This window comes from Brachybacterium sp. AOP43-C2-M15, from assembly GCF_052446295.1.
GTDB lineage: Bacteria > Actinomycetota > Actinomycetes > Actinomycetales > Dermabacteraceae > Brachybacterium.
The window spans coordinates 1-56,650 of record NZ_JBQSWB010000012.1 but is presented as its reverse complement, the minus strand read 5'-3'; the positions used below and the strand labels follow the sequence as shown (position 1 = coordinate 56,650).

The window sequence follows — 56,650 nt, the reverse complement described above, 5'->3', positions numbered from 1 at the left end:
CGGCTCGAACTCGCCCAGGGGTACGGCACGGGCGTCGCCTGGGATCGCCGCGCGGGCCGGGAGATCGATCCGCCGATCACTCTTCTGACCGCCCGCGACAGCGACGGTCGTGCACATGCCCGACTGGTTCACTTCCCCTGTCATCCGGTCGTCATCGATGCCGCGCACCGCGAGATCTCCGGCGACTATCCGGCCCACCTGCGTGAAGCGCTCGACGTGGACGGCACTGCCACCGTCTTCGTCACGGGTTGCGCGGGAGAGGTGAACTCCGGCCATGCGGCCGAGTCCTCCTACGCTCCGGGAAGCGACGCCCGCACGCCTGCCACCGCACGGCGTGTCGGCCGCTCGCTCGCCCGCAGCGCACTCGCGGCCGAGACTCGGGACATCGAGGCGGACTCGGTGGTCTGCGCCGTCGTCACGGTGCAGCTCGACCTCGCCGTCGCGGGTCGCGAGGAGGTCGCCGCACAGCGATCGGTATGGCGTGCCGAGCTCGACGACGCGCCTCCGGGGGCACGGATGCTGCTGGAGGCATGGATCGGATGGGCGGATCGACGACTCGCCGGCCCGCCGCCCGCACCCACTTGGAGCGGTCGCGTCGGCGCGGTCCGCTGCGGCGACCTGCTGCTGCTCACGCTGCCCGGAGAACCGTTCCTGCGCACCGCGACGAGCCTGGAGGAACAGCTCGGGAAGCGGGCTGGGATCGTCCCCGGCACCGTGCTCGCCCTCGGCTATTGCGACGGTGTGCCCGGCTACTTCCCACCGCGCGAGGAGTACACTCCGGGCGGCTACGAGGTCACCGACGCCCACCGGTACTACGAGATGCCCGGCCCGTTCGCCCCCGGCAGCGCCGAGCGGCTCGAGGCAGCGGCGCTGTCGGCGGCGACGGAGGTCCTGGACGGCGCCAGGCTCGGGCGTCGAGCCTGAGCCGAGCATGACGCCACGGGACGGCGAAGCCGTCGGTCGTCCTGTACGGCCGGGCCGGCACGACGAGCGCAGGCCGATGGCGACGAGAGATGGCACAGCTGCCAGCTCGCCTCACGTCCGGCCCGTCGGATTCGGCCGCCGACCGACGCTCGACGCTCGACACGATCGGTGCACGGGACGGTGCCCCTCGGCCTCGGTACGTGGCCCGGTGACGGCACCACCGCGGGGCCCGCGCCTCGCGCCGCGTCCTCACTCCTGCAGCAGATCTTCCAGCCCTTCCACCTCCACCAGCGGATCGTCGAGATCCACCGTCACCCGTGACCGCGCCATCAGCCGGGCGGAGCCGGTCGTGGTGCTGTTCCAGGCCGGGAAGTCGCCCACGGCTGTCTCCCCCAGCAGGGTGCCGACGAAGCGGTTGCCGCGCGGGGAGATCGTCTCCAGCGTGAACCCGGGCTCGGCCTCGCCGCGGCCGGCCATGAGGGCGAGTCGGGCCGAGGTGCCGGTGCCCGTCGGGCTGCGGCAGATCACGCCGGGGTGGACATAGGTCGCCGAGCGGGACTCGACGGTGCCGTCCTCCAGGGTGCGCACCCTGCCCATGAAGTGCACGAAGGGCAGCGGGCCCACGTCTCCGAGGGAGGGGTGCTCCTGGCGCAGTCCCGGGCGGGCCGCGCGCACGAAGGCGTCGCCGAAAGCGGCCAGCGCGATCTGCTCCTCGGCGGTGAGCTCGAAGCCGTGGTCGGCGGCGCGGATCATCGCGTAGTAGGCACCGCTCCACACCAGGTCGAACGCCACCCGGCCGTGCTCGGGGACCTCGATCGACAGACCGCGCTCGGCGACATAGGCCGGCTCGCCCTGCGTGGTGATCGACTCGACGCGTCCGTCGGCGTTGCGGGCGGTGATCCGGGCCAGTCCCGCCGGGGACTCCAGCACGACCTTCTGCTCCCCCTCGACCATCGCGATCATCCCGGTCTCGAGCAGGGCGGTGGCGACGCAGATGGTGTTGGACCCCGAGTACATGGGGTAGCCCATCGCCTCCATGATGATGTACCCGGCCTGCGCCTCGGCGTGCTCGGGCTCCACGATCAGGTCCACCGACATGGCGGGGTCCCCGTAGGGCTCGGACAGCAGCAGCCGGCGCAGCCCGTCCCCCTCGGTCTGCAGGTAGCGGGCCTTCTCGAGCACGCTGCGGCCGGGCAGTGCGGTGATGCCCTCGGTGACCACGCGGCTCACGTCCCCGCCGGACTGGGTGTCGATCAGCTCCAGGCTGCGTTCACGGCGCATGGGGCGCCCCGATCTGCGCCCAGTGCCGGTCCGGGACCACCACCAGCTTGCCGACGTACTGCTTGTCGAGGAAGGCGCGCTGCGCCTCACGGAGCTGGGAGAGGCGGAAGGTGCGGTCCAGCAGCGGCCGGATCCTGCCCTCCTCGACGTAGGTGACCAGGCGGCGGAAGGCGGTGCGGGTGCCCTGGGAGGAGCCGTGCAGCTCGAGGTGCTTGAGGTACACGGTGCGCAGGTCCAGCTGGACCACGGGGCCGCCGATGGCGCCGGCGGTGGTGTACCGGCCCTCGGGACGCAGGATTCGCAGCAGGTCGTTGAACATCTCCCCGGCCACCAGATCGGCCACCACGTCGATGGGGCCGTCCACCGCCGCCTCGACCTCGGCGACGAGGTCACCGCCGCCGCGCAGCACCACGGCCTCGGCGCCGATCGAGAGCAGCGCCTCCTCCTTGCCGGCGCTGGTGACGGCATAGGGGATCGCTCCGCGCACCCGGGCCAGCTGGACCAGCGCCGAGCCGACTCCGCCGGAGGCTCCGGTGATCAGGATCCGCTCCCGGGGCCCGAGGCGGGCGCGGTCGAGCATCTGCTCCGCGGTGAGATAGGCGCAGCAGAAGGTCGCCAGGCCGGCGTCGGGGATGTCGGCGGTGATCTCGTGGGCGTTCTGCGCGGGGACCGCGACGTACTCGGCATAGCCGCCGTCGCGGCCGTGACCGATGTAGTCGATGTCGGCCAGGGACTCGTCCCCCTCGGGACGGTTGTACAGGCTGAAGTCGACCATCACCCGCTGGCCGACCCGCTCCCCCGCGACGCCCGGACCGACGGCGACGATGCGGCCGACGATGTCGGCGCCCTGGATACGGGGGAAGGTGAGGGTGGGGCGGCCACGACGCCAGCTGGAGACGGCACCGGGGTCGGTGTCGCTGCCGTAGGCGCCCTCGCGCACCCAGATGTCGGTGTTGTTCATGCCGCAGGCGTGCACGTCGACGAGCACCTCGCCCGGGGCGGGGATCGGGGTGGGGGCGTCCTCGACGTGGACCAGCTGGTCCAGTCCGCCGTGGCCGCGCAGCTGCACGGCGTGCATGGTCTCGGGTATCGACATCGGCAGTGCCTCCCCTCGGAGAGATCACCCGGGCGACGGTGGAGTCGTGGGGCTCAGGGGAAGTCTTGCACCGCGAGGCCGCCGTGGTCCATGGGTCCAGGGGCCCCGGCACCCACGGCGCCCGCGCGACGAGCGGGCACCGGGCCGCTCGCCCCGAGCTCCCTCACCCCCGGGTGATCGCCACCTCGCCCGCGCGCACCCGACGGCGTCCGGGCGTCACCGGTCCCGTCCTCGTTCCGTCGGCCCGGTACGCGCTGCCCGCCGCGCCCCGGGTCACGTCGAGCTCAGCCTCCATCGACGCCACGTGCAGCGTCACGTCCCGGCCCCGGGTCGCGGGGAACACCGCGGTGGTCACCGCCGGCAGCAGCATCAGCTCATCCAGCTCCAGGCGCCCGTCCGCGACCGCCTCGATCGCGACGGTCCCGGCGGGGATCGGCACCTCGAGCGGCACGGGCTTCAGCACCCCGTCCCATTCGGTGAGGCCCGGGCCCCCGGCGCCGCCGAGCTCGAGGATGCCCAGGTGCGTGCGGCTCCCGTCGGCGTCGATCGCGCTCCAGGTCACGGTGCCCGCCTCTTCGGCGAGGCGGCGGAACACCGGGTGCGCGGTCGCGCCGCCGGCGGCGACCGCCGCGAGGGCGTCCTCCGCGAGCGCGAAGCGGACGGTGCCGCCCTCGTCGGCGAGCACGTGGTCGCCGTGCCAGTTCGACTCGCCCGTCCAGGCGCTCTCCGGCGTGACCACCGCGGAACCGCCGGCGAGTTCGGCCCCCTCGGCGGGCAGCCACAGCATCCCGCGCGTCACCGAGGTCGCGGTGAGGGTCCGGGCGGTGCGCAGCAGCGCCCTGTCCTCGTCGAGCACGAGGGTGGCGAGCAGTCCGTGGATCGTGGACTCGGCCCCGGAGTTGCGGTTGACGGTGCCGTCGGGCTCGATGCCGTCCACGGTGGCGCCGGTCGCGGGGTCGTACGCCGCCTCTCCCGCGGGGTTGGCACCGAAGAACCACCCGGCGGCCAGGGCGGCCAGTTCATGAAGGCCCGGGCCGCCGGTGGCATCGGCGGTGCGCAGCAGGGACTCCATGCGGCACTGCACGCCGTAGGCGATCTGGGATTCGCCGGGCACGGGGGACCAGGCGTTGTGCGGTCCGCCGGCGGTGAGCAGCTGCGGGGTGAACACTCCGACATCGTCGATCGCCGCGTCCGGGCCGCGGCCGGTCTCGGCGGAGGCGGCGGCGAGCGCCGCCGGGGCCAGCCCGCCCCAGGCGTGCCAGAAGCTCTGCGAGCCGGTCCACGGCAGGACCGCGCCGAAGGGCCACTCCCCCACGCCGCCGGAGGCCATCGCCTCGATGCCTTCGGCGTACCTGCCCAGCGCCTCCGCGACCCGGGCGTCGTCCGGGCGGGCCTGCAGGGCGGCGGCAAGGCCCAGCACGGCCTCTCCGGTCGCGTCCGCGCCGCCGGAGATCAGCCAGCCGGGCACGCGCACCCCGTCGGCGCTCTCCCACTGCCCGTACCTGCCCAGGGAGGCGCGCTCCAGGGCGTCGAGCGAGAGGTGGAGGCGGCGCATCAGGAAGGCGGTGAACTCCGGGTCCACGCCGTCGAAGGCGCCGATGCCCTCGCCATAGGCCCAGACGGTGCGGGCGAGCCAGTAGGACTCGTCGGAGTCCGAGGGATCGGGCAGTTCGATGGGGATCGCGCTGCGGGTCAGGGTGCCGTCGGCCTGCATCCACAGCACCACATTGCCGGCGAGCTCTCCCGAGTCGACCTGCAGGTAGGCGAGGGTGCGGAGCAGGTCGCGGGCGGTCTCGAGATCCTCGGCATCGCCGAAGGCGGCATGGGCGCGCAGGAACACGATGGCGCAGCGGGAGATGTCGTCGGCGTTGTAGGCGCCCTGGGTCCAGTGGCCGGTCTCGGGATCCAGGTCGCCGCCGCCCACCCGGGTGAAGCTGCCGTCCGCCTCGTGGTCGGCGTATGTCCAGGGCGCGAGGCCCGGCCCGGCGCCGGGAGCGCTGTGCCCGTCGACCTCCGGCAGCGGCACCTCCTCGAGCAGGAAGCGCAGGTGGGAGAGGTTCGTGAGCCGATGCTCCTGCGGCGGCGCCGACGGTGCGGCGAGCGCAGGAGCGACCGGGGCGGCGGCTGCGGCCAGGGCGGTGGATCGAAGGAGAGTGCGTCGGGTGATCACGAGGATGCCTCCACGGCGAGGATCGGTGCGCTGTCCGCCCGCGACTCACGGCCGGGGACTTGACATGCGCCGGACAAACCGGTTTGATCGTGTCGTATCAAACCGGTTTGCGCAATAGCGGGTGCACCGTCGTGACCCACTCGCACCTCACGTGCCCCTCGACGTTGCCGGTCCTGCTCGTCCTGTGCCCGTCCGTCCCCCGCTCCTCGAGGAGGTGCCGCGTTGACCGCACCCCGCAAGGCCACCATCGGTGACGTCGCCGCCCGCGCCGGCGTCACCAAGGGCACCGTGTCCCTCGCCTACTCCGGCAAGCGTCCCGTCTCGGAGGAGACCCGCCGGCGGATCTTCGCCGCCGCCGAGGAGCTGCACTGGACCGCGAGCCACCGTGCCCGGGCGCTGGCCACCTCCCGCACCGGCGCGATCGGCCTGGTCGTCGCGCGCGACCCCGAGGTCCTGGCCACCGACGCCTTCTTCGCGAAGTTCATCGCCGGCTGCGAACGGGTGCTCGCCGAGCACGACATGGGCCTCATGCTCCACGCCGTCACCACGGAGGAGGCCGAGCGCCTGGTCTACGAGCGCCTCGCCTCCGGGCGGGCCGACGGGGTGGTGCTGCTGGACGTCCAGCAGCACGATGCCCGCTTCGAGCTGGTCCGTGGCCTGGGCCTGCCCGCCGTGGTGCTCAGCGCGCAGGCCCCGGATCCGCAGGAGACCGCCGGGCTGCCCACCGTCTACTCCGACGACGCCCCTGCGATCCGGGAGCTCGTCGCGCTGCTGGCCGATGCCGGGCACACCCGGATCGCCCACGTCGCCGGCCCCTCGCGCTATGTGCACGGGCGGGTGCGCCGCGAGACCTTCGCCGACGCCATGCGCACACACGGCCTCGACCACTCCCTGGTCATCGAGGGGGACTTCACCGCTTCGGCCGGTCGGGATGCGACCGCCCAGCTCCTGGAGCTGGCCGAGCCGCCCACCGGGATCGTCTACGCGAACGACATGATGGCGATCGCCGGGCTCTCCCTCGCCCGCAGCCGCGGGGTGCGCGTGCCCGAGGACCTCTCGATCACCGGGTACGACGACTCCGAGCTCTCCGCCCACCTCTCCCCCGGACTGACCACCGTCGCCACCGGCGCTCGGCAGCGCGGCGAGCTCGCCGTGCGCAGCCTCCTCTCCGTCCTCGCGGACGAGCCCGTCACCGACGTCCTGGCCGACCACACGGTGGTCGTCCGCCGCGGCAGCATCGCCCCGCCGCCTGCCTGACCCGCACCGCCCACCTGCACCGCCCCACACCCCCACACCTCAGCACCCCAGCACCCCAGCACCCCAAGGAGTTCACCGATGAACATCTCCCGACGCACCTTCACCGCGGGCGCCCTCGCCACGCCTCTCGCCGCGACCGCTCTGACCGCCTGCGGAGGGGGTGACGACGCCGGCGAGGCGACCGGCTCCCGCGGTCCGATCACCATCTGGCTGTCCAACAACGAGCAGGAGGTCGCCTGGGGCGAGGCCATGGTCGAGGCCTGGAACGCCGAGCACCCCGACGAGGAGATCACTGCCCAGGAGATCCCCGCCGGCCAGAGCTCCGAGGAGGCGATCACCGCGGCGATCACCGCCGGCACCACCCCGGACCTCGTCTTCAACATCTCCACCGCCGCCGCCCCGGGCTGGGTCCAGCAGGGCGGCCTGGTGGACCTCACCACCTTCGAGGACGGCGCGAGCTACATCGAGGAGCGCTCCGGGGCCGAGGTCGCCCAGGGCTACGCCGATGACGAGGGCAAGTACTACCTGCTTCCCTGGAAGTCGAACCCCGTGATGATCATGTTCAACAAGGAACTGTTCGAGGAGGCCGGGATCGACCCGGAGAACCCGGACATGTCCAGCCACGAGTCCTTCCTCGAGGGCTGCCGCAAGATCGTGGAGTCCGGCGCGGCGCCGGCCGCGATCTGGCCCTCTCCCACGAACGAGTTCTTCCAGCCCTGGTTCGACTTCTACCCGCTGTACATCGCGCAGACCGACGGCATGCAGCTGGTCGAGGAGGGCGCCTCCACCTTCGCGACCGACGACGGCCTGGCCGTCGCCGAGCTCTGGGCGACCATCTACTCCGAGGGCCTGGCCCCGAAGGAGGCGGCGACCGACGACGCGATGGCGACGGCGGACACCGCGATGCAGGCCGCCGGCCCCTGGGCGATCAGCTCCTACAAGGACGCCTTCCCCGTCGGCTTCATGCCGGTGCCCACCGCCGAGGGCTCCGACGCCGCGGCCGTGAAGACCTTCGCCGATTCGAAGAACGTCTCCATGTTCACCACCTCCCAGAACCAGGCCACCGCCTGGGACGTGCTGAAGTTCGCCACTTCGCAGGACCAGGACGGCGCCTTCCTCGAGGCGACCGGCCAGATGCCCCTGCGCGCAGGACTGCTCGACGCCTTTCCCGACTACTTCGAGCAGAACCCCGACTACGAGGTGTTCGCCGCGCAGGCGGAGCGCGTGGTCGACGTCCCCAACGTGCCGAACTCCATCGAGGTGTGGCAGACGTTCCGTGACGAGTACTCGGCCGCGGTCATCTTCGGCAAGGAGCCCGTCGAGGGCGCACTGCAGGCGGCGGCCGACGAGATCGACCAGCTCGTGCAGGGCTGACCATGACCGCCACCACCCACGACGCCCCCGAGCGGAGCCGGCGATCCCGGCTCCCGCTCGGCGGCGCCCTCGGGCGCCAGCCGCTGGGAATGCTGCTGGTGCTCCCCTACGTGCTGTTCCTGATCGTCGTGATGGCGTGGCCGCTGATCCAGGCGGTGTGGATCTCGTTCCGCGACTACTTCTTCACCGCCCCCACCGCGGTGGTGGAGCACCCCTTCGTGGGCCTGGACAACTACGTCAGCGCCGTCACCGATCCGCAGGTCCAGCAGTCCTTCGTGAACATCGCGGTGTTCCTGGTGATCAACGTGCCGCTCACCGCGATCCTCTCCCTGGTGCTCGCCTCGGCGCTGAACCGGATCGTGCGCTTCGCCTCGGTGTACCGGGTCGCGTTCTACATCCCGTACGTCACCGCGAGCGTGTCGCTCATCGGGGTATGGATGCTGCTGTTCTCCTCCGGCGGCCTGGTCAACACGATCCTCGGCCCCCTGGCCCCGGATCCCTCGTGGCTGGTCAACAGCTCGCTCGCGATGCCGTCGATCGCGCTGTACGTGACGTGGAAGCAGCTGGGGTTCTACATCCTGCTCTACCTCGCCGCGCTGCAGGGCATCCCCAAGGAGCTGTACGAATCGGCGTCGATGGACGGGGCGGGCGCGATCGGACGCTTCCGCAACGTCACCGTGCCCGGGGTGCGCAGCGTGACCGCCCTGGTGCTGATCCTCGCGATCATCACCGGAGCGAACCTGTTCACCGAGCCGTACCTGCTCACCAACGGAGGCGGGCCCGACGGCGCCTCGGCCACCCCGGTGCTGCTCATCTACCAGAAGGGCATCCAGCAGACGAACCCCGACGTCGCCTCGGCGATCGGCGTGATGCTGGTGATCGGCATCGGCCTGCTCTCGGCCGTCGCCGCCCGCACCGGACGGGAGGACTGACATGACCGACACGACAGGCACGACCGACAACTCGGGCGCCTCGGCGACGGCGGACAGCACCCGCGGCGCGCGCCCTGCGCACCAGGGCGGGACGCGGCGCAGCGGCGTGATGCTCTACGCGGTCCTGACCGTCTTCGCGCTCGCCTTCGTCTTCCCGTTCTGGTTCATGGCCGTCGGCGCGTTCCAGGAGAGCCCCACCAGCTCCCCCACCGACCTGTTCCCCACCGGCGGCTGGACGCTGCAGAACTTCACCGACATCAACTCCCGCCTGGACCTGCTCCGGTCGCTGCTGAACTCGCTGATCTTCACCCTCGGCGTGCTCGCCGGCACCCTGACGTTCGGGCTGATGGCCGGGTACTCGCTCTCGCGCCTGCAGTGGCGCGGCCGCGGCGCCCTGTTCGCGATCATGCTGGGCGTGCAGGCGATCCCCTTCCAGCTGCTGATGATCCCTCTGTACGTGCAGGTCACGCGAACCTTCGGGCTCGGCGACTCGTACCTGGGGATGATCCTGCCGTTCCTGATCAACACCACTGCGGTGTTCATCTTCCGGCAGTTCTTCCTCTCGCTGCCGGAGTCCCTGTTCGAGGCCGCCCGCATCGACGGGGCCTCCGAGCTGCGGATCATGTTCTCGATCGCGGTGCCGCTGGTGAAGCCGGCGATCGCCACGGTCGCCCTGATCACCTTCATCGGCCCCTGGAACGAGTTCCTGTGGCCGTTCCTCATCACGAAGAACGCGGAGCTGCAGCCGCTGGCGGTGTCGCTGGCGAACTACATCTCGAACGTCTCGCGCACCGCCTCGAACCCCAACGGGGCGATCCTCGCCGGGGCCGCGACCCTCGCGTTCCCCGTCGTGCTGCTGTTCGTGTTCTTCCAGCGCTACTTCCGCGCCTCCGACATCAGCTCCGGGGTCAAGGGCTGAGCCCTGACCGCGGAGCACCGATCCCGCACGTTGATCAATCCCCCAGATACCCCTCTCACCAGGAGAAGCATGTCCACCGTGTCCCTGTTCGGCGGAGCCACGTTCCCGCTCGGCCCCTTCGTCCCCTACGAGAACAACCCGATCCTGCGCCCCAAGGGCGACTCGTGGGAGTCCGCGAACCTCTACAACCCCGCCGCACTCGTGGTGGACGACCGTGTGGTGCTGCTCTACCGGGCCCATGCGGAGGACATCGTCTCCCACATCGGGATCGCGGTGAGCGAGGACGGCTACCACTTCGAGCGCGAGGACGCCCCGATCCTCTCCCCCGAGCACGACTACGAGCGCTACGGCTGCGAGGACCCTCGGATCGCGTTCATCGAGGGCACCTACTACCTCACCTACACCGGCTGGGACCGGAGGATGGCGCAGCTGTGCCTGGCCACCTCCACGGACCTGCGCACCTGGACCAAGCACGGCCCGCTGTTCGAGGACTTCGACACTTTCAGGACCATGGATCCCCGCGGCCACAACTGGTCCAAGGCCGGGGTGATCGTCCCCCGGCGGATCGACGGGGTGTGGTGGATGTACTTCGGGGAGGGCGGCATCTACTGGGCCACCAGTGAGGACCTCCTCCACTGGGTCCCGGGCACGAGCGACGAGGAGCCGATGTACTCCCCGACCCCGGGCTCCTTCGACGAGGCGCTCGTGGAGATCGGCACCTCGCCCGTGCTCACCGACACCGGGCTGCTGGTGATGCTCACCAACGGCGCCACCCGTGAGGTGCACGCGGACGGCACCGTGGACGTCGACTACCGTTGCGGGCAGATCGTCATCGACCCCGCGGAGCCCACCAAGGTGCTCGCCCGACTGCAGGAGCCCTGGCTGCGGCCCCAGACCTACGAGGACACCCACGGTCTGGTCTCCAACGTCACCTTCGTCGAGGGACTGGTGAAGTTCCGCGGGCGGTGGTTCGCCTACTACGGGCAGTCCGACACGACGCTCGCGGTGGCCGTGGCGGATCCGGCGGTCAGGTTCGGGGTGGGGCTCGACGCCGACGGGTGAGCCGACGGGTGAGCCGACGGGTGAGGTGCGCCGGCTCGGTCGGCGCGGTGCAGGATCCCGCCGCCGGCCGGGTTCGTCCCGCTCGGGAGGACCCTCAGCGCGGCCCGCCGCGCTGCTCGAGCTTCTCCTTGACCCCGCGCAGCGCACGGCCCAGTCCCGAGGCGCTGTCCTCCTCCTCGGGGGTCTCCACGAAGTCGACCACCGAGCGCATGGTCGCCAGGTCGACGCTGGGCATGCCGTCGGCCAGCAGGGTGCCGATCCGCTTGCCGACCAGCACCTCGAGCGCGTCGGCGGCCTCCTCGCCGCGCTTCTCGCGGACGACCTCGAGACGCTGCTGGAGCAGGGAGACGGCGACGGGCGAGGCGGGGATGGGCTCGGGGTGACCGGCCACGGTGATGTGTTCCAAGGTGACGTCCCAACAGGTCGAGGATCTCCGCGCGGCGCCGCCGGCGCGGAGGCCGGGCGACGGCGTCCGGCTGATGTGCACAGTACCGGGAGTCGCGGGAGGTGCGGTTCCTGTCCGCGTCGGGCCAGCCACCACCGCGAGGCCAGCGCCTGCAGCACCAGCAGCACGGCGCAGCCGCCCCAGATCGCGAGCATCTCCCCCTGCCCGATCATCACCGGGTCCACCCCGCGCAGCGAGGCCATCGGGGCGAGCAGCGGCCAGGTCATGAGCACGCCGAGCACGCTCGCCCCCACGTAGTTGGTCAGCGCCATCCGGCCCAGCGGCGCGAACACGGCCTCGAGGGAGGCGCGCACGGGGGTGTGCAGCAGGGCGGAGAGCACCCCCACCAGGCACAGTCCGCTGAGCAGACCGGCGAGGGTGCTCACGAGGTCGAACCCGGACGTGAGCGGGTTCATCAGCTGCAGGAGCACGACGGGCACCGCGCCGATCCCCGCGATCCCGGCGAGCAGCAGGCCGGGCCGCGGCGAGTCCTCGAACCGGCGGGGCAGGCCCGCCTCCGCCGCGGCGAGGCCCAGCAGGAACAGGCCCGGGATCAGGGCGAACCCGCCGCCCAGCGCGCCGACGACGGTGAGCAGCGCTCCGGCGATGCCGGCGATCACCGGGCGCCGACGGGCGGGCACGAAGGAGGCCGGCAGGAGCACCACGATCCCCGCGATCGCATAGGGGAGCAGCGCCTCCCCCGGCTGCAGCAGCTGGTGGAGCGCGCCCAGCACGCCCAGGGTGAGCAGGCGGCGCAGCAGCACCGCACGGGGGCGGGCGGCGCGGGCCTCGGCCGAGGCCAGCAGCATCCCGAAACCGATCCCGAACAGCAGCGAGAAGATCGGGAAGAAGCGCTGCTGGACGAGCAGCTGCTGGAGCACGTGGGTGAGCGGGGGCTGCCCGTCGGTCCAGGGCACGAGCACGCCCACGATGGTGGCGACGTTCGCGAACAGGATCCCGGCCAGGGCGACGCCGCGGATCACGTCGAGGCCGAGCAGGCGGGGGCGGGCCGACGGACCGGCGGGCGGTGCCGGGGACGGGGCGGCCGCCGGGGCGGGAACGGAGGTCGGGGCCGACGAAGAGGCCGACGAGGAGGACGATGAGCAGGCCGACGACGGCACCGACGCGAGGGCAGGCAGGGAGGAGGTCATGGCGTCATCGTGGCCCACGGACCGGGCCGGGATCGTCCTCCCCGGGGCGGGTTCCGCGCCGGTGGGCTCATACCGGGGGCGGAGGCCATCCCGGGCCGGCGACCTCGCGATGGAAGGCCTCGCGCACCGCGCCGAAGCCCTCGCTCTCGCGGGTGGGGTGCACGCGGTTGGTCAGCAGCACCGCCCACCGGTCGGCCGAGGGGTCGAGCACCAGGCTGGTGCCGGTGAAGCCGGTGTGCCCGAAGGCGTCGGCGCCGTATTCGCCGCCCAGGTAGCTGCACTGCTCGCGGGGCCACCAGCCGAGCGGGCGGCCGTCCTCCGCGCCGCGCATCGCCCGGTCGAGCTCGGGGCTCAGCAGCTCGCGGCGCAGCAGGGCGGTGCCGAGCCGGCCGAGGTCCCCGGCGGTGCCGAACAGTCCGGCGTGCCCGGCCGCCTCGCCGAGCACCACGGCGTTCTCGTCGTGCACCTGCCCGCGCACCACGACGCCGCGCCAGGGGCAGTCCTCGGTGGCGACGGCGCGGCGCGGGTCCACGGGGCCGTAGGTGGTCCGGTGCATGCCGAGCGGGCCGGTGACCTCGCGGGACACCAGGCGGTCCAGCGGCACGCCGGCGGCGCGCTCGGCGACCAGGCCGAGGGTGATGAAGCCCATCGAGGAGTAGCACCAGCGGCCCGGCGGGTCGAGCTCGAGCCGGGCGAGGGCGCGCAGCAGCGCATCCCGATCCCGGTGCTCGCGCCACAGCGGCGTGGGGCCCGGCGCGCCCGAGGTGTGGGTGAGCAGGGAGCGCAGATCGGTGCGGGCCAGCGGAGTGTCCGGCCAGTCCGGGAGCACCTCCCCCACCTGCGTCCCGAGGTGCAGCGCGCCGCGGTCCACGAGACGCAGCAGGGCCAGCGCCACGATCGGCTTGGTCACCGAGGCGAGGTCGAACAGGGCGTCCTCGTCGATCGGCTGCTCGTCGTCGTGCGCGGGGGTGCCGACGACACCGTGGGCCCGCGTCCCGGCGGAGGAGCCGACGGCCCAGGCGGCGGCGCTGAAGCGTCCCTCCTCGCGCGCCGAGGACAGCAGCTCCTGCACGGCGGAGGCGGGATCCGTCGGCTCAACCGACATCGTGCACGTCCTCGCCGGCCCCGCCGAGGGCGCGGGCGTGCGCGCGCAGCAGCTGGGCGGCGGTGTCGTCCTGCGGCCGGAGGAAGGCGAGGCCCACCAGGGCGAGGTAGGAGGTGCCGTCCGCGTCGGCCGGGGCGGAGAGCATCCAGCTCGAGGCGGTCGGGTACTCCTCGACGAGGTCGCGGGGGCCGACGTCGGGCGGCATGGCGCCCGAGGTCCCGCTCCCCGCGCCCCACCGCGCATGGGCCGGCAGCTCGTCCCCGACCTGCAGCGGGATCGGCAGGCGCTGCGGGTTCTCGAGCGCGAGCACCACGGCGCGGCCACCCGCCACCCCGAGTCGGAGCGCGACGTGGCCGGTCGCGCGGGCCAGCGTCGAGAGGGTCTCCGCGATCACGCCTCCCAGCGGGTCCTGGCGCACCACCGAGGCCGCCAGGCCCTGCAGCCGCGGGCCGGGCAGGTAGAGACCGCGACCGGGCGAGTGCGCGTAGCCCTGCGTGCACAGGTCCAGCAGCAACCGCCTCGCGGTCGCCTTGCTGGTGCCGCTGACCTCGGCCAACGTCGCCAGTCGCAAGGGCTCGCGAGAGGTGCCGAGCGCCTGCACCAGGGCCATGACCTTGTCCGCGACGGACCGCGCGGAGCTGTTCTCCGGAGGGCCCGCGGGGGTGTTGACGTCCTCTGCCATGCGGCCTAGCGTATGCCACCATCGTTCCGTTGAACAGAACGCACGTTCTTCTCAGCGGCACATACTTCGAAGGGCACCACTCCGCGACGGTGAGAGCGAGCTTTCCGCATGACGCCACCAGTCCTCCCCACCCGCCGTGACGCCCTGCGACTGGGCGCCGGCGGCACGGCCCTCGGAGCGCTCGCCCTCGGCACCGGGTGCGGGAGCAGCACCGGCGCCGGGGACGTCCGCGCCCTGCGCATCGCCCAGAAGAGCGAGCCCACCGGCCTCGACCCCCACCTCGAGAGCGGGCTCGAGGGCATGAACGTGCTGATCAACATCTTCGACACCCTCACCATGCGAGACGTCGACAACGAGCTGGTGCCGCGCCTGGCCACCTCGTGGGAGTCGGTCGACGAGCACCGGTGGCGCTTCCACCTGCGCGAGGACGTCACCTTCCACAACGGCGAGCCCTTCGACGCCGAGAGCGTGAAGTTCTCGATCGAGCGGCTCGTCGACCCCGAGACCGGCTCCACCATCGTGGAGCTGCGCGCCGTGGACCATGTCGAGATCATCGACGAGTTCACCGCCGACATCGTCATGGCGGACCCGGACCCGGTGATCCCCGAGAAGGTCTCGCTGTTCGGCGGGGTGATGCTCCCGCCCGGGCACCTCGAGGAGGTGGGGGCCGAGGCGTTCGCCGCGAGCCCCGTGGGCACGGGACCCTTCCGCTTCGCCTCCTGGCGCAAGGCCCAGCTGCTGCGCCTCGAGGCGAACCGTGACCACTGGAACGGCCGCCCCGCCTTCGACGAGCTCCACTTCACCGCCATGCCCAACGCCGCCTCCGCGCTGGCCGGGATCCAGAGCGACGAGGTGGACATGGTCTCCGCCCTCGACCCCGAGGCGGCCCTCCAGCTCGAGGGCTACAAGGGCGTGGACCTCGCCAAGCACCCCGGGATCCGCATGTTCTTCGTGGTGCTCGACACCGAGCACGAGATCCTCCGCGACGTGACCGTGCGCCGGGCGCTGAACCATGCGGTGGACGTGCCGCTGCTCATCGACGCGGTGCTCAACGGCTCCGGCCGCGAGGCCGCGACCATCGTGCCGCAGGAGGCCTTCGGCCACGACCCGGAGATCCCGCCGCCCGAACGGGATCCGGCGCTCGCCCGCCGCCTGCTGGCCGAGGCCGGGCATCCCGACGGCATCGAGCTGCGCTTCACCGCCTCGAACCTGGACCGCCTGCTGAGCGAGGCCCTCGCCGGCATGCTCGGCGAGGTGGGAGTGCGCCTCGACCTCGAGCTGCTCGAACCCGGCACCTTCGCCGAACGCCTCGAGTCCGAGGACCCCACGTCGCTGGGCTCGATGTACCTCACGGGCTCGACGGGCTGGACCCTCGACGGCGGCGCGACGCTGCAGTCCTACATCCGCTCAGACCGTCGGCGCAGCCGCATCCGCTCCGAGGAGGCCGACGCCCTGATCGACACCATCGAGCAGACCGTCGACCCCGACGTGCGCCTCGACGCGCTGCGGGAGATGCAGCAATGGCTGCACGACCAGGCCCCCTTCCTCTTCCTCCACCAGGCCGATCTCGACTTCGCCACCAACGGCGAGATCACCTGGGAGCCCAACGTCAACGGCACCCTCGCGATGGAGAGCGCACGATGAGCACGCCCTCCCCCAGCCCGGAGGCGCCCTCGGCCTCCCCGTCGGCCCAGGACCTGGCCGGCCCGAATCCGCCCGACCCGAACCCGCCGGGCCCCGCACCGCGCCGCCGCCTGCTGCGCGCCGCGCTGACCCGACTGCTCTCCTCCCTCGCCGTCATGTGGGCGGCGGTGACCGTCGTGTTCGTGCTCTCGCGCGCCTCCGGCGACCCCGTCGCCCAGCTGCTCCCGGAGGACGCGAGCCCCGACCAGGTCGCCCAGATGCAGGCCACCCTGGGCCTGGACCGACCGCTGATCGTGCAGTACCTCGACTTCCTCGGCGGGCTGCTGCGCCTGGACCTCGGAGAGTCCCTGATGTACAAGGAGCCGGTCACCTCCCTGATCATCGAGCGGATCCCCGCCACCGCTCTGCTGGCCGGCGCGGCGCTCCTGATCACCGTGGTGGTCGCGCTGGTCGCCGGCTCGATCGCCGCGATGCGCCGCGGCACCGCCGTGGACCGCACCGTCATGGGAGGCGTGCTGGTGGGACAGTCCACCCCGGCCTTCTGGGTGGGCATCCTGCTGGTGCTGCTGTTCGGGGTGCAGCTGCGCCTCCTGCCCGCCGCGGGCTACGGCACCCTCGCCCACCTGGTGCTGCCCGCCACCACCCTGGCGATCTTCTCCGTCGCCGTCGTCGCCCGCCTGCTGCGCTCCTCGCTCATCGAGGTGATGGGGCAGGACCATGTGCGTACCGCCCGCGCCAAGGGCGCCGGCGAGCTCCGCGTGCTGCTGGGCCACTCCCTGCGCAACGCGTCGATGCCGGTGATCACCGTGCTGGGCCTCGAGCTCGGCGCCCTCCTGGGCGGCGCGATCCTCACCGAGCAGATCTTCAACTGGCCCGGCATCGGGCGGCTGACCATCGACGCCATCAGCTTCCGCGACTTCCCGCTGGTCCAGGGCACCGTGGTGCTGTTCGCCGCGACCTTCGTGGTGGTGAACCTGCTGGTGGATCTCTCCTACGCGGTCATCGACCCGAGAGTGAGGACCGAGGCATGAACGCCACCGCCCTTCCCGACCTCTCCCCCGCCCGCGCCGGCACCCCATCGGCGAGCGCCGGGCGCCGACGCCTGGACCTGCCGCTGCTGGCCTCCGCGGCGTTCCTCGCCCTGGTGGTGCTGCTGGCCCTGATCGGTCCGCTGCTCGTGGGCGACCCGTCCGCGCAGAACCTGCTGCGGCGCCTGTCCCCGCCCGGCACCCCCGGGCACCTGCTCGGCACCGACCAGCTGGGCCGCGACGTGCTCGCCCGGCTGGTGGTGGGCAGCCGGATCTCGGTGATCGTGGGGCTCACCGCGGCGCTGCTGTCCGGCGTGATCGGCTCGGTGATCGGGATCGTCGCCGGCTACGCGGGCGGCTGGACCGACCGGGTGCTGATGCGGCTGACCGATGTGCAGCTCGCCTTCCCCACCCTGCTGCTGGCCCTGGCGGTCATCGGATTCGTGGGGCCGGGGCTCACCACGGTGATCGTGGTGCTCGGCATCACCGGCTGGGTCTCCTACGCCCGGGTGCTGCGCTCCGAGGTGATCTCCCTGCGCACGCGCGAGTTCGTCGAGGCCGCCCGGGTGATGGGCGTGCCCGCCCACCGCATCATGCTGCGGCACATGCTGCCCAACGTCACCGGACCGCTGGCCACCATCCTCACCCTCCAGGTGGGCACCGTCATCCTCGCCGAGGCGGCGCTGAGCTTCCTCGGCCTCGGGATCCCGGCCACCTTCGCCACCTGGGGCTCGATGCTCGCCGACGGCCAGCTGTACATGGGCACCGCGTGGTGGCTGGCGGTGCTCCCCGGCACCGCGCTGCTGCTGACGGTGCTGTCGATCAACATCGCCGGGGACGCCGTGCGCGACCGGTGGGATCCCAGGACGTACACCTCATGACCGCTCCTCCCCTGCTCGAGATCACCGACCTGCACATCTCCTTCTCCTCCCGCCGCTCCGAGGTCTCCGCGGTGCGCGGCATCGACCTCGCGCTCGAGGAGGGCCGCACCCTCGCCCTGGTGGGCGAGTCCGGCTCGGGCAAGTCCAGTACCGCCCTGGCGGTGCTGCGGCTGAATCCCGAGCCGCCGGCCCGCTACCACCGCGGGGAGATCCGCCTCGACGGCACCGACCTGCTGCGCCTCCCGCCGGCCCGGCTGCGGGCTGTGCGCGGGAGCGACGTCTCCATGGTGTTCCAGGACCCGATGGCCACCTTGAACCCGATGCGCACCGTCGGCGGCCAGCTGATGGAGGTGATGAGCATCCACCGCACCGGGGACCGCACGGAGCGCCGACGGCGGATGCTCGAGGCTCTCGAGCAGGCCCGCGTCCCGGAGCCCGAGCGGCGCGCCGCCCAGTACCCGCACCAGCTCTCCGGCGGTCTGCGGCAGCGGGTCATGCTCGCCATGGCCCTCATGAGCAGGCCCCGGCTGCTGATCGCCGACGAACCGACCACCGCCCTGGACGTCACCACGCAGGCGGAGATCCTCGACCTGCTGCGCACGCTGCAGGCCGAGACCGGGATGGGCATCCTGCTGATCACCCACGACCTCGGCGTGGTGGCCTCGGTCGCCGACCGCGTGGCCGTCATGCACGAGGGCGTGCTCGTCGAGCAGGGCGAGGCGCTCCAGGTGTTCGAGGAGCCGAGCGCCGAGTACACCCGCCATCTCCTCGCCGCCACGCCGCGCCTCGAGATCGGAGAGCCCGCATGAGCAGAGCCCGCACGAGCAGAGACAGCACGGGCGTCGGCCGGGGCTCCGGCGCGCACGCCGCCCAGCACGCCGCCGGGGACGCCGCCGAGGACGCGCCGGTGATCAGCCTGCGCGGCATCGGGAAGACCTTCCGTCGTCGCGGGCGCCCGATCCCGGTGCTCACGGGCGTCGACCTCGACATCCGCGCCGGCGAGACCCTCGCCCTGGTCGGCGAGTCCGGCTCCGGCAAGACCACCCTCGCCCGGATCGTCGTCGGCCTCACCGACCCCACCGAGGGCCAGGTGCTGACCCTCGGCGAGGACCTCACCACCGGTCGCCGCCGCGCCTCCGAGCAGCAGGCCCGCACCGTGCAGATGGTCTTCCAGGACCCGTACGCGAGCATGAACCCGCGGATGCGGATCCGGGACGTGATCGCCGAAGGGCTGGTCACGCACCGCCGGCGCGAGCTGGGCGCCGGCGGGATCCGCCGCGAGGTGGCGCGTCTGCTGGAGGCGGTCGATCTCGACCCGGACCTCGCCGGGCGCTTCCCCCACGAGTGCTCGGGCGGCCAGCGCCAGCGCATCGCGATCGCCCGCGCCCTCGCGCTCGAGCCGCGGCTGCTGGTGCTCGACGAGCCGACCAGCGCCCTGGACGTCTCGGTGCAGGCGACGATCCTGGACCTGCTGCGCGAGCTGCAGGAGCGCACCGGGGTGGCCTACCTGTTCGTCAGCCACGACCTCGCCGTGGTCTCCGGCATCGCCGACCGCGTCGCGGTGATGGCGCAGGGCCGGATCGCGGAGATCGGTCCCTGCCCCCAGGTGCTGTCCGCGCCGTCCTCGGCGGTGACCGAGCACCTGCTGGCCTCGATCGCCCATCCGGACCCGCGCCGCGCGAACCCGGCGTTCGCGACCGCCGCCTCCGGGGTCGGAGCCGATGCACGCGCCGACGGGGGCGTCGGGCCCGGCGCCCCGGCAGAGGCATGAGGGCGCCGCGCGGATGCCTGCCCCGGCCCCGCTCAGCCGATCGAGGGCAGCCCGTGGTGAAGCAGCAGCGCGACCCCGCCCAGCAGAGTGGAGTCGTCCTCGCCGAGCGAGGTCGTCACCAGGCGCGGCTCGGTCTCGGAGCCGGTGCGCGAGAGGTCCCGCAGGGTCTCCAGGATCGTCGCGCGGAAGCCGTCCGAGGCCTGCGCGGCCTCCCCGTGCAGGATGAACAGTCCCGGCATGCACAGCTGCTGGATGTTCGCGAGCCCCACCGCGATGTTCCGGGCGTACTCGGCGACCACGGCGGCAGCCCGGGGATCCTGGTCAGCACCGGGGTCCTGGTCAGGACGGGGGTCCTGGTCAGCACGAGGGTCCTGGTCAAGACCGGTCTGCTGCGCGGCGCGCCGCTCCCAGGCGGGCAGGTCCAGCGGAGGCAGGCCCAGGGCCTCGGCCCTCTCGCGCAGCCAGGCCGTGGTCGCGATCGTGCGCCAGCAGCCCTGCTTGCCGCAGCTGCAGTCGAGCTGGCCGCTGGCCACCGTCATGTGCGCGCCGCTGCGCCCGCCGTCGGGTGCGAGGATCATCCCCTGGTACAGGATCCCCACCCCGAGGGTGTCCCCGGTGGCGACGGAGGCGAAGGTCTCCTCCCCCTGCCCGGCGCCGAAGTAGTGATCGCCCTGGACCTGGAGACGGGCGCGGTGCTCGAGCAGCGTCGGCGCGTCCACCAGCGCCCGCAGATGCGCCACGATCGCACAGCCCTCGAGGCTCGGCATGTCCACGACCTGCACCATCCGACCCCCGGCGGTGTCGAGCACCCCGCCCGCGGAGATCACGCAGCCGCCCAGTCTGCTGGTGCGCGCCAGTCCCGTCGCGACCCGGTCCACCTCGGCCAGGATCTCCGCCCGCGGCGCCGCGGGGTCGAAGCGCGCCTCGCGCCGGGCGCGGAAGCGGCCACCGGGATCGATCAGTGCGCCCTGCACCCGCCCGGGCAGCAGCTCGAGGGCGAGATAGGAGCCGTCGCGCGATGCCGGGGGCGCGAACGACAGCACTCGACCGGTCATCCCCCCACGGTAGTCGCGCCGCCGCGGCCCGTGCGATGTCCCGCGCGAAGCCTCGCACGAGGTCCCGCGCGATGCCCGGCCCCGTCGTCCCACGTCGCACCGCCGTCCCGTCGGCCGCACCGATCTTCTCGACCCGACCGCACGACGCCCCCTCGGCCCCGAAGGAGCTGCCCATGCCCCGCCTCTCCGCACTGACCCGCCGGCAGGTCGCCGCACTCGCCCCGCGCGGCGTCGCCGTGCTGCCGATCGGCTCCCTCGAGCAGCACGGGGAGCATCTGCCGCTGGGCACCGACGCGCTCCTGGTCGAGGGCGTGGTGGAGCGGGCGCTGGGCGAGCGTGAGGACGTCGCCCTGTGCCCCACGCTGCCCTACGGCTTCAGCGGGCACCACCAGTTCGCCGTCGCCCTCTCCCTGCCCCCGCGCACCCTGCTCGACGTGCTCACCGCCCTGCTGGACTCGCTGGCAGGAGCCGGTTTCCGGCGGATCCTGGTGGTCAACGGACATGGCGGGAACATCGAGATGATGAGCCAGGCCGTGAAGCTCGCGGCGCTCGAGCACCCGATCCTCGCCGCCAGCTGCAGCTACTGGCAGCTGCTGGCCCCCACCCCGGGCGCCCCCGGCCATGCCGGCGCCTTCGAGACCGCGCTGATGAGCGCCGCCCATCCCGAGCTGGTCGCCGACGACGGCCACGGCCCGAGCGCGCCGCCGCTGTTCGACCAGGAGCTGGTGCCGGGCCTCCACCTCGAACGGCACGGCGAATGGCCCCGCACCGGCGGTGTCACCGACCCGCCCGGCCCCGGCGACCCCGCCCGCGGCGAGGCCGCGCTCACCGAGGCGGCCACCGCCCTGCACGCCTGCATCGACGCGATGCTCGAGACCGCCCTGCCCTCCGCAGCGGGCCCCACCGATGAAGGAGAGACCCCATGAAGATCGTCGACCTCGAGGTCTACGTGGTGAACCTGCCGATGCGCACCGGGTTCACCTCCTCGTTCGAGACCAAGCAGGGCGAGACCCGCACCATCGTGCGGATGAGGACCGACGACGGCCTGGTGGGCTGGGGCGAGACGATGTGGGGCGAGCCCGTGGCGCGCCTGGTGCGGCAGCTGGCGGAGGACGTGATCGGCACCGATCCGCGGGCGCTCGAGGCCTTCCACGCCCGCCATCGGATGCTGCCGTTCTTCCACGGCTACCTCGGCTACGCGGCCCTCGCCGCGATCGACGTGGCCTGCTGGGACCTGCTCGGCAAGGCCGCGAGGATGGGGGTGGTGGACCTGCTCGGCGGGCGGGTGCGCGAGCAGATCCCGCTGACCGCGCTCATCACCCGCTCCGACGGCGACGAGCGGGACTACCCCGCCTCCCTCGCCGACGCCACCGAGCAGGTCGTGGCCGAGCACGGCTTCACCGCCGTGAAGCTCAAGGGCAGCACCGACGCCCGCTCCGACGTCGCCATCATGCAGGCGCTGCGCGAGCGGCTGCCCGACGTGGAGCTGCGGGTGGATCCCAATGCCGCCTGGAGCGTGCCCGAGTCGATCCGCGCCGGTCACGCCCTGGAACCGCTGGGGCTCGAATACCTCGAGGACCCCTGCCAGGGCCTCGAGCAGATGGCGCGGGTGGCCGAGGCGGTGCGGATCCCGCTGTGCACCAACATGTGCGTGGTGCGCTGGGAGGATCTCGCCCCGGCCGTGCGGCTGAACGCGGTGCAGGTCATCCACGGTGACGTCTACAAATGGGGCGGCATCGCGATCACCAAGCACCTCGCCGCGCACTGCGAGGCGTTCGGGCTGGGTATGAACCTGCACAGCGGCGGGGAGCTGGGCATCGCCACCGCCGCCCACCTCGCGATCGTGGCCAGCACCCCGGTGCTCTCCCGCGCCATCGACTCGATGTACTACCTGCACGACGACGACATCATCGACCCGCTGCCCCTCGAGGGCGGCTGCCTGCGCGTGCCGGACGGCGTGGGGCTCGGCGTCGAGATCGACGAGGACAAGCTCGCCCACTACACGGCGCTCAATGCTCGGGAGGGCGACCACACCGGCTGAACGGGGCCCGGCGAGGTGCGCTGTAGCATCCGGCAGATGGCCAGAATCATGCAGGTCCAGGACAGCATCGTCATCGCCGCGGAGCCGCTCGCGCTCTACGAGCAGATCGCCGACCCCTCGCAGATGGGCCGCTGGAGCCCGGAGAACACCGGCGCGAAGGTCCCGGCCCCGGGCAGCCCGGCGACCGTCGGCACGAGGTTCATCGGCACGAACCGGCGCGGGAAGGCCCGCTGGGTCACCTCCTGCACGGTCACCGAGGCGGTGCCCGGGAAGCGGTTCGCCTTCGACGTCACCGCGATCGGCCCGAAGACGCCGCTGCTCAGGGGACGCATCGCGACCTGGGCCTACACCTTCGAGCCCGTCGAGGAGGGCACGCGGGTCACCGAGAGCTGGACCGACGGACGCTCGCGGTGGCCGGACTTCCTCGCCGCGCGCTTCGACCGCTTCGCCACCGGCGGGAAGCTGTTCGCGGACTTCCAGCGCGGCAACATCGCCCGGACCCTCGCCGCGCTGAAGGCCGATGCGGAGGGCGGTGCGCAGCACGAGGCGCCGGGCGATACGGAGGGCGACGCGGAGGACGGGACGCAGTAGCCGCGGCGATCCGGCGAGGCCCCAGGCCGGCCACGTACGCTCACCGGGATCGCCACCGCGGCGAGCACCACGGAAGGGCATGCGCATGGACATCGAGAAGGTCGACCCCGCCCTGCGCACGACGGCGCAGAGGCTGCCGACCCCCGATCTGTCGAGGCCTCTGGTGCGCACCGCGATGCGTCTGGCCACTCGGATCATGCCGGTGCCCCGCACGCGGTCCGTCTCGGTCGCGACCCTCCGCGCCGACGGTCTGCGGCTGCGGATCCATCGCCCCGACACCCGTCGCGGTGACGCCGGGCTGCTGTGGGTGCACGGGGGCGGGCTGCTGTTCGGCGATGCCCGTCAGGACGATCCGCTCTGCGCCGGGACGGCGCTCGCGCTCGGCATCCCCGTGGTCTCCGTGAACTATCGCCTGGCCCCCGAGCATCCGTTCCCCGCCGCGCACGACGACGTGCACACCGCATGGCAGTGGATGCGCGCGCACGCCGAGGAGCTCGGCATCGCGGCGGAGCGGATCGTGATCGGAGGAGAGAGCGCCGGCGGAGGCCTGGCGGCCGGCCTCGTGCAGCGTCTGCGCGACGAGGGCGGGGCACAGCCGCTCGCCCAGTGGCTGTTCGCCCCGATGCTCGACGACCGCACGGCGGCCGACGCCTCCCTCGACGAGGTGGGCCACTGGATCTGGGACAACCGGGCGAACCGCTTCGGCTGGAGTGCCTATCTCCCCGGCCTCAGCGGCACCGAGGACGTGCCGCCCTATGCGGCCCCCGCTCGCCGGGCGGATCTCAGCGGCCTGCCGCCGACCTACATCGCCGTCGGCGACATCGAGCTGTTCACCGCCGAGAACGCCGAGTACGCCCGCCGCCTCGGGCAGCACGGCGTCCCGGCCGAGCTCGACCTGGTGCCGGGCGCGCCGCACGGGTTCGAGAACTGGGCGCGCGAGGCGGAGCCGACGAAGGAGCTGCTGCGGCGGGCGCGGGGGTGGCTGGCGGAGGTGCTGCGGTGACGTGATGCCTCGTCGGGTCGACGAGGACGAGCGCGCGCACGGCACCGCTGGGAGCGAGAGGCGATCATACGGGCGACCTCGGGACTCGCAGCACCCGTCGCCATCAGCACGATCGCCAGCATCGCCCCGGCGCTGCCGAGCGCCCCCTCGTTCCACGCCCCTCGTTCCGCGCCCCTCGTTCGCCGACACCGCCGTGACGCCCGCCACGCCCGCCCTTGACGTCAAGTGAACTTGAGGTCTGAAGCTGTCCTCGTCCTCGAGGAAGGAATCGGGCATGAGCATGGAGACCGTCGCCTGGCAGTCGCTGTACACCACCACCCACGCCGAGCGGGACCGTCGGCCGTTCGCCCGCGAGACCCTGGTGCGGATCGCTCGCTTCGCCCGCCCGCATCGCCGACGCCTGCTGCTGTTCGGCCTGGCCAGCGTGGTCACGGCCGTGCTCACCGTAGCGACCCCGCTGCTGGCCGGACGCGTCATCGATGCGATCACGGGCGGAGCTGCGGTCGACGCCGTCCTCCTCCTCGCTGCGGTGATCGCGGGGATCGCCGTCGCCGAGGCCGCCTTCGGGCTCCTCCAGCGATGGCTCTCCTCCACGATCGGCGAAGGCCTGATCCTGGACCTGCGCACCGCCGTGTACGACCACGTGCAGAGGATGCCGGTCGCCTTCTTCCAGCGCACCCGCACCGGCGCGCTGGTGAGCCGGCTGAACAACGATGTGATCGGCGCGCAGCGTGCCTTCAGCGACACGCTCTCCGGCGTGGTCAGCAATGTGGTCACGCTCGTGCTGGCCCTGGTCGCGATGCTCTCGCTGTCCTGGCAGGTGACCGTTCTGACCCTGGTCCTGCTGCCGATCTTCGTGCTTCCGGCGCGGCGGATGGGTGCACTGCTGGCGCGGCTGCAGCGGGAGGCCGCCCATCACGACTCGACCATGAGCACCCAGATGACCGAGCGCTTCTCCGCGCCCGGCGCCACCTTGATCAAGCTGTTCGGCCGGCCCCGGCAGGAGTCGAGGGAGTTCGCCGAGCGTGCCCGCCGGGTCCGCGACATCGGGGTGCGCTCGGCGATGGTGCAGCAGGTCTTCTTCATCGCGCTGACGCTGGTCTCCGCCCTCGCCCTCGCCCTGGTCTACGGGGTGGGCGGAGCCTTCGCGCTGGACGGGCGCATCGAGGCCGGCGCCGTGGTCGCCCTCGCCATGCTGCTCACGCGCCTGTACGCGCCGCTGACAGCGCTCGCCAACGCGCGCGTGGAGGTGATGAGTGCGATGGTGAGCTTCGAGCGGGTCTTCGAGGTGCTCGACATCGTGCCCCTGATCCAGGAGCGGCCCGATGCGGAAGCTCTCCCCCACGAGCCGCTGTCGGTGGAGTTCGACGAGGTGGACTTCTCCTACCCCTCGGCCGAGCAGGTCTCGCTGGCCTCGCTGGAGGAGGTCGCCACGCTGGACCCCCGCTCCGAGACGCAGGTGCTGCACGGCGTCTCCTTCCGGGTCGAACCGGGGCAGACGGTGGCCCTGGTCGGTTCCTCCGGCGCCGGCAAGTCGACCATCGCCTCGCTCATCCCGCGGCTGTACGACGTGGACTCCGGGGCCGTGCGGATCGGCGGCACCGATGTGCGGGCGGCCTCGGCCGCGTCGATGCGCAGCGGCATCGGCATGGTCACCCAGGACGGTCACCTCTTCCACGACACGGTGCGCGCCAACCTCACGCTCGCGCGCCCGGAGGTCGAGGACGCCGAGCTGTGGGACGCCCTGGCCAGGGCCCGGCTGGACACGCTCGTGGCCGCGCTCCCGGACGGGCTGGACACCATCGTCGGCGAGCGCGGCTACCGGTTCTCGGGCGGGGAGCGGCAGCGGCTGACCATCGCGCGGGTCCTGATCTCCCGACCCCAGGTGGTCATCCTCGACGAGGCCACCGCCCACCTCGACTCCACCTCGGAGGCCGCGGTGCAGGAAGCGTTGGCCGAGGCGCTCACCGGGCGCACCGCGGTCGTGATCGCCCATCGCCTGTCGACCGTCCGCGCGGCGGACGCGATCCTGGTCGTCGAGGACGGCAGGATCGTCGAGTCCGGCACCCACGCGGAACTGCTCACGGCCGGGGCCCGCTACAGCGAGCTCCACCGGACCCAGTTCGCGGAGGCTGGCGCGGCACGGCGCTGAGGGCCGGTCCGCTCCGGAGACATCCCGGCGATCGCCGGGAGCCAGCTGCGCGGGCCCACGCCTGCGCACCGGATCGCGGCGACCTCGGCCGCGAAGCGGATCCGTCGGTCGACATCCAGGCCTGCCGCCAGCGCCGAGGCGTAGGCGCCGTGGAAGACGTCGCCCGCTCCGAGGGTGTCGACGGCGGTCACCTGCGGCACCTCGACCGCGCCGTCGGCTCCGCCGCTCCACCAGTGCACCGGGTCCGGCCCCGCGGTCGTGACCACGGTGGTCGCTCCCCGTGCCACCAGCTCCGCGGCGGTCACACGGGACGTCGTCGCCCCCGGGGTGCGGAAGTCGGCGGAGGCGACCACATCACTCACGGCGCCCACGAGCTCTTCCATGACCGGCTTCCACCTGCCGGCGTCGAGGACCGTCGGCAGCCCTGCAGCGCGTGCCCCGCCGAGCATCGCGCGCGCGATCTCGGGATGGTGCCCGTCGAGGAGGACGACGTCCGCTGCCGCGAGCAGGTCGCGCACCTGCGCCGGCTCCGGTGCCGGCGCGTCGAGGCCCGCTGCGTCGCCTCCGACGACGGACCGCTCCCCCGTCGCCTCCAGGACGCTCACCGAGGACACGGGGGCGGCGTCGACCAGCTCGGGGGCGACGTCGTGGACCTCCACGCCGTGCTCGCCGAGCTCGGCGGCGATGGCGGAAGCGATCGGACCCTGCCCGAGGGCGGTCAGCAGCGTCGCGTCCCCGCCGAGCGCCGCGAAGGTCACCGCGGCGTTGGCGGCGGGCCCGCCGGCCACGACGAACTGCGCCCGGGCGGTGACCTTCTCGTCGGGCCCGGGCGGGGCGTCGACCCGGTGGATGACGTCGAGCGTCGCGAGCCCCGCGAACACGCCGCGGGGTCGAGCCGCCCCCACCTCAGGACGCCGCTGCGTTCGGGAACCGCTTCGCGCTGCGGGCGCGGGCCTTCTCCCGCTCGACCTCGCGGTCCTTCGGCGGAGCGGAGGTCACCAGGTCCGCCAGCAGATGCTCGGTGGCGTGCGCGATCTCGGCGACGGCACGGTCGAACACCTCGGAGTTCGCCTGCGAGGGCTTGGTCATCCCGCTGACCTTCCGCACGTACTGCAGCGCTGCGTCGTGCACCTCCTGCGAGGTGGCCCCGGGTTCGAAGTTGTGGAGCGGGCGGATGTTTCGGCACATGCCGCAAGGCTGGCACGGGGCGGGACGAGGAGCAATGCTCCCGCCGCTGCGCGTCATGCCCTCCGCAGCACCGGCCCTCGTGCGCACCGGCCCCTTATGAGCCCCCGGCCCCTCGTGCGCCCCGAGATCTCCTGAGCTCCGACATCGAGATCGAGGTGACACCTCCGAACCCACCCTGGCACCTGTGAGCGACCTAAGCTTGTCTTGGCACTCGGGCGCGCCGACGCCGTGCCCGACCGCCCCGGCCACTCATCTCCTGGAGCTCCCGATGACTTCTCGTCCCGCCCTCGACCGCCGCACCCTCCTGCTGGGCGCCGCCCCTCTGGCAGCTCTCACGCTGGCCGCCTGCTCCGGCGGGGACGAGGGCGGGGGCGGCGACGGCGCGGCCGAGGAGATCATCATCGGCACCACCAACGAGCCCACCAGCATGCAGCGCAACATCGGCGGCTCCTCCGGCATCTCGGAGACCACCTCGCGCAACGTCTACGAAGGCCTCACCGCCGTGGACGAGTCCGGTGAGGTCATCGACGTGCTCGCCGAGTCCGTCGACCTCTCCGAGGACGGTCTCACCTGCACCATCACGCTCAGGAGCGGAGTCTCCTTCCACGACGGCTCCCCGCTCACCGCGGCCGACGCCGCCTGGTCGATCAACGAGACGATCGCCCCGGAGTCGAAGTCCGCCCGTGCCTCCGACCTGCGGGTGATCACCGGGATCGACGCCCCGGACGACACCACCCTCGTGCTCACCCTCGACCACCGCAGCGCCTCACTGCGCTTCTTCCTCGCCTCGGTCACGATCGTGCGCGACGGCGACACCGAGAACACCTCCGAGAACGGCACCGGGCCGTACCGTCTCGAGGAGTGGGTGCAGGGCGACCACCTCACCCTCACCCGGAACGAGGACTACTGGGGCGAGGCGGCGAAGAATCCCGGCGTGACCTTCCGCTTCTTCGCCGACGAGAACGCCATGAACAATGCTCTGCGCACCGGCGAGCTGGACCTCGTCCTGCAGCAGCAGAGCCCGGACCAGCTCTCGCAGTTCGAGGACGAGTCCCAGTTCACGATCACCGAGGGCACCTCGATCCAGAAGTGGGTGTGGACCTTCAACAACCAGGTCGAGCCCTTCACGGACGTGCGCGTGCGCCAGGCGCTGTACACGGCGATCGACCGCGAGGCGATCCTCAGCGCTGCCTGGGGTGACATGGGCACCGTGATCGGCTCGATGCCGCCGGTCTCCGAGCCCTGGTACGACGAGTCCTTCGCGCAGGTCCACGCCTACGACCCCGAGGCCTCGAGCACGCTGCTCGAGGAGGCCGGGCAGAGCGACCTGAGCTTCTCCCTCTCCTACGTGGCCGGCTCCACCGAGGAGATCATCGTCCAGCAGATCGCCTCGAACCTCACCGAGATCGGCGTGACCGTCCAGCTGGACGCGATCGACGACTCCACCTGGTACGAGAAGGTCTACACGAACGCCGACTACGAGACCACGCTCATGAACCACAACAATCCGCGCGACGTGCTCTGGTACGCCAACCCTGACTTCTACTGGCAGTACGACTCCGAGGAGGTCCAGGCCCTCGCCGTCTCCGCGGAGGAGGCCGAGACCGAGGAGGAGCAGGCCGAGGACATCCACGCGCTCTCCGCGATCCTCGCCGAGGAGGCGCCGTCGGCCTGGCTGTTCCTCACCCCGCAGATCCGCATCGCCGCCGCCGGCGTCACCGGCTTCTCGCCGGACAAGAACGCCGAACCCTTCTACGTGGCGAACATCGTGCGCGAGGACGCGTGACACCCCCGCCCTCGGCGGACGGAGGCCGCTCACGGCCGCCGGCGGGTGCTCCTCTCGCGGGAGCCGAGGAGGCGGCCGGGACTGTGCCCGCGACGGGAACCGCCGTCGAGACCGACCCCACGGGCGATGCGGCACTGCCCGCCGGACCCGGCCGCGCGACGGGCACGGTGGAGTTCATCGTCACCCGGGTGCTGCTGCCCCTGCTGGCGCTGTGGCTCACCTCCGTCATCGTGTTCCTCGTGCTGCGGGTGCTGCCCGGGGACCCGGCGGGGGCGCTGCTGGGAGTGGGCACGACCGACGAGCAGCTCGAGCAGCTGCGCAGCGAGCTCGGCACCGATCAGCCGCTGCCCGTGCAGTACGTGCAGTGGCTCGGGGAGTTCCTCACCGGCACCACCACCAGCTTCGTCTCCGGCAGCAGCTTCGGCGAGCTGATCTCCCGGCGCCTGACGATCACCGTGCCGCTGTCGGTCTCCGCCTTCGTGCTCTCGGTGCTCATCTCCTTCCCGCTGGGCGCCCTCGCCGCAGTGCGCCGCCGCTCTGCCCTCGGGCTCGCGGTCTCGGCCCTGTCCCAGGTGGGCGTCGCCGTCCCGATCTTCTGGGTGGGCGTGATCCTGGTCTGGGTGTTCGCCCTCGAGGCGGGAGCGCTGCCCTCCGGCGGGTTCCCGCGCCAGGGCTGGGGCGATCCCGTGGCAGCCGTCCGCGCCCTCGTGCTGCCGGCGGTCACGATCGCCATCGCGATGAGCTCGGTGATGGTCCGCTACGTGCGCTCCGCGGTGCTGGACGTGCTGGACTCGGATCACCTGCGGACCGCCCGCGCGCTCGGCTTCTCCCTGCCGAGGGCACTGTGGCGTCACGGGCTGCGGCACGCCGCGGTTCCCGTGGTCGCGATCCTCGGGATCGAGCTCGCGACCTCGCTGCTGGGCGCCGTGGTGGTCGAGAACGTCTTCGCCCTGCCGGGGCTCGGCACCCTGCTGCTGGACTCCGTCACCGCGCGCGATCTGCCGATCGTGCAGAACCTCGTGGTGCTGCTGACGGCCGTCGTGCTGCTCACCAACACTGCGGTCGACCTGCTGCAGCGCGCGATCGACCCGCGGCTGCGCGCCACCGGCGGCACGCGGGGAGGCCGCTCATGAGCACTCCAGGGCAGAGCTCCCGACAGAGCCCGCGCCGCCCCGTCTCGACCTCCCTCGTGCTCGGTGCGGTGCTCGCCGGAGCGAGCGCCGCGGTCGCGGTGCTGTCGCTCGTGTGGACCCCGTACTCGCTCGCCGACGTCGGCTCCGGGGCCCGGCTGGCCGGGCCGTCGGCCGAGTTCTGGCTGGGCACCGACCGGCTGGGCCGTGACGTGTTCACGCAGTTCATGGCCGCCGCACGATCAGCGATCCTGGTCGCGGTGAGCTCGGTGGCGATCGCCACCGTCATGGGCACCGTGATCGGGGTCCTCGCCGCCGCCTCGACCCGCGTGGTCGACACCGTGCTCGCCTCGCTGATCGACGTGCTCATCGCCTTCCCCACCCTGTTGCTCGCCATGCTCGTGGTGACCGTGCGCGGGGCGTCGCTGAGCTCGGCGATCCTCGCGATCGGCATCGCCGGATCCGCGGTGATCGCCCGGGTGACGCGGGTGAACACCGCCCGCGTGCTGCGCGAGGAGTTCGTGACCGCCTCGATCGTCTCCGGCACAGGATGGGGCGGAGTGATCCGTCGCCACGTGATCCCGAACGTGGCGCCGACGCTGATCGTGCAGATGATGCTGCTCGGCGGAGCTGCGATCCTGGCCGAGGCCTCGCTGTCCTACCTCGGCCTCGGACCGCCCCCGCCGGCACCGAGCTGGGGTCGGATGCTGCTGGAGGCGCAGTCCACCGTGTCCTCGCAGCCCTGGGCCGCCATCGCCCCCGGTCTCGCCATCGCGTGGACCGTCCTGGGCCTGAACCTGCTCGGTGACGGTCTGCGCGAGGCCTTCGACCCGCAGCTGAGGAGGGCACGATGACCCTGAGCGTCGAGAACCTCACCGTGCGCACCACCACGGGACGGGTCCTGCTGGACGAGGTCGGCTGGGAGGTCCCCTCGGGCGGTCGGCTCGGCATCATCGGGGAGTCCGGCTCCGGGAAATCGCTGACGGCCCAGGCGCTCCTCGGGCTCCTGCCCGACGGCATGCGGGCCACCGGCTCGGCGACCCTCGACGGCCGGCAGCTGCTCGGTCTGCGCGAGCGGGAGATGCGCACGATCCGCGGCCGACGGATCGCCATGGTCTTCCAGGAACCGCTGACCGCCCTGGACCCGCTGATGACCGTCGGCCGCCAGATCGAAGGCCCCCTGCACCTGCACACAGCGCTGCGCGGGGCCGCTGCCCGCACCCGTGCCGCCGAGCTGCTGGACCTCGTCGCGCTGCGGGACCACGCGAGGATCCTGCGCTCCTTCCCGTGGGAGCTCTCCGGCGGCCAGCGGCAGCGCGTCGCCCTCGCCATGGCGCTGGCCTGCGAACCCGATGTGCTCATCGCCGACGAGCCGACCACCGCACTGGACGTCACCCTGCAGGACGAGATCCTCACGCTGCTGGCCGGTCTCATCGAGCGCACCGGGGTGACCCTCGTGTTCGTCTCGCACGACCTGCCGGTCGTGGCGCGCGTCGCCGAGCAGCTGGTGGTGATGCGCGAGGGCCGCGTGGTCGAGACGGGTCCGGCCTCCCAGGTGCTCAGCGCGCCGACCGGTGACTACGCGAAGAGCCTCGTGGCCGCGGCGCGGAGCGTCTCCGCCCTGCCCACGACGGAAGGACGATGATGGATCCGACCCCGGAGGACGACCAGCCCGTCCCGGGCCTCACGACGGACGACGCGCCGCTGCTGGCCCTGCACGGGGTGCACAAGGCCTACGGCCGCGGTGCCCGTTCCACTCTGGTGCTGCACGGCATCGACCTCGAGGTGCACGCCGGCGCGAGCCTGGGCATCGTCGGCGAATCCGGCGCCGGGAAGTCGACCCTCCTCTCCCTGCTGATGGGGCTGTCCGCTCCCACCGCGGGCACCGTTCGCTTCCGCGGCCGGGAGCTGCGCCGTGCGCGCGCCGGTCGGATGCGGGACTTCCGACGAGCCGTGCAGCTGGTGTTCCAGGACCCCCGCTCCTCCCTGGACCCGCGGATGACCGTCGGCCGCATCGTGCGCGAGCCCCTCGAGTCCCTCGGGATCCCCGGTGCCCATGGCGAGCGCGTCGACGAGCTGCTCGAGGCGGTGGGGCTCGAGCCGGGCATGGTCTCGCGCTACCCGGGCGAGTTCTCCGGCGGGCAGCGTCAGCGGATCGCGATCGCGCGGGCCCTCGCCCCCGAGCCCGAGGTCCTGGTCGCGGACGAGCCGGTCAGCGCCCTCGACGTCTCCGTGCGCGCCCAGATCGTGGAGCTGCTGGGCCGTCTCAAGGCCGAGCTCGGCATGACGCTGGTGATGGTCAGCCACGACATCGCGATCGTGGGGCAGCTGTGCGAGGAGACCGTGATCCTCCACGACGGCCGCATCGTCGAGCGCGGCCGGTCCCTCGATGTGCTCACCGCGCCCCAGGACGCCTACACCCAGCGGCTGCTCGCGGCGGTGCCGCGGCTGCCGTGACGGGCGACCGGCGAGGATCCGGCCGACGGCGTCACGCTCCGCGGCGCGCCTCGGATCTGCCGATCAGCATCCACGGCAGCACGAAGAGCAGGCAGAACAGCAGCCCGGAGCCGATGATGATGAACGAGGCCCACCACACCATCCCGGCGATCAGCCCGATGACGGTGGCGAGGACGCAGGCCGCGAGGATCCCGAGTCCCACCAGCCCCATGATCCTGCCGAGAGCGGCGAAGCCCGGGATCGGCGAGGGCGGGATGCCCTCGGCGCCGGCGAGCGTCCCGCGGAGCGGGGAGTCGGGTGGGAGCGCACTGTTCGACGTCGACCACGAGGTCGAGGACGACGAGGTGGTCGTGATGCCGGACGTCGTCACGGAGATCGAGGTCTCCTCGGCCCTGTCGACCCTGGATCCGCGCGAGGGCGCGGTCCCCGGCCGGTCGCTCGTCGAGCGGCTGCGGACCTCCACGGTCCCTCCACCGGTGCGGCGGCGGGAGACCTGCCGGGTGAGACGGCGCAGCGTCCGCGGGGTGGAGGAGACCTGGCCGGGGCTCGCCCAGCCCGAGCGCGCAGCGACTCCGTCCACCACTCGCACCAGCTCGTCGCTGCTGATCTCGAGCTCGGCCGGTGCTCGCTGGGCGGTCTGCAGCGCCGACCTGTGCGCGACGTGCTCGCCCGCTCTGCTCGATGCTCCTCCGGTGCTCCACAGGGGGATCGCGCGGCCGTCGGCGTCGATCCGCACACCCACGGGGGTGGTGCGCTCCCGGATCCTCGGGGCCCGGCCGGCTCGCCAGGTCACCGACCACCACTGTCCCCGCAGCCCCGCGTTCGAGTGCACGTCGTCGTTGCCCGATCGTCGGACCGGCCGGTGCTCCCCGATCGCCGAGGCGGGGTCGAGCATGACGCGCAGGCGGCGGGAGCCGCCCTCGCGGAACACCAGCCCGTTCAGCGGTTCGAGGTCCCGAGCGAGCTGCGCGGCGACCTGGTCGAGGTCCCATCGGCCGCCGCGCTCGACGCCGACGGGGTCCGAGGTCGGGGCCGGCCGCACCGGGCCGGACGCGTCGGCGGCGCGATCCCCGCGCCCGGCGCGACGGGCGATCACGGCGAAGGCCCCGAACGCCACCACGAACAGCGCCGCGCTGAGCATCTGCGAGCGGGCCTCGGAGTCCGCGGGGTCGCTGACCACGAGCAGTCTGATCAGGCCGGCCAGCGAGGCCACCGCCACCGCGGCGAAGAACCACCAGTAGTTCCTGCGCATCGTCGTCTCTCCCCTCGCCCCGGCGTCGTGCCGTGATTCTAAGCAGGGCAGGGGACCGGCACGAGCGGCGTCCGCTCCCGCAGCTCAGGCCTCCGGGATCTCGCGCCGGAAGGTCTCCGGGGTGATCGTCTCGGGCTCGGGGCCTCCGCGCACCCCGGTGTCCAGGGCGTCGATCCGGGTGAGCTCCTCGGCCGTCAGCTCGAACCCGTCCACGGCGAAGTTCTCGGCGATGCGGGCGGGCCGGACGGACTTCGGGATCGCGGAGCGTCCCTGCTGCAGGTGCCAGCGCAGCATCACCTGGGCGGGGGTCGCGTCGTGGGCGGCGGCGATCTCGCCGATGACCGGGTCCTCGAGGGTGGAGCGGGGGCTGTCCTCGCGGTAGCTGGTGATGCCGCCGATGGGCGACCAGGCCTGGGTGAGGATGCCGTGCTCGGCGTCGGCGGCCCGGACGTCGACCTGGGTGAAGTACGGGTGGACCTCGACCTGGTTCACGGCCGGGACCACGGAGGTCCTCTGCACCAGGTCCGCGAGCACGCCGGGCATCACGTTGCTGATGCCGATCGCGCGCACCCGGCCGTCGGCCAGCAGGGTCTCCAGCGCCCGGTACGCCTCGACGGTGCGGTCGAAGTCGGTGGGCACGGGCTGGTGCAGCAGGAGCAGGTCGATCTGCTCGACGCCGAGCTTGCCGGCGCTCTTGTCGAAGCCGTGCAGGGCGCCGTCGTAGCCGTAGTCGGTGATCCACAGCTTGGTCTCGACGAAGATCTCGGAGCGGTCCAGCTCGGAGCGGCGGATCGCCTCCCCCACCTCGCGCTCGTTGCCGTAGGCGGCGGCGGTGTCGATGAGGCGGTAGCCCACGCGGAGCGCCTCGGTCACCGCGGTGACGGTCTCCTCGGGCGGGGTCTGGAAGACGCCGAAGCCCAGGGCGGGCATCTCCACATCGTTGTTCAGGGTGAGGGTGGTGGTCATCGAGTTCTCCTTCGGAGGACGGTCGTGGATGGTCGCGACGGGCAGGCGCCGCGGGCTCAGGAACGTGACTCGGGAATGCGGAACAGGGATGCGGCTCAGGAGTGCTCGCTCGGCAGGGTCTGCTCGGTCGGCGGGGTGTGCTCCGTGGCGGCGTGGCTGCCCAGCAGGCGGATCCGCTCCTCGGTGGGGCTGCCGGGCTCGGCGGTGTAGGCGACCATGAACAAGTCCGGGTTCGCGGGCAGGTCCATCGCCTCGTAGGTGAGCTCGAGGTCCCCCACCACCGGATGGTGGATCCTCTTCACGCCGGCGCGGTGGTGGCGCACCTCGTGCATCGACCAGCGCTGTCGGAAGGCGTCGCTGCGGGTCACCAGCTCGCCGATCAGGTCGGTGAGCCCTCTGTCCAGGGGGTTCTGCCCGGCGTAGGTGCGCATCGTGGCCACGATGCCGTCCGCGTTCTGCTCCCAGTCGGGGAAGAAGAGCCGGGCCGCGGGGTCGAGGAAGGTGAACCGGGCGGTGTTCGCCCGGCCCGTCGGATCCTCGAACAGCGGCGAGTACAGGGCGCGGCCCAGCGGGTTCGACGCGACGTGGTCCATCCGTCGGTCCCGCACCCACATCGGGGCGCCGGTCACCGCGTCGAGGAACCGCTGCAGCGCCGGGGTCACTCCCGTCGCGGGCCGCTTGCGCGGCGTCCGGATCGGGCGGGGGCCGGCCGCACGGGCCAGATCGGCCAGGTGGTCGATCTCGGCCTCGTCGAGGCGCAGCGCCCGCGCGACGGAGTCCAGCACCTCGGCCGAGACCCCGGCCAGCTCGCCGCGCTCCATCCGCGCGTAGTACTCGACGCTCACCCCGGCGAGCAGGGCGACCTCTTCCCGGCGCAGTCCGGGCACCCGTCGGCGGGAGCCGCCGATGATGCCGGCCTGCTCGGGCGTGATCCGGTCCCTGCGGGTGCGCAGGAACTCCGACACCTCTGCTCGATGATCCATGGACCCACCGTAGAGGCGCGGGCCTGCCGGAAGGAGGCACTGGCAGTGCACGGATCGGCACTGCCTCCCTCGCCTCTGCCCACGGCGCGCTGCCGGCACGGGGCGCGCCGTCCGCCGGGCAGAGAGCGGGCTGCTCAGGCGCCCTTGCGCACGGTGATCGTCCATCCGGCGTCGCCGACGCGGTCGTAGGCGACCACCTCGTGGCCGTCCTCCGCCGCCCACTGGGGCAGGGAGTCGGTGGCCTGGGTGCAGTCGAAGCCGATGACCAGGTCGTCGCCGCTCTGCAGCTGCGCCATGGCGTTCTTCGCGTCGATCAGCGGGAAGGGGCAGACGTCCCCGTTGGTCTCGAGGGTGTAGGTGGACATGGACGGTCCTTCCGGTCGTGGGTGCAGGTCGGTCGTGGAGGGCGGGTCGATCGTGGAAGAGGGGCCGGTCGTGCAGGAGGGGCCGGCGGGGTGCCGGTCGCCGGAGCTCAGGCGACGGGGGTCAGCACCGGGGCGGGGCGGTTCCCCGCCGAGGCCGCGGCCCGCTGCGGGCGCACCAGGAAGAACCAGGCGGCGCCCCAGGTGCCGAGCATGATCGCGATCAGCGAGACCCAGCCCTGGTAGCTGAACAGGCTGGTCTCCACGAGCGAGTTGCCGATGGTGCAGCCGCCGGCGAGCGCCGCACCGACGCCCATGGCGACGCCGCCGCCGGCGCTGCGCAGCATGGTGCTCGCGTCGGGCACCCGCCAGCGGAACTCCCCGGAGAGCTTCGCGGCGACGAAGGAGCCCACCAGGATGCCGAGCACGAGCATCACGGACCAGTCCACCAGGGTCACGTCCCCGGTGGCGAGGAAGGTGACGATGTTGGCCGACGGCGTGGTGATGCCCAGGCCGCCGTTGCGGCCGGCCGCGGTGGACAGCACCCAGGCGGCGATCGCGATGAGTCCCAGCAGCACGCCGCCCACCCAGGGGCTCCAGGGGATGTCGGCGAGGTAGTGGCCGAGCCCCGTGCGGCGGGGCGGGAGCGTGGCCTTGGGTCGCCCGGCACTGCGACGCACCTGGCGCACCACGAGCAGGGCGACGATCGCGCTGAAGGCGATCACGGGCACCCACACGCTCACACCGAGGGTCTCCTGCAGGGTCGCGTCGCCGACCGTCCGGTCGCGCGCGGCCTCGGTGAACCCGCCGAGCGGACCGTGCTTCATGACAGCGGCCAGGAGGGCGTAGAAGATCAGCGCGACCCAGGAGCCGATCAGCCCTTCACCGGCGCGGTAGTAGGTGCCTGTCGCGCAGCCGCCGGCCATGATGATGCCGACGCCGAACAGGAGACCGCCGCCGATCACCGCCAGCGGGGCGAAGGAGGCGGGCTCCGGCGCGATGACGCCGACGCCGGTGAGGGCGGCGACGCCGACGGCCTGGATCGCGATGGCCAGGAGGAAGGGGGTGAAGTAGCGCGCCGAGCGGGCGAGGTACAGGTCGCGGAACGCGCCGGTGACGCAGAACCGCGATCGCTGCAGCACGTAGCCGAGCACGGCGCCGAGGAGGAGGCCGGTGAGGATCATGCCCGCCACCGTAACTAATGAGTGTCATTAGGAGAACCGAGTATGAACCGGAGCACGCGTCGGGCCCCGGGACGGTGGGAATCAGGGGGCCGGGCGGTCCAGCGGCGCGGCGATCCATGCCCCGCCCCCGCCGGCGAGGGAGAGCCCGCAGCGCACCCCGCGGCGGCGGTCGACGGCGCGTGCGGCGCCCACCCTCCGGAGGGGCGCGTCGGTCCGCGCACGCCCCCTGCCGCTCGGCGGATCACTCGAGTGGACAGGCGCCTGGTCGGGGTCGGGCATGGCGCCTGCCGGGTGTGAGCTGAACGCCGGTCGGGCTCGCTCTAGTCGGCCGCCGGGGCGCTGATCGCGGTCGGCAGTCCGCCCTCCCCCGCGAGCCGGACGTCGACCCCGCCGGTGGGCCAGTCGTACCCGGCAGGAAGCGCCGCGGCGTCGAGGTGGAGCGCGCCCCGGTGCCCGCTGAGGAAGACGTGCGCGTGCCCGCCCTTCTCGACCGCGCGGGCCCAGCTCGTCCCCGGGACCTCCAGCGCCCCCAGCCCGCGCGCGCCGGCCAGGTGCGCCTTGTGCTCGGTCATGAACTCGCCCAGCGCCTCGAGCACCGCGACCTGCAGCTCGGGCAGCGAGCCGTCCGCCCGCGGGCCGACGTTCAGCAGCACCCGCCCTCCCCGGGAGACCGCGTCGACCACGTGCCGCACCGCCTGCGCCCCGGACATGTACTGCTCGGCGTCCTCGACCTGGTTGTAGCCGAAGGACAGCCCGATCCCGCGGCAGTTCTCCCACGGACGATCCTCGGGGATCTCCCCCGCCTGGTACTCGGTGGTCACGAAGTCCGCGTGCGCACCGGCGAAGCGATCGTTGATCAGGCCCTCCGGGCGCACGGCATAGAAGTGCTCGAGCAGCTCCCCGAGACCTCCCTCGCCGAAGTGGAAGTTCTCGTCCGGCCAGCCGATGTCGTTCCAGAACACGTCGGGGTGGTACCGGTCGATCAGATCGCGCACATGGGCGCTGCAGTACCTCCCGTACTCGTCATCGCGAGGCCGCTTCAGATCACCGACGTCCTGCCCGCTCACCAGCGGCTCCGTCGGCCGCACGTGCCAGTCCAGACCGCCGGAGTAGTACACCCCGAGACGCAGCCCCGCCCCGGCGACCGCCTCCGCGATCTCGCCGACCAGGTCCCGCCGCGGACCGCGGCGCACCGTGTTGCGATCCCCCGTCCCCGGCGCATCCCACAGCGCGATCCCGTCGTGATGCTTGGTCGTCGGCACCACGTAGTCCGCCCCCGCCCGGTGGAACAGCTCCGCCCACGCCGCCGGATCGAACGCCGGGGTCTCCCACTGGTCCAGGAACTCGTCGTAGGGCGCCCCGCCGTGCACCTCCCGATGGTGCTCCGCCGCCGGGGAGCCCTCGATCCGGATCGTGTTGAAGTACCACTCCGCATAGGGATTGTGCGCGAACCACTCCTGGTCGTCCGCCACCTCCCCGAGCTCCGCGGTGGGCTCCGCCCAGGCCGGGACCGCGTAGGCGCCCCAGTGGATGAAGATGCCCAGCGGGGCATCGCGGAACCAGTCGGGCAGACGCTGCGGGAGGGCGTCCCATCTCGCGGCCTCGCCACCGGCGGTGCGCACCCGGCCCTCCGCGGTCCGGGACTCGGGGTGCTCGGCCTCGGGGCTCTCGGGCACCGGGTTCTCGGGCATGGGGTTCTCGCTCTCGGGCATCTCGCCGCTCCTCGGCTCCATCGCGGGGTGGGTCGCCATGCTCCCACGCCGGGGATCGCAGAACCGCGCCGCGCGGGCGTCGCCCCACGTCGGGACCATGATCGCGCGTTTCGGCGGGGCGAGGGAGCGCGCCGGTGTCCTTGACCCTCCCCGGGCAGACTGTTAATCTCACTGCAATCGATTGCAGAGCGGCGATCGAGGGGGCCGTGGGAGTCGGTGACCGACCGGAGCAGGACCCGCGCCACGACATGAAGGACCGCTCCCCGGGGCCGAGAGGAGATCGGGCCGGGGAGGTCACGTGAGGAGTGGACGATGGACCCAGTCGAGGACGAGAGCACCCGCCGGAGCATGCACAGCGCCGGCCCGACGAGAACACCGCCCGATCTGCCCGGCGGCACCGTCGCCCGGCGCGACCTGCTGCTGGCCGCCGGCCTGGGCGCCGGGGCACTGGGCATCGCCGGATGCGGCCCGCTCAGCTCCGGGGACGGCGGGGGCGGCGGTGACGGGAGCGGACCTGCCGAGATCGGGGTCAAGCCCGCCGAGGGCACCTCCGGCTACGACTTCCTCGTGGGCGTGGGCGACTCGATCACCGAGGAGAACCCCGAGTTCACCTACACCTACACCTTCGTCAACACCAAGGTGCGCCCCCAGATCGAGCAGCGCTGGCGCGCCGGGGACCCGCCGGACCTCGACTACGAGATCTTCAATGCCCAGGTCCCCTCGACCCACGACTTCGCCGAGAACCTGCTGGACCTCACCCCGTACATGGAGGACGAGGTCGACGGGGGCGGCACCTGGGGCGAGAGCTTCCTCGAGGCCGCCTCCCGGGAGACCACGCTGGACGGCAGGACCTACGGGGTGCTGAGCGACACCGCCGTGATCGCGCTGTTCTACAACATCGCGATGTTCGAGGAGCTCGGCATCGAGGCACCCACCACCTGGTCCGACCTGCTCGAGGTCTGCGACGCCCTGAGCGACGCCGACATCGCCCCCATCGCGGTCACCGGGATGTACGAGCCGTACATGGGCTACTGGACCGACTACCTCTTCACCCGTCATGTCGGCTACGACCAGTCCCGTGATGCCGCCTTCAGCGGCGATTTCAGCGACCCGGGCTTCCTGGAGGCCGCCGAGCGGTTCCAGGAGCTGCGCGAGAAGGACCCCTTCATCAACGGCTTCGAAGGGACCGACTTCACCGCGGTGCAGATGGAGTTCTTCCAGGAGAAGGCGGGCATGATCCTCATGGGCAGCTGGCTCGTCGCGGAGATGAAGGACTCGATCCCCGAGGACTTCCGCCTCGGTGTGGTCCCGTTCCCGCAGGTGGATGACGGCGGGGAGGACGACAGCTTCATCGCCGCCTCGAACGTCATGGTCGTCAACAAGGACACCGCGCACGTCGACGCCGTCATCGCCTACATGAAGGCGCTCACCTCGAAGGAGACCCAGACCAGGCGCGCCGAGGAGCAGGGCTCCGTCTCGGCGGTGAAGGACGTCCCCGGCCCGCCCGAGGTGGAGGGCTTCGAGGAGATGATCGCGGGAGCCGGCGAGCTCAACATCCGCCAGTTCGGTCTCGAGTACGTGCCGGACCGCGACACCGCCTTCTACCACGAGGTCGCCAAGTTCACCTTCGGCGACTACGACGCCGCCGAGTTCATCGAGGCGCTCACCACCGCCATGGAATCCGCCGACTGACCGGATCGGGCAGCGGGCCTCGCTGCGCCCGGCCCACCCGACCACCGGGCCGGAGGGCTCCTCCTCCCCCGCCGCGACGGCGTCGCGCTCCTGACCAGTGACCACACACGACGAATGATCTGACCTCGTCCGGCAGCGATCGGGCGTCGACGCGCATGCCGGTCCGACGTGCATGCCAGTCCGAGGAGAACTCATGTCGAAGAAGCGAACGACCCTGTGCGCCCTGGCGGCGGCGACCGCACTCACGGCGACGATGGGCGCCCCGGCGATCGCGGGGCCGGACCTGCAGGAGGCCGGGAAGGACACCGACCAGGGCCCGACCAACGTCATCTACCTCATCGGCGACGGCATGGGCTTCAACCAGATCGACACCGCGTCCCTGTACGAGCACGGGACCAGCAACTACCAGTTCCGTGCCGACCCGGCCACGGGGGAGATCGAGGATCTGCCCGGCGAGGTGGATCCGGTCTTCGCGGACTTCCCGGTCCAGACCGCATCGGCGACCCCCCAGCACGGCAACAGCTACGACGCCGAGCAGACATGGTCCGACTTCGGCCACGCCCTGGAGGACCACACCGACTCGGCCGCCGGCGGCACCGCGCTGGCCAGCGGCGTGCGCACCACCAACGGGGCTGTCGGCGTCGACCCCTGCGGCCGACCGATCGAGAACATCACCGAGCGCGCGGATGCCCGCGGGATGTCCACGGGCGTGGTCACCACGATGCCGTTCAACCACGCCACCCCGGCCTCCTTCTCCGCCCACAACCCTTCGCGCAACAACTACCCGGCCCTGGCCAAGGAGATGATCTTCGAGACCGGTCTCGACGTCATCATGGGCGCGGGACACCCCGGCTACGACGACGACGGCGAGCCGCTGGCGACCCCCGACTACGCGTACATCGACCCGGGCCGGTTCAAGCAGCTCAGCGAGGGCAACAGCCGCTTCGACTTCCTCAGCGAGAAGGACGACTTCGCGGACCTCGCCACCGCGGAGGAGACCCCGGAGCGCGTGTTCGGCCTGGCCGAGGTGGGCGCCGGCCTGCAGTACGCGCGCAGCGGTCCGGACCTCGACGACGACGGCGCCCCGGTGCCGGGCGCCGAGCCCTACGACGCACCGCTGAACGACGCCGTGCCCACCCTGCCCGTGATGGCCGCCGGTGCGCTGAACGTCCTCGACGACGCCGAGGACGGGCTGTTCCTGATGGTCGAGGGTGGCGCGATCGACGCCGCCGCCCACCAGAACGCCCTGAACCGCCAGATCGAGGAGCAGCTCGAGTTCCACGAGACGATCGAGACCGTTGTCGACTGGGTCGAGCGCGAGAGCAGCTGGGAGGAGACGCTCGTCGTCATCACCGCTGATCACGAGACGGGCTACCTCACCGGGCCCGACTCCGATCCCACCTGGGAGCCCATCGAGGGCGCCGAGGGCGAGCTGCCGGTCGCGGAGTACCACACCGGCGGCCACAGCAACTCGCTGGTCCCCGTGTTCGCCCGCGGCCCCGGCGCCGAGGAGATCGGCGCCCGCGCCGACCAGGTCGATCCGGTGCGCGGCGAGCACATGGACAACGTCGACATCGCCGGCGCCATCTTCGAGTCCTGGGGCGAGCCGGTGGTCCCCCCGGGCGGCACGGTCGACGACCCGGGCGAGACCCTGCCGGGCTCGGGCACCGAGGCGGACCCCTACGAGCTGCGCACCTGGGAGGACGTCGAGCTCGTCTCCGCCGCCCCCGATGCCCACTACCGGCTGATGGAGGATCTCGAGCTCGACGACGCGCCCCGCGTCCAGATCGCCTGCGAGTCCCCCGACGGCTTCACCGGCACCTTCGACGGCGACGGGCACGAGATCTCGGGCTTCGTGGGCTACCCCGAGATCGGGGCCGGGCTCTTCGCGGAGAACGCCGGCACGATCCGCAACCTCGCGGTGACCGACGCCGACATCACCGACGGGCCCCGCATCGCCGGGATCCTCGCCGACGTCAACTCCGGCACCATCGAGAGCAGCTGGACCTCCGGATCGATCTCCGGCGCCTCCCGCGTGGGCGGCATCGCCGGCAACTCGACCGGGGAGATCCGCGACAGCTACTCGCTGGCGACCGTGACCTCCGCCGCCACCGAGAGCGGCGGCGTGGCCGGCGTCGGCGTCGCCGGCTCCACCACCGAGCGCGTCTACTCCGCCGGAACGGTCACCGCGGCCTCGAACAACGCCGGCGGCGTGGTCGGCTACGGCTACGGCGGCACGGTCATCCAGGACTCCCTCGCCCTGAATCCCGAGGTCGGCGCCGACGCCTTCGCGCACGGGATCCTGGGCCGGTACAGCTCGGGCGAGCCCACCCTCGCGGGCAACCACGCCTGGGAGGGGACCGAGGCCGGGCCCGCCGGCTACCCGGAGGATCCCGCCGCCGACAACCCCAAGGGCGCCGTGGCCACCACGGAGCAGACCGAGTCCCCGGAGTTCTACTCCGAGACCCTCGGCTGGGACTTCGAGGAGACCTGGGAGTGGGACGACGAGCTGAACCGCCCCACCCTCCGCAACGCCCCCGAGAAGTGATCCCGCACCCCGTTCCCCGGAAAGGAACTGTCCGATGAGCACTCGCCAGACCGCCCGGACCATCGTCGCCGACGCCCGCCGCACGGGGGCCGACGCCGTCAGGGCCTTCGCCACCCGCGGCCCGGCGGGCCTGCGCCTGAGCCGACGACACCTGCTGCAGGCGACCGGCCTGGGAGCGGTCGGGATGGAGGTGGCGGGGAACGTCTCCCCCGGCGCGGACGCCGCGCCGGCCCCGGCCGAGGCCGCCCCGCTGGACGGCGGCGACCTCAAGCACTACACCGGCCAGTTCCACTCCCACACCGGGGTCAGCAGCGACCACGCCACGACGCGCGGCGAGCCGATCGACGCGTGGAAGCATGTGGCCGAGGCGTCGGACCTCGACTTCTTCGCAGTGACCGAGCATGACGTCACGTATGACGTGCGCAATGCGGACATCGAGACCGAGGACTGGCGGGACGCCGTGTCCCAGGAGTGGCGACTCCTCCACGAGCAGGCGGAGGAGTTCAACAAGGACGTGGAGTCCACTGGGCTGATCGCGATCCCGGGCACGGAGCACACCTGGTACGACTACTCCGGGCACAGCAACTCCTTCAACACGAACTGGCTGGTCACCGCACAGAGCGGCGGGGACCACCACGCCGCCGGCTTCTGGGGCATCGGCCACCTGATGTTCGACCTGCCGATGTTCTACGCCCGCCTGGCCGAGGATCCAGGGGCTCTGGGCCAGTTCAACCACCCCAATCCCGTGGGCGGCGGCAACTTCTTCGACTTCACCCACCTCACCCCGGAAGCCGACGCGCGGATGAACACCATCGAGGTGCGCGGCGACGACGCCTTCCGGGAGGAGTACACGCTGGCGCTGGACGCCGGCTGGCACGTCGGCCCGGTCTACGGGGACGACGAGCACCACGACCGCTGGGGCGAGAACGACCCGGTGACCGGGATCTGGGCGACCGCGCAGACCGAGGAGGCTCTGTACGAGGCGTTCCGGAACCGGGCCCTGTACGTCTCCAAGGACCGCAACGCCCAGCTGCTGGTCCGCGGCAACGGCGAGATCATGGGCAGCGTCCTGGACGGTGACACCACCAGCCTCGACCTGCAGATCCAGGCCATGGATCCCGACCCCGAGGACACCTTCGCCACGCTCATCGTCCGCACCAACGGCGGCGAGGAGGTCCACACCGCGGAGGACCTCGGCCGGGAGGTCGACGAGACCGTGAGCCTCGAGGTCTCCGACGGCGACTACTACTGGGTCGAGCTCCTCCAGGAGGACGGCGACGCGCTGTTCTCCGCACCGATCTGGATCGGCGAGCGCGTGGCCGGGGCGAACTACGCCCCGGAGATCGAGCTGCTCGGCCGGACCCCGTCGTCGGCGGCGAACGGCCAGTCGGTCCCCCTGCCGGGAGTGCGGGCGACGGATGACAGCGGGACCAGCCCGACGGTCGTGATCACCGTCTACAACGGAGAGGGCGAGGTCGAGCACGACGGGAACTCGTTCACGGTCTCGGGCTACGACGACCACTACGTCGTCGTCCGGGCCACGGACGACCAGGGCAGCACGGCGGCGAAGTACTACCGGATCCAGGTGAGCCAGACGTCCCTGGACCCGGAGACCGTCTTCCGGCACTTCACCCCCACGGTGACCGTGGGCGCCGCCCCCGGGGAGGTCGGCATCGCGGTCTCGACCGACGTCAAGATCGCCACGGCCCACGTGCAGTACCTGCCGGAGGGGTCGGACGACTGGGACGGGGCGCCGACCGTCTCCACGGCGGAGGACCAGGTGTACGAGGTCGTGCGCGAGGGCCGCGACGGCGAGGAGTACATCGACAGGGTCGGTGGGCAACCGCTGCGCGCCCACGACCTCGACCTCACCGGGCTGGAGCCCGGCGAGACGTACCAGTACCGCCTGGGGGTCAGCGAGTCGGGCCCCTGGACGGAGGTGCAGGGCACCTTCACCGCTCCGAGCGCGGACGACGCACCGCTCTACGTGCTGGGCGACCTGGAGGTCGACTCCGGCGAGGAGAGCGACTACGCCCTGTTCACCGGCATGCTGGACGTGCTGCGCGAGCAGGATGACCAGGGTGCCGTGCTGCTGCAGACCGGAGACCTGGTCGGCGCCGGCGGACGCGCCGAGTTGTGGGACGAGGTGTCCGAGCATGTGCTGAGCGGGCTCGACATCCCGCTCGCCCCGATGGTCGGCGACGGCGAGACCGGCATCTTCGACGAACCGGACGGCGACAAGGAGTTCGATGACATCACCCAGCTCCGCAACGCGATCTTCCGGGGGATGTTCAACGCGCCCGACAACGGCAGCGCCGTCGGGGAGAGCAACTACTCCTTCGACCAGGGCGATGTGCACGTGGCGGTGCTCAACGGACGCTACGACCTGAAGGCCCAGCTGGAATGGCTCGCCGAGGACATGCACGCCACCGAGGCGACCTGGCGGGTCGTCGCCGGGCACTACTCCTACTACGGCGGCGCGCGCGCCGAGGACTTCGGCATGATCGGCGATCGCGCGATGGTCACCGAGGCCTTCGACCAGCTGGGGGTCGACCTCTACCTCGGCGGCCACGATCACCTCTACAAGCGCACCACGATCACCGACGGGGAGGTCGCCGAGACCCCCGAGGAGGTCGCCGAGGGCACGACGTTCGTGACCGTGGGCTCGGCCGGCCCCTCCTTCGACGACAACAAGGAGTTCTGGTGGGACGACGTCGTCGTCGACGAGGACGTCCAGACCGGGCTGATCCTCGACGTGACCGACGACGGGCTGCGTCTGCGGGCGTTCGACGCGACCGGCGGGGCGATCGACGAGCTCACCATCGGCACGATCCGGCGGGACGACGTCTCGCTCAGCTCCGCGACGGTGGTCGACGGAGAGGTCGCGATCGGTCTGACCGGATACGCGGACTCCCCCGACGAGGTCGTCGTGGTCGCCGAGACCACCGACGCCTCCGGCTCGACCGTGATCGAGACCCGCACGCAGACCGTGGCGCTGGCCCATACCGGCGGCGAGCAGGCGGTGGTCTTCGACGAGCCGCTGCCGGTCGAGCACGACCAGAACGCCGAGGTCGAGGTCCAGGACACCGACGGGAACGTCCTGGTGGAGGCGGTGACGGTGCACGAGGCCTTCACCGGGTCCGGCACGGAGGCGGATCCGTACGTGATCCACTCCTGGGAGCAGATGGAGCTCATCGCCGAGGCCCCCGACGCCCACTATCTGCTCGCGAACGACCTCGAGCTCAACGGCGCGCCGCGTCCGCAGATCGGCGCGGAATGGGTCCTGCAGGACGACGCCAAGGGGTCGACCCGGGGCCCGGGCGCCTTCACCGGAACGTTCGACGGCGGCGGCCACACGATCTCGGGCTTCCGCGCCGACGGCGAGGTCGGCGGCGGGCGCTACACCCTCGGGGCAGGGCTGTTCGAGACCAACGCCGGCACCATCCGGGACCTGGGCGTCGCGGATGCCCGGGTCGAAGGCGGGCCGCGCATCGGCGGACTGCTCGCGGACACGAACGCCGGGACGATCCAGCGGTGCTGGACCTCGGGCTCGATCCACGGCAGCGCCCGCATCGGCGGGCTGGTCGGCGACTCGCAGGGCGAGATCCAGGACTGCTACTCGACCGCCGATTCCGGCACGGCGAGCACCGAGACCGGCGGCGTGGTCGGCGTCGGTGTCGCGGACTCGATCACGGAGCGGGTCTACGCGACCGGTGAGGTGGAGGCCGAGACCAACAACGCCGGCGGCGTGATGGGCTACGGCTACGGCGGCACGGTCCTGCGCGACTCCATCGCCCTGAACCCCTCGGTGACAGCCGCGCAGTCCGCTCACGCGGTGCTCGGGCGCTACTCCGGAGGGACCCCCACGCTGGAGGGCAACTACGCCTGGGAGGACATGGAGGTGGCCGAGGAGAGCTACACCGTCGACCCGGCCCCGGACAACCCGAAGGGCGGCCCGGCCACCCAGGACCAGATCCGGTCCCCCGAGTTCTACGCCGAGACGCTCGGCTGGGACTTCGACGAGGTCTGGGAGTGGAACGACGACCTGAACCGGCCCACGCTCCAGAGCACGCCCGAAGATGGGTGACACCATCGGGCGGCATCCCCGACGAACTGCCCACGACAGGGCACATGACACGTCCCGCGACCACCCGGCCCACGAGGACGACGCGTCCTCGGCCCGGAAGGGAGACGAATGACTGAGGTTCCTCCGATCCGCTCGGCGCCGGACCGCTCGAGACCGGGCCGCTCGACGCGAGGACGGGGCGAGCCCCGTCGCATGAACATCGTCGAGAGGCAGCGACGGCGCCTGGCCGTGCCGTTCATGCTGCTGCCCTGCATCCTCCTGGGAGCGTTGTTCGTCTTCCCGTTCGTGCAGACGATCTATCTCTCCTTGACCGACTGGTACGGGACGTTCCAGACCACGGGATGGGTGGGGCTGCAGAACTACACGAACCTGATGGGCGACGAGCTGTTCCTCAGCGCGATCTGGAACACGCTGGTCTACTTCGGGCTCTCGCTCGTGGTGCTGTTCCCGCTGGCGCTGTTCATCGCCTGGGGGCTGATGCGCACCAAGGGCACCCGCTCCTTCTACCAGCTGGCGATCTTCGCCCCGGCAGTGCTGTCCGTCTCCGTCGCGGGCGTGCTGTGGAAGTTCATCTACAACCCGAACTTCGGGCTGCTGAACACCGTGCTCGAGAGCATCGGCCTGGGCGGACTGAGCCGAGCATGGCTCGGGGACGCCTCCACCGCGATGTTCGGCATCGTGGTGGCGGTGATCTGGCACGGCATCGCCACCTGGATCATCCTGCTGCTGGCCGGGATGGACAGGATCCCCACCGAGCTCACCGAGGCGGCGTCCCTGGACGGCGCCTCCGACTGGAGGGTGTTCCGCAGCGTCACCCTGCCGCTGCTGTGGCCCGTGCTGAGCACGCTGCTGGTGCTGTGGTTCATCCAGTCGATGCAGACCTTCGCCTTCATCTACGTGATGACCGACGGCGGACCGCACGGAGCGACCGAGGTCATGGCGACCTACATGTACCGCCTCGCCTTCGGCGGGCGCATGTTCGCCTACGGCTCGGCGATGGCGATCATCATGACCGCCATCGTGCTGGTGATGAGCCTCATCGGCTCCAAGTTCCTGAAGGGGGATCGCTTTGAGAACTGAACGTCGAGGCGGCGCGCTCCGCGCCCTGAGAAGGCATCCCCTCGTCTTCGCCTCCCTGACCGTCTACGCGCTGTTCAACATCTTCTGCCTGCTGTGGCTGATCAGCACCTCGCTCAAGGGGTCGGCCGAGATCCTGGCCACCAGCCCCTGGACGCTGCCGGAGACGCCGCTGTGGCAGAACTACGTGGACGCGTGGACGTACGGCCGGATGGGCACGTACCTGATGAACTCGGTGATCGTCACCTCCATCACCACCGCGGCGGTGCTCGCCCTGGGCAGCCTCAGCGGGTACATCTTCGCCCGCGTGCAGTTCCCCGGCCGCGCGGCGCTGATCGCGGTGTTCATGGCGGCGATGATGATCCCGCCCTTCGCCCTGGTGGTGCCGCTGTTCGACGTGCTCGCCTGGGCCTCGCTCCTGGACTCCCGCACCGGGCTGGTGCTGGTGTACGTGGCGATGGAGCTGCCGCTGGTCACGTTCATCCTCACCTCCTTCCACCAGACGCTGCCCAAGGAGCTGGAGGAGGCCGCGAGCATCGACGGCGCCTCCGCCTTCGGGACGTTCTGGCGCGTGGTGCTCCCCCAGACCGGACCGGCTCTGACCGCGTGCGGGATCGTGGTGGTGCTGCGCATCTGGAACGAGTTCATCTTCGCTCTGACCTTCATCAGGGACGAGCAGGTGCTCACGCTCGCGGTGGGCATCTTCAACCTCAGCCAGGTGGCGGACTACTCCTCCAACTGGGCGGTGCTGTTCGCCGGCATGGTGATCAGCGTGATGCCCGTGCTCATCGTGTTCGGGCTCTTCCAGCGCAACTTCACCAGCGGCATGGCGCAGGGCGCGATGAAGCTCTGAGGGTCCCGACCCGGGAGGCATCCGCGCCCGCGGGACCACGACCATGCACCACCCCGACTTCGCACCCGCCCGACACGCACGACCCCGACCGCGCACCACCCCGACCCCGCAGGAGGCCCCCGTGACCCGCACCCAGGACGGGACCGTCGTGCAGGAGGACCCCGCGCGGGACGACGACCCGGTGCTCGCGGCGCCCGATCCCGGCGCGTCCCGCGAGGAGGTGCTCACGCACTTCCGGGACGACGTCTACGGCCGGTCCCCGCAGGACGGCTGGGACCTGTCCTGGGACCTGCTGGCCGAGCACGTGACGCCCGCCCGCATCCTGCGCCAGCAGTGGTCGCTCGTGATCACCACGGCGCGGGGCACCTGCCGCTGCGTGGTGATGATCGACCTGCCGGCCACCTCCGGTCCGGTCCCGGCCTTCCTGGGGCTGAACTTCCGCGGCAACCACGCCGTGACCGCTGACACCGACGTCCTGGACGTCCAGCACGAGACGGCCGATCGCTGCGGGGAGGTCCACTACGAGGGCCTGCGCGAGCCCGTCACGCTCCCCGTGCCCCGCGGCGTCGAGGCGCACCGCTGGCCCGCGGAGCTGGTGACCGGGCGCGGCTTCGCGGCGATCACCGCCTGCTACCTGCAGGCCGGGCCGGACGGCGCCGCCCTCTTCGACCACGGCATCCCGGCCCTCTTCGACACCGCCGCCGCCCGAGCGGAGGACCCCTGCGCCTGGGGCGGCATCTCGATCTGGGCCTGGCTGCTCTCGAGGATCCTCGACGCGCTGGAGGCGGGGATGTCCCCCGCGGTGGATGCGGGCAGGGTGGCGGTGCTCGGCCACTCGCGGCTGGGCAAGACGGCGCTCTGGGCCGCGGCGCAGGACCCGCGCTTCGCCGCCGCGATCAGCAACGACTCCGGGTGCATGGGGGCCGCCCTGTCCCGTCCCGTGGGCGAGACGCCCGAGGTGCTGGCCCGCATCCGGCCCTACTGGTTCGCCCCGGGGTTCGCCGAGCCGGTCCTGGCCGGCACCCCGCTGCCGGTCGACCAGCATCAGCTGCTCGCCGCGATCGCCCCGCGCCCGCTCCACGTCGCCAGCGCGAGCGACGACCTCAACGCCGACCCCGCCGGGGAGCTCGCGGCGCTCCTGGCGGCCGCTCCCGCCTGGCTCGTCGGCGGGACGTCGAACAACGGGACCTCGGCCGCCGCGGCGCTCCCACCGCCGGACACCGTCCACCACTGGCCGGACGCACCCCTGGGCCACCACCTCCGCCGAGGCGGTCACGACATGATGCCGTGGGACTGGATGCAGTGGCTCGATGCCGCCGAACGGTGGCTCTGAGCCCGCCCACCCGGGAACCAGCTTCTCCGTCACCATCGCAGGCATCGAGTCCCTCACCCTCCCTGGCGCCGTCGACCCCCGCGCCCCTAGGATCGAGGGGTCCCCCCACCGCTACCAGCGTCGGCAGCGTCCTCCTCCCCGACCCGCGCTGGAGCTCCCGTGACCTCTTCCGTCCCGACGCCGTCCGCTGTCCCGACGCCGTCCGCACCGCTGGCCCCCGGCCGCCTCCGACTGGTCATCCTCGCGATGTCGATGGGCGCCTTCGCGATCGGCACCACCGAGTTCGCCTCCATGGGGCTGCTGCCGCAGATCGCCCGCTCGCTGCAGGTGAGCGTCCCTCAGGCCGGCCTGCTCATCACCCTGTACGCGCTCGGCGTGGTGGTCGGGGCGCCGCTGGTGACCATCGCCGCCGTGAAGGTGCCGCGCTCCCGGCTGCTGGTGGCGCTGATCGCCCTCATCGGCCTGGGCAACCTGCTCTCGGCGATGGCCCCGAACTTCTCGGTCCTCGCCGGGGCGCGCTTCGCCTCCGGCCTCCCCCACGGCGCCTACTTCGGGGTCGCCTCGCTGGTCGCGGCCCGTCTCTCGCCGCCTGGGCGCCGCGCCCGCTCCGTGTCCCTGGTGATGCTGGGCCTGACCATCGCGACGATGCTGGGCGTGCCCGCCTCCACCGCGCTCGGCCAGAGCATCGGCTGGCGCTCCGCGTACGTGATCGTGGTGGTGATCGCGGCCGCGACCACCGTCACGATCTGGCGCCTGGTGCCCGAGCCCGAGAACTCCGGGGCCACCGGCTCGATCCGGGCGGAGCTCGGCGCGCTGCGCCGGGTGCAGGTGTGGTTCGCGCTCGGCATCGGCGCGATCGGCTTCGGCGGGATGTTCGCCGTCTACAGCTACATCGGGGAGATCGTCCCCGGCGTGATGGGCCTCGGCGAGCGCGCCGTGCCGGTGGCGCTGTTCGTGTTCGGCGTGGGCATGACCGTGGGCAACATCGTCGCCGGTCGCCTTGCCGATCGCAGCGTCTACGGCACCATCTTCCTGGGCCTGGTCGGCATGGCGGCCACCTTCACCGTGTTCGCCCTCGTCGCCCATCAGGCCGTGCCGGGGATGATCCTGCTGTTCGTCGTCGCCGTGGCCTCCCAGCTGCTGGGCCCCTCGCTGCAGCTGTTCCTCATGGATGCCTCCCCCGACGCGCCCTCGCTCGCCGCCGCCCTGCACCACTCGGCCCTGAACATCGGCAACTCGCTCGGCGCGGCCCTGGGCGCGGCCGTGCTCGCCGTCGGCTGGGGCCTGCTGGCCCCCGCCTGGACCGGCGTGGTGCTCGCGCTGCTGGGCCTCGGGATCGCCGGCTGGTCCTTCCGTGTGCACCGCCGGCAGATCGCCCGGGCCGCCCTCGCCGCGGAGCAGGCCGCGGCGGCGCCGGTGCCCTGCTGAGCGGTCCGTCCGGGCGGTGAGCCCTCGGCGTCACGGCCGGTACCGCTCGAGGATCGTCTCCGCCCGGCGGCGCAGTGCGAGCCGCAGAGCCTCCGGCTCCTGGACGTCGACGGCCGTGCCGAGCTGCCAGATCGCCCAGACCGCATGCCGCAGGTCCTCGAACAGCACCTCGAGGCGCACCCACCCCTCCGCCTCGTCGGCGTCCTCCGCGCGGACCCCGCGCACCGTCTCCAGCAGCTCCTCCCGTCGGCCGGCCTCGATCCGCAGCCGGACGGGGAGACGACCCTCGGCCAGGAACGCCGCGCTGCGCTCGGCCCAGACCCGGTCCAGGTCCACCCGGTCGGGCCGCTCGGCGGCCTCGTCCAGCACCTCGGCGGCGAGCATGCGCGAGACCCTGTACGTGCGGTCCTCCCCTGCCCTCGTGGCCAGCAGGTAGGTGCGGCCGCGGACCATCACCAGGCCGATCGGGTCGATCGTGCGGTGATCGGGCTCCGTGCCCGCGGCGGCGTAGCGGATCCGGAGCCTGCGCCCGGCGAGCACGCCGTGACGGACCGCCTCCAGCACCCCGGGCACGGTCCGCTCCGCGCTCCCCGGGCGCGAGAGCAGATCGCTCTCCGGCTCGAGCAGGAGCCTCTGCGCCGCGTCGTCCAGGTCGGCGCGGCGGCCCTCGGGCAGTGCATCGACCACCTTGAGCGCCGCGGAGGAGAGGGACGTGCCGAGTCCGAAGGCCGGCCCGCTGCGGTGGGAGACCGCGGTGAGCAGCGCGAGCGCCTCGTCCGCCGTCAGACCGGTCAGCTCGGTCCGGAACCCCGGCAGCAGGGCGAAGCCGCCATGCCGCCCGCGCTCCGCGTAGACGGGCACCCCCGCCGTGGACAGCGCGTCGATGTCGCGCAGCACGGTGCGCACGGACACCTCGAGCTCTGCGGCCAGCTGGCCGGCGGTCATGCGCTCCCGCCGACGCAGCAGGAGCACCAGGGAGACCAGACGATCGGCGCGCACGGCACCGATCCTTCCAGCAATCACGACAGCAGGTGTCATGTTTCCTCGGAAGACTCCTCCTGCGGGCGTCGAGGACGGCGGCCACCGGGCCCCGGGCGCTCGCACCGAACGACAGGAGTGGACGAGGAGTGGACATGGAACGCACTGCCATCAACCCGGTGACGTGGTCGCAGGAGCTCGGATTCGACCAGGGGACGGTCGTGACGGGGCAGAGCCGCACGCTCTACATCTCGGGCCAGACCGCGATGTCACCCCAGGGACGCCCGGAGCACGACGGGGACATCGCCGCGCAGCTGGCCCTGGCGACGGACAACCTCGAGGCCGTCCTCCGTGCGGCCCGCATGACGCTCGCCGACCTGGTGCGGCTGAACGTGCACACCACCGACGTGGAGGCGCTCATGCCCTGCTACGGCGTGCTCGCCGCACGGCTCGGCGCCGCGGGCGTCGCGCCGACGACCACCATGCTCGAGGTGACGAGGCTCGCCGTGCCCGGGCAGCTGGTGGAGCTCGAGGGCACGGCGGTCGCCTGAGCGGTCGCCCCGCCCCGGTGCGCCGCCGGGTCTCTCATCGCCCGTGGGCGCGGGCGGGGATCTGGGTGGCGAGCTTCCCGCCGGAGACGTCCAGAAGGGCACCGGTGATGTACGAGGCCTGGTCGCTGGCCAGGAAGATCAGCAGGTCGGCGACGTCGTCGGCACTCTCCCAGCGCCGCAGCGAGAGGGTGTCCAGCAGGCGGTCCTGCTGCTCCGCGGGCATCTCGGCGAAGCCGTTCATGGCGGTGGGCACCATGCCGGGGGCGTAGGAGTTCACGGTGATGTCCCAGGGGCCGAGCTCGGAGGCGAGCACGCGGGTCAGCTGGACCACGGCCGCCTTCGAGGAGGCATAGGCCGCGCTGGCCACGCTCGGCACGATAGCGGCGAACGAGGCGGCGTTGATGATGCGCCCCCGGCCGGCCGCCTGCATCACCGGCGCGACGGCCCGGCTCATGAGGAACACCCCGCCGACGTTGACGTCGAAGCAGGCCCTCCAGCTCTCCCACGGGATCTCGGCGACGGGCGCCTCGACGTTGATGCCGGCGTTGTTGACGAGCACGTCGATCGTGCCGTGCTCCTGGACCACGGCCTCGACCGCGGACTGCACGGAGTCCGGGTCCGTGACGTCGCAGAGGCCCTGACGGATCGTCGTCGCGGCCGCAGGGCTCCTCTCCGGGAAGGCGAGGTCGAGGGCGGTCACCCGTGCCCCTTCGTCGGCGAACCGCTGCGCGAGAACCGCACCGATGCCGCGCGCCGCACCGGTCACCACCACGACCCTGTCCCTCAGATCCAGCTCCATCGCATCGTCCTCTCCCGCGGCCCGCGCCGCCGTCCTCGACCTCGGGGGATCCGAGCGACCCCCGCAATAGACATACTATTGAACGCGGCGGGACCCTGTCACCCACGGCAGCGTCCTGCAGCACGAATCCGGGACACCAGCGAGAGGACCACCATGGACACCACGACCCGTCGCACGCTCTGGATCACCGGAGGGGGCAGCGGCATGGGCCGCGCCGTGGCACTCGCCGCAGCGCGCAGCGGATGGGCGGTGGCCCTCAGCGGACGCCGACGGGACACGCTCGAGAAGATCGTCCAGGAGATCTCCGCCGCGGGCGGCGCCGCCCTCGCACTCCCCCTGGACGTGCGGGACCGGGACGCGCTCACCGCCGCCGCAGAGCAGGTCGTCGCGACCTTCGGCGGACTGGACGCCCTGGTGCTCGCCGCCGGGCAGAACTCCCCGCGGCGGCGCTGGGAGGACCAGGGCATGGAGGAGTTCGAGTCCGTCGTCGCCACCAACCTCACGGCCGTCGCGACCACGCTCGATGCGGCCCTGCCCCATCTGCGCCGTCGCGGCGGCGCCGTGGTGGCGATCTCCTCCTACGCCGGGTGGTCCTTCCAGCCCGGCGCCGGTGTGGCCTACTCCGCGTCCAAGACCGCCGTCTCCTCCCTGATGCGCACGCTGAACCAGCAGGAGGCCGTCCACGGGGTGCGCGCCTGCCATCTGTGCCCGGGCGATGTCGCGACCGACTTCCTCGAGCAGCGGCCACAGGTCCCGGACGAGGCCGCGCGGGCGCTCATGCTGACGGCGGAGGACATCGCCCGCACCGTCGAGTTCGTGCTCGAGTCCCCGGCGCACGTGCGCGTCGACGAACTCGTCATCTCCCCGCTCTCGCAGGCGTGACCGCCGCCCGGACGGCCTTCGAGCGGGCACTGGACCAGCTCGGGCGCGAGATCGTCACGGGCGCGCTGCCCCCGGACCATGCGGACACCGTGGAGGGCTTCGGCCAGCGCTCCGGCGCGTCCCGCAGCGTGGTGCGGGAGGTCACCCGGGTGCTCGGGGCGATGGGGATGCTCAGCGCCGGACGACGGGTGGGCCTGCGGGTCCTGCCGCCGGAGAGCTGGGACACGCTGGATCCGCGGGTGATCCGGTGGAGGCTCGACGGTCCCGGCTCCGCCGAGCAGGTCCAGGAGCTGAGGTCCCTGCGGCACGCGATCGAGCCCGCGGCCGCCGCAGCGGCTGCCGAGTCCGTTCGCCGTGGCACCGCGACCACGCAGCACCTGAGCAGGGCGGTCCGCGCGCTCGAGCACGCCGGCTCGGGCAGCGACGCCGTGGAGTTCCTCGTCACCGATCAGGCCTTCCACACCGCGGTCCTCGACCTCTCGGGGAACACGATGATGATCAGGTTGCGCCGCGTCATCGAGGAGGGGCTGCGACACAGGGCGCTCACCGAGCGGGGCGCCCGTCGCCCCGAGCCCCACGACCTCGGGCTCCACGTCGCCGTGGCAGCCGCCATCGACGCCGGCGATGCCGCCCGGGCCGCGGAGGCGATGCGGGAGATCATCGAGCGGACGTCCCCCAGCGGCCGCTGATCCCGCCGCCCGCCGTCACCACCGCGCACCGGGACCACGCGCTCCGACACCACCCGCGGGATTGGCTCCGGCCGCTGAGTGCGCGGCGGGCGGCGCGTCTGCCGGGCCCCTGCCGGCGTCTCCGCGCAGCACCCGGCCGACCCTCCCCG

Annotated in this window: 49 protein-coding genes and 1 pseudogene (1 of these 50 cut by a window edge); 32 read left to right on the top strand and 18 right to left on the bottom strand. The window is 72.3% G+C overall.

Annotated elements, in window-relative coordinates; all coding sequences use genetic code 11:
• Positions 1-924: the 3' portion of a hypothetical protein gene (locus tag ACT3SP_RS13945; RefSeq protein ID WP_444587905.1), read on the top strand. It extends 378 nt beyond the left edge of the window; 924 of the gene's 1,302 nt are visible here — the last part of the coding sequence; its start codon lies off the left edge, out of view; the stop codon is at positions 922-924.
• Between the two features lie 249 nt (positions 925-1,173).
• Here the strand turns inward: ACT3SP_RS13945 and ACT3SP_RS13940 are convergent, their stop codons facing one another.
• From ACT3SP_RS13940 to ACT3SP_RS13930, 3 genes are all read right to left on the bottom strand, one after another.
• Positions 1,174-2,205, bottom strand: coding sequence for a proline racemase family protein (locus tag ACT3SP_RS13940; protein WP_444587904.1), 1,032 nt, complete (start codon positions 2,203-2,205; stop codon positions 1,174-1,176).
• Positions 2,195-3,301, bottom strand: a complete 1,107-nt coding sequence (locus ACT3SP_RS13935; RefSeq protein WP_444587903.1) for an alcohol dehydrogenase family protein — start codon at positions 3,299-3,301, stop codon at positions 2,195-2,197. The genes ACT3SP_RS13940 and ACT3SP_RS13935 overlap by 11 nt, the downstream gene beginning before the upstream one ends.
• 163 nt (positions 3,302-3,464) lie before the next feature.
• A complete protein-coding gene (locus ACT3SP_RS13930; protein ID WP_444587902.1) occupies positions 3,465-5,471 on the bottom strand; it encodes a hypothetical protein in 2,007 nt (668 codons plus the stop codon).
• A 222-nt stretch (positions 5,472-5,693) separates the two neighbouring features.
• On the opposite strand from ACT3SP_RS13930, the gene ACT3SP_RS13925 reads away from it, so the two are divergent.
• The 5 genes from ACT3SP_RS13925 (at position 5,694) to ACT3SP_RS13905 (ending at position 11,015) form a co-directional block, all read left to right on the top strand.
• Positions 5,694-6,728 carry a LacI family DNA-binding transcriptional regulator gene (locus ACT3SP_RS13925; protein ID WP_444587901.1) on the top strand — a complete coding sequence of 345 codons (1,035 nt, stop codon included), beginning with the start codon at positions 5,694-5,696 and terminating at the stop codon, positions 6,726-6,728.
• Positions 6,729-6,806: 78 nt separating this feature from the next.
• The gene (locus ACT3SP_RS13920) at positions 6,807-8,102 is read left to right on the top strand and encodes an extracellular solute-binding protein (protein ID WP_444587900.1); all 1,296 of its coding nucleotides are present in this window, start codon (positions 6,807-6,809) and stop codon (positions 8,100-8,102) included.
• Positions 8,103-8,104: 2 nt separating this feature from the next.
• Complete coding sequence (locus tag ACT3SP_RS13915) at positions 8,105-9,034, top strand: carbohydrate ABC transporter permease (protein WP_444587899.1); 930 nt, start codon at positions 8,105-8,107, stop codon at positions 9,032-9,034.
• A gap of 109 nt (positions 9,035-9,143) precedes the next feature.
• A complete protein-coding gene (locus ACT3SP_RS13910; RefSeq protein ID WP_444587977.1) occupies positions 9,144-9,953 on the top strand; it encodes a carbohydrate ABC transporter permease in 810 nt (269 codons plus the stop codon).
• A 69-nt stretch (positions 9,954-10,022) separates the two neighbouring features.
• Positions 10,023-11,015, top strand: coding sequence for a glycoside hydrolase family 130 protein (locus ACT3SP_RS13905; protein ID WP_444587898.1), 993 nt, complete (start codon positions 10,023-10,025; stop codon positions 11,013-11,015).
• A gap of 94 nt (positions 11,016-11,109) precedes the next feature.
• Here the strand turns inward: ACT3SP_RS13905 and ACT3SP_RS13900 are convergent, their stop codons facing one another.
• Together ACT3SP_RS13900 and ACT3SP_RS13895 are read right to left on the bottom strand one after the other, a co-directional pair.
• Positions 11,110-11,421 carry a hypothetical protein gene (locus ACT3SP_RS13900; protein WP_444587897.1) on the bottom strand — a complete coding sequence of 104 codons (312 nt, stop codon included), beginning with the start codon at positions 11,419-11,421 and terminating at the stop codon, positions 11,110-11,112.
• 170 nt (positions 11,422-11,591) lie between these two features.
• Positions 11,592-11,876: pseudogene (locus tag ACT3SP_RS13895) on the bottom strand (DUF418 domain-containing protein); the annotation flags it as partial.
• On the opposite strand from ACT3SP_RS13895, the gene ACT3SP_RS13890 reads away from it, so the two are divergent.
• Complete coding sequence (locus ACT3SP_RS13890) at positions 11,781-12,563, top strand: hypothetical protein (protein WP_444587896.1); 783 nt, start codon at positions 11,781-11,783, stop codon at positions 12,561-12,563. The pseudogene ACT3SP_RS13895 and the gene ACT3SP_RS13890 sit on opposite strands and share 96 nt — an antisense overlap.
• Positions 12,564-12,678: 115 nt before the next feature.
• Here ACT3SP_RS13890 and ACT3SP_RS13885 read toward each other — a convergent pair whose 3' ends face one another.
• Positions 12,679-13,716, bottom strand: coding sequence for a serine hydrolase domain-containing protein (locus tag ACT3SP_RS13885; protein ID WP_444587895.1), 1,038 nt, complete (start codon positions 13,714-13,716; stop codon positions 12,679-12,681).
• Positions 13,706-14,398 carry a helix-turn-helix domain-containing protein gene (locus ACT3SP_RS13880; RefSeq protein WP_444587894.1) on the bottom strand — a complete coding sequence of 231 codons (693 nt, stop codon included), beginning with the start codon at positions 14,396-14,398 and terminating at the stop codon, positions 13,706-13,708. The genes ACT3SP_RS13885 and ACT3SP_RS13880 overlap by 11 nt, the downstream gene beginning before the upstream one ends.
• A gap of 108 nt (positions 14,399-14,506) precedes the next feature.
• Between ACT3SP_RS13880 and ACT3SP_RS13875 the strand changes: the two genes are divergently transcribed.
• From ACT3SP_RS13875 to ACT3SP_RS13855, 5 genes are read left to right on the top strand one after another with little or no spacing between them, the layout of a single operon-like run.
• Positions 14,507-16,042 carry an ABC transporter substrate-binding protein gene (locus ACT3SP_RS13875; protein WP_444587893.1) on the top strand — a complete coding sequence of 512 codons (1,536 nt, stop codon included), beginning with the start codon at positions 14,507-14,509 and terminating at the stop codon, positions 16,040-16,042.
• Positions 16,039-17,073, top strand: coding sequence for an ABC transporter permease (locus ACT3SP_RS13870; RefSeq protein ID WP_444587892.1), 1,035 nt, complete (start codon positions 16,039-16,041; stop codon positions 17,071-17,073). Before ACT3SP_RS13875 ends, ACT3SP_RS13870 begins: the two co-directional genes overlap by 4 nt.
• Positions 17,070-17,951: an ABC transporter permease gene (locus ACT3SP_RS13865; protein WP_444587891.1), complete on the top strand. Its 882-nt coding sequence runs from the start codon at positions 17,070-17,072 to the stop codon at positions 17,949-17,951. Before ACT3SP_RS13870 ends, ACT3SP_RS13865 begins: the two co-directional genes overlap by 4 nt.
• On the top strand, positions 17,948-18,760 hold the full coding sequence (locus ACT3SP_RS13860) for an ATP-binding cassette domain-containing protein (RefSeq protein ID WP_444587890.1): 813 nt from the start codon (positions 17,948-17,950) through the stop codon (positions 18,758-18,760). Before ACT3SP_RS13865 ends, ACT3SP_RS13860 begins: the two co-directional genes overlap by 4 nt.
• Positions 18,757-19,722, top strand: coding sequence for an ABC transporter ATP-binding protein (locus ACT3SP_RS13855; RefSeq protein ID WP_444587889.1), 966 nt, complete (start codon positions 18,757-18,759; stop codon positions 19,720-19,722). Before ACT3SP_RS13860 ends, ACT3SP_RS13855 begins: the two co-directional genes overlap by 4 nt.
• A 32-nt stretch (positions 19,723-19,754) precedes the next feature.
• On the opposite strand, the gene ACT3SP_RS13850 is transcribed toward ACT3SP_RS13855, so the two are convergent.
• On the bottom strand, positions 19,755-20,777 hold the full coding sequence (locus tag ACT3SP_RS13850) for an ROK family protein (RefSeq protein WP_444587888.1): 1,023 nt from the start codon (positions 20,775-20,777) through the stop codon (positions 19,755-19,757).
• Positions 20,778-20,950: 173 nt separating this feature from the next.
• On the opposite strand from ACT3SP_RS13850, the gene ACT3SP_RS13845 reads away from it, so the two are divergent.
• The 5 genes from ACT3SP_RS13845 (at position 20,951) to ACT3SP_RS13825 (ending at position 26,564) form a co-directional block, all read left to right on the top strand.
• On the top strand, positions 20,951-21,703 hold the full coding sequence (locus tag ACT3SP_RS13845; RefSeq protein WP_444587887.1) for a creatininase family protein: 753 nt from the start codon (positions 20,951-20,953) through the stop codon (positions 21,701-21,703).
• On the top strand, positions 21,700-22,818 hold the full coding sequence (locus ACT3SP_RS13840; protein ID WP_444587886.1) for a mandelate racemase/muconate lactonizing enzyme family protein: 1,119 nt from the start codon (positions 21,700-21,702) through the stop codon (positions 22,816-22,818). The genes ACT3SP_RS13845 and ACT3SP_RS13840 overlap by 4 nt, the downstream gene beginning before the upstream one ends.
• Positions 22,819-22,854: 36 nt before the next feature.
• On the top strand, positions 22,855-23,409 hold the full coding sequence (locus ACT3SP_RS13835; RefSeq protein ID WP_444587885.1) for an SRPBCC family protein: 555 nt from the start codon (positions 22,855-22,857) through the stop codon (positions 23,407-23,409).
• An 85-nt stretch (positions 23,410-23,494) separates the two neighbouring features.
• Complete coding sequence (locus ACT3SP_RS13830) at positions 23,495-24,412, top strand: alpha/beta hydrolase (RefSeq protein WP_444587884.1); 918 nt, start codon at positions 23,495-23,497, stop codon at positions 24,410-24,412.
• Between the two features lie 274 nt (positions 24,413-24,686).
• The gene (locus ACT3SP_RS13825; protein WP_444587883.1) at positions 24,687-26,564 is read left to right on the top strand and encodes an ABC transporter ATP-binding protein; all 1,878 of its coding nucleotides are present in this window, start codon (positions 24,687-24,689) and stop codon (positions 26,562-26,564) included.
• Here ACT3SP_RS13825 and ACT3SP_RS13820 read toward each other — a convergent pair.
• The gene (locus ACT3SP_RS13820; protein ID WP_444587882.1) at positions 26,510-27,445 is read right to left on the bottom strand and encodes a PfkB family carbohydrate kinase; all 936 of its coding nucleotides are present in this window, start codon (positions 27,443-27,445) and stop codon (positions 26,510-26,512) included. The two genes, ACT3SP_RS13825 and ACT3SP_RS13820, sit on opposite strands and share 55 nt — an antisense overlap.
• Before the next feature lie 25 nt (positions 27,446-27,470).
• The gene (locus ACT3SP_RS13815; RefSeq protein ID WP_444587881.1) at positions 27,471-27,752 is read right to left on the bottom strand and encodes a DUF2277 domain-containing protein; all 282 of its coding nucleotides are present in this window, start codon (positions 27,750-27,752) and stop codon (positions 27,471-27,473) included.
• Positions 27,753-28,020: 268 nt separating this feature from the next.
• Here ACT3SP_RS13815 and ACT3SP_RS13810 point away from each other — a divergent pair, with 268 nt between their 5' ends.
• The 5 genes from ACT3SP_RS13810 to ACT3SP_RS13790 all read left to right on the top strand — a co-directional run bounded on the left by ACT3SP_RS13810 (position 28,021) and on the right by ACT3SP_RS13790 (position 33,125).
• Positions 28,021-29,538 (top strand): ABC transporter substrate-binding protein, encoded by a 1,518-nt coding sequence (locus ACT3SP_RS13810; RefSeq protein WP_444587880.1) that lies wholly within the window; start codon positions 28,021-28,023, stop codon positions 29,536-29,538.
• A gap of 83 nt (positions 29,539-29,621) precedes the next feature.
• Complete coding sequence (locus ACT3SP_RS13805; protein WP_444587879.1) at positions 29,622-30,671, top strand: ABC transporter permease; 1,050 nt, start codon at positions 29,622-29,624, stop codon at positions 30,669-30,671.
• Positions 30,668-31,522 (top strand): ABC transporter permease, encoded by an 855-nt coding sequence (locus ACT3SP_RS13800; protein ID WP_444587878.1) that lies wholly within the window; start codon positions 30,668-30,670, stop codon positions 31,520-31,522. The genes ACT3SP_RS13805 and ACT3SP_RS13800 overlap by 4 nt, the downstream gene beginning before the upstream one ends.
• Positions 31,519-32,313: an ATP-binding cassette domain-containing protein gene (locus ACT3SP_RS13795; protein ID WP_444587877.1), complete on the top strand. Its 795-nt coding sequence runs from the start codon at positions 31,519-31,521 to the stop codon at positions 32,311-32,313. Before ACT3SP_RS13800 ends, ACT3SP_RS13795 begins: the two co-directional genes overlap by 4 nt.
• Positions 32,313-33,125: an ABC transporter ATP-binding protein gene (locus ACT3SP_RS13790; RefSeq protein ID WP_444587876.1), complete on the top strand. Its 813-nt coding sequence runs from the start codon at positions 32,313-32,315 to the stop codon at positions 33,123-33,125. Before ACT3SP_RS13795 ends, ACT3SP_RS13790 begins: the two co-directional genes overlap by 1 nt.
• 31 nt (positions 33,126-33,156) lie before the next feature.
• Here ACT3SP_RS13790 and ACT3SP_RS13785 read toward each other — a convergent pair whose 3' ends face one another.
• The 6 genes from ACT3SP_RS13785 to ACT3SP_RS13760 all read right to left on the bottom strand — a co-directional run bounded on the left by ACT3SP_RS13785 (position 33,157) and on the right by ACT3SP_RS13760 (position 39,584).
• Positions 33,157-34,377, bottom strand: a complete 1,221-nt coding sequence (locus ACT3SP_RS13785) for a hypothetical protein (RefSeq protein WP_444587875.1) — start codon at positions 34,375-34,377, stop codon at positions 33,157-33,159.
• An 84-nt stretch (positions 34,378-34,461) separates the two neighbouring features.
• On the bottom strand, positions 34,462-35,343 hold the full coding sequence (locus ACT3SP_RS13780) for an aldo/keto reductase (protein WP_444587874.1): 882 nt from the start codon (positions 35,341-35,343) through the stop codon (positions 34,462-34,464).
• Between the two features lie 95 nt (positions 35,344-35,438).
• Positions 35,439-36,326, bottom strand: a complete 888-nt coding sequence (locus ACT3SP_RS13775) for a helix-turn-helix domain-containing protein (RefSeq protein ID WP_444587873.1) — start codon at positions 36,324-36,326, stop codon at positions 35,439-35,441.
• Between the two features lie 134 nt (positions 36,327-36,460).
• Positions 36,461-36,691 (bottom strand): sulfurtransferase TusA family protein, encoded by a 231-nt coding sequence (locus ACT3SP_RS13770; RefSeq protein WP_444587872.1) that lies wholly within the window; start codon positions 36,689-36,691, stop codon positions 36,461-36,463.
• Positions 36,692-36,798: 107 nt separating this feature from the next.
• Positions 36,799-37,872 (bottom strand): YeeE/YedE family protein, encoded by a 1,074-nt coding sequence (locus ACT3SP_RS13765; RefSeq protein WP_444587871.1) that lies wholly within the window; start codon positions 37,870-37,872, stop codon positions 36,799-36,801.
• 320 nt (positions 37,873-38,192) lie between these two features.
• The gene (locus tag ACT3SP_RS13760; protein ID WP_444587870.1) at positions 38,193-39,584 is read right to left on the bottom strand and encodes an alpha-L-fucosidase; all 1,392 of its coding nucleotides are present in this window, start codon (positions 39,582-39,584) and stop codon (positions 38,193-38,195) included.
• Between the two features lie 312 nt (positions 39,585-39,896).
• Here ACT3SP_RS13760 and ACT3SP_RS13755 point away from each other — a divergent pair, with 312 nt between their 5' ends.
• The 7 genes from ACT3SP_RS13755 to ACT3SP_RS13725 all read left to right on the top strand — a co-directional run bounded on the left by ACT3SP_RS13755 (position 39,897) and on the right by ACT3SP_RS13725 (position 52,602).
• Positions 39,897-41,276, top strand: a complete 1,380-nt coding sequence (locus tag ACT3SP_RS13755; RefSeq protein WP_444587869.1) for an ABC transporter substrate-binding protein — start codon at positions 39,897-39,899, stop codon at positions 41,274-41,276.
• Positions 41,277-41,469: 193 nt separating this feature from the next.
• The gene (locus tag ACT3SP_RS13750) at positions 41,470-43,824 is read left to right on the top strand and encodes an alkaline phosphatase (protein WP_444587868.1); all 2,355 of its coding nucleotides are present in this window, start codon (positions 41,470-41,472) and stop codon (positions 43,822-43,824) included.
• Positions 43,825-43,858: 34 nt separating this feature from the next.
• Positions 43,859-47,911 (top strand): metallophosphoesterase, encoded by a 4,053-nt coding sequence (locus tag ACT3SP_RS13745; RefSeq protein WP_444587867.1) that lies wholly within the window; start codon positions 43,859-43,861, stop codon positions 47,909-47,911.
• 192 nt (positions 47,912-48,103) lie between these two features.
• On the top strand, positions 48,104-48,991 hold the full coding sequence (locus ACT3SP_RS13740) for a carbohydrate ABC transporter permease (protein ID WP_444587866.1): 888 nt from the start codon (positions 48,104-48,106) through the stop codon (positions 48,989-48,991).
• The gene (locus tag ACT3SP_RS13735; protein WP_444587865.1) at positions 48,981-49,841 is read left to right on the top strand and encodes a carbohydrate ABC transporter permease; all 861 of its coding nucleotides are present in this window, start codon (positions 48,981-48,983) and stop codon (positions 49,839-49,841) included. Before ACT3SP_RS13740 ends, ACT3SP_RS13735 begins: the two co-directional genes overlap by 11 nt.
• A 121-nt stretch (positions 49,842-49,962) precedes the next feature.
• Positions 49,963-51,174: a glucuronyl esterase domain-containing protein gene (locus tag ACT3SP_RS13730; protein WP_444587864.1), complete on the top strand. Its 1,212-nt coding sequence runs from the start codon at positions 49,963-49,965 to the stop codon at positions 51,172-51,174.
• A gap of 159 nt (positions 51,175-51,333) precedes the next feature.
• Positions 51,334-52,602 (top strand): MFS transporter, encoded by a 1,269-nt coding sequence (locus ACT3SP_RS13725; RefSeq protein ID WP_444587863.1) that lies wholly within the window; start codon positions 51,334-51,336, stop codon positions 52,600-52,602.
• A gap of 30 nt (positions 52,603-52,632) precedes the next feature.
• Here the strand turns inward: ACT3SP_RS13725 and ACT3SP_RS13720 are convergent, their stop codons facing one another.
• Complete coding sequence (locus tag ACT3SP_RS13720) at positions 52,633-53,640, bottom strand: helix-turn-helix transcriptional regulator (RefSeq protein ID WP_444587862.1); 1,008 nt, start codon at positions 53,638-53,640, stop codon at positions 52,633-52,635.
• Between the two features lie 95 nt (positions 53,641-53,735).
• On the opposite strand from ACT3SP_RS13720, the gene ACT3SP_RS13715 reads away from it, so the two are divergent.
• Positions 53,736-54,131: a RidA family protein gene (locus ACT3SP_RS13715; protein WP_444587861.1), complete on the top strand. Its 396-nt coding sequence runs from the start codon at positions 53,736-53,738 to the stop codon at positions 54,129-54,131.
• 34 nt (positions 54,132-54,165) lie between these two features.
• On the opposite strand, the gene ACT3SP_RS13710 is transcribed toward ACT3SP_RS13715, so the two are convergent.
• Positions 54,166-54,930, bottom strand: a complete 765-nt coding sequence (locus ACT3SP_RS13710; protein WP_444587860.1) for an SDR family NAD(P)-dependent oxidoreductase — start codon at positions 54,928-54,930, stop codon at positions 54,166-54,168.
• A gap of 153 nt (positions 54,931-55,083) precedes the next feature.
• Here ACT3SP_RS13710 and ACT3SP_RS13705 point away from each other — a divergent pair, with 153 nt between their 5' ends.
• On the top strand, positions 55,084-55,812 hold the full coding sequence (locus ACT3SP_RS13705) for an SDR family oxidoreductase (protein ID WP_444587859.1): 729 nt from the start codon (positions 55,084-55,086) through the stop codon (positions 55,810-55,812).
• A complete protein-coding gene (locus ACT3SP_RS13700) occupies positions 55,809-56,501 on the top strand; it encodes a FadR/GntR family transcriptional regulator (protein WP_444587858.1) in 693 nt (230 codons plus the stop codon). The genes ACT3SP_RS13705 and ACT3SP_RS13700 overlap by 4 nt, the downstream gene beginning before the upstream one ends.
• Positions 56,502-56,650: the final 149 nt, after the last annotated feature.

Excerpts from the sequence above, each read along its gene's own strand:
- ACT3SP_RS13790 (WP_444587876.1), top strand. The coding sequence starts at position 32,313 with ATGGATCCGACCCCGGAGGACGACCAGCCCGTCCCGGGCCTCACGACG.
- ACT3SP_RS13920 (WP_444587900.1), top strand. The coding sequence starts at position 6,807 with ATGAACATCTCCCGACGCACCTTCACCGCGGGCGCCCTCGCCACGCCT.
- ACT3SP_RS13810 (WP_444587880.1), top strand. The coding sequence starts at position 28,021 with ATGACTTCTCGTCCCGCCCTCGACCGCCGCACCCTCCTGCTGGGCGCC.
- ACT3SP_RS13815 (WP_444587881.1), bottom strand. The coding sequence starts at position 27,752 with ATGTGCCGAAACATCCGCCCGCTCCACAACTTCGAACCCGGGGCCACC.
- ACT3SP_RS13745 (WP_444587867.1), top strand. The coding sequence starts at position 43,859 with ATGAGCACTCGCCAGACCGCCCGGACCATCGTCGCCGACGCCCGCCGC.
- ACT3SP_RS13905 (WP_444587898.1), top strand. The coding sequence starts at position 10,023 with ATGTCCACCGTGTCCCTGTTCGGCGGAGCCACGTTCCCGCTCGGCCCC.
- ACT3SP_RS13795 (WP_444587877.1), top strand. The coding sequence starts at position 31,519 with ATGACCCTGAGCGTCGAGAACCTCACCGTGCGCACCACCACGGGACGG.
- ACT3SP_RS13840 (WP_444587886.1), top strand. The coding sequence starts at position 21,700 with ATGAAGATCGTCGACCTCGAGGTCTACGTGGTGAACCTGCCGATGCGC.
- ACT3SP_RS13755 (WP_444587869.1), top strand. The coding sequence starts at position 39,897 with ATGGACCCAGTCGAGGACGAGAGCACCCGCCGGAGCATGCACAGCGCC.
- ACT3SP_RS13835 (WP_444587885.1), top strand. The coding sequence starts at position 22,855 with ATGGCCAGAATCATGCAGGTCCAGGACAGCATCGTCATCGCCGCGGAG.
- ACT3SP_RS13740 (WP_444587866.1), top strand. The coding sequence starts at position 48,104 with ATGAACATCGTCGAGAGGCAGCGACGGCGCCTGGCCGTGCCGTTCATG.
- ACT3SP_RS13940 (WP_444587904.1), bottom strand. The coding sequence starts at position 2,205 with ATGCGCCGTGAACGCAGCCTGGAGCTGATCGACACCCAGTCCGGCGGG.
- ACT3SP_RS13770 (WP_444587872.1), bottom strand. The coding sequence starts at position 36,691 with ATGTCCACCTACACCCTCGAGACCAACGGGGACGTCTGCCCCTTCCCG.
- ACT3SP_RS13825 (WP_444587883.1), top strand. The coding sequence starts at position 24,687 with ATGAGCATGGAGACCGTCGCCTGGCAGTCGCTGTACACCACCACCCAC.
- ACT3SP_RS13800 (WP_444587878.1), top strand. The coding sequence starts at position 30,668 with ATGAGCACTCCAGGGCAGAGCTCCCGACAGAGCCCGCGCCGCCCCGTC.
- ACT3SP_RS13845 (WP_444587887.1), top strand. The coding sequence starts at position 20,951 with ATGCCCCGCCTCTCCGCACTGACCCGCCGGCAGGTCGCCGCACTCGCC.
- ACT3SP_RS13875 (WP_444587893.1), top strand. The coding sequence starts at position 14,507 with ATGACGCCACCAGTCCTCCCCACCCGCCGTGACGCCCTGCGACTGGGC.
- ACT3SP_RS13850 (WP_444587888.1), bottom strand. The coding sequence starts at position 20,777 with ATGACCGGTCGAGTGCTGTCGTTCGCGCCCCCGGCATCGCGCGACGGC.
- ACT3SP_RS13855 (WP_444587889.1), top strand. The coding sequence starts at position 18,757 with ATGAGCAGAGCCCGCACGAGCAGAGACAGCACGGGCGTCGGCCGGGGC.
- ACT3SP_RS13885 (WP_444587895.1), bottom strand. The coding sequence starts at position 13,716 with ATGTCGGTTGAGCCGACGGATCCCGCCTCCGCCGTGCAGGAGCTGCTG.
- ACT3SP_RS13750 (WP_444587868.1), top strand. The coding sequence starts at position 41,470 with ATGTCGAAGAAGCGAACGACCCTGTGCGCCCTGGCGGCGGCGACCGCA.
- ACT3SP_RS13860 (WP_444587890.1), top strand. The coding sequence starts at position 17,948 with ATGACCGCTCCTCCCCTGCTCGAGATCACCGACCTGCACATCTCCTTC.
- ACT3SP_RS13760 (WP_444587870.1), bottom strand. The coding sequence starts at position 39,584 with ATGCCCGAGAGCGAGAACCCCATGCCCGAGAACCCGGTGCCCGAGAGC.
- ACT3SP_RS13915 (WP_444587899.1), top strand. The coding sequence starts at position 8,105 with ATGACCGCCACCACCCACGACGCCCCCGAGCGGAGCCGGCGATCCCGG.
- ACT3SP_RS13870 (WP_444587892.1), top strand. The coding sequence starts at position 16,039 with ATGAGCACGCCCTCCCCCAGCCCGGAGGCGCCCTCGGCCTCCCCGTCG.
- ACT3SP_RS13910 (WP_444587977.1), top strand. The coding sequence starts at position 9,144 with ATGCTCTACGCGGTCCTGACCGTCTTCGCGCTCGCCTTCGTCTTCCCG.
- ACT3SP_RS13775 (WP_444587873.1), bottom strand. The coding sequence starts at position 36,326 with ATGGATCATCGAGCAGAGGTGTCGGAGTTCCTGCGCACCCGCAGGGAC.
- ACT3SP_RS13780 (WP_444587874.1), bottom strand. The coding sequence starts at position 35,343 with ATGACCACCACCCTCACCCTGAACAACGATGTGGAGATGCCCGCCCTG.
- ACT3SP_RS13880 (WP_444587894.1), bottom strand. The coding sequence starts at position 14,398 with ATGGCAGAGGACGTCAACACCCCCGCGGGCCCTCCGGAGAACAGCTCC.
- ACT3SP_RS13865 (WP_444587891.1), top strand. The coding sequence starts at position 17,070 with ATGAACGCCACCGCCCTTCCCGACCTCTCCCCCGCCCGCGCCGGCACC.
- ACT3SP_RS13710 (WP_444587860.1), bottom strand. The coding sequence starts at position 54,930 with ATGGAGCTGGATCTGAGGGACAGGGTCGTGGTGGTGACCGGTGCGGCG.
- ACT3SP_RS13830 (WP_444587884.1), top strand. The coding sequence starts at position 23,495 with ATGGACATCGAGAAGGTCGACCCCGCCCTGCGCACGACGGCGCAGAGG.
- ACT3SP_RS13785 (WP_444587875.1), bottom strand. The coding sequence starts at position 34,377 with ATGCGCAGGAACTACTGGTGGTTCTTCGCCGCGGTGGCGGTGGCCTCG.
- ACT3SP_RS13715 (WP_444587861.1), top strand. The coding sequence starts at position 53,736 with ATGGAACGCACTGCCATCAACCCGGTGACGTGGTCGCAGGAGCTCGGA.
- ACT3SP_RS13720 (WP_444587862.1), bottom strand. The coding sequence starts at position 53,640 with ATGACACCTGCTGTCGTGATTGCTGGAAGGATCGGTGCCGTGCGCGCC.
- ACT3SP_RS13705 (WP_444587859.1), top strand. The coding sequence starts at position 55,084 with ATGGACACCACGACCCGTCGCACGCTCTGGATCACCGGAGGGGGCAGC.
- ACT3SP_RS13935 (WP_444587903.1), bottom strand. The coding sequence starts at position 3,301 with ATGTCGATACCCGAGACCATGCACGCCGTGCAGCTGCGCGGCCACGGC.
- ACT3SP_RS13765 (WP_444587871.1), bottom strand. The coding sequence starts at position 37,872 with ATGATCCTCACCGGCCTCCTCCTCGGCGCCGTGCTCGGCTACGTGCTG.